The organism is Legionella sp. 227 (genome assembly GCF_043161935.1).
Lineage (GTDB): Bacteria > Pseudomonadota > Gammaproteobacteria > Legionellales > Legionellaceae > Legionella > Legionella sheltonii.
This window is the reverse complement of the sequence record NZ_CP171154.1, coordinates 2,100,001-2,157,671: the sequence shown is the minus strand read 5'-3', so window position 1 is coordinate 2,157,671 and position 57,671 is coordinate 2,100,001. Positions and strand designations below refer to the sequence as shown.

Below are 57,671 nucleotides of genomic sequence, written 5' to 3'. Positions count from 1 at the left end.
GTGACGGCTTTGTAGTAAAAGGAGTTAAACGAGGGGGCTGATTTTCGAGTTGTTGATTTGGGATATTTGTTTTAGGAAATAAGTGATTACTGATCAGTGCCTTAATAAAATTATTGCACACAACAAGTTCATTTTTATTAAGAGTTACCGTGAAATTATCTACTGGTACGCCCTTTTTTTCCAAAGTAATTTTAAATTGCTCGAAAAGCAGTTTTAGAAGCCGCACAATATCCTGGACATCCTTTTCTTGATATAATAAAAGACTAGGCTTAGGACGGATGGTGATTTCATTTTGTCCCAAGTCCTCGCTAAATAACAAAAACTCCATCATTTCTTCCAAATCAAATAAGTCAATTGCTGTTTTATCTGGTGCAGTTAATTCCTCATTTGATATGAGATCCAATGGCCTGCTTTGGGCAGCATCCTGTTTTTTCATTCCTATACGGTTTGGTTCAAGAGATAGGGCTTGAATTATGAATTTGCTACTATCTGAGTATTTTAAATAAGGCATATTTCTCCATCGATCATTGTCATAATGATCCAAGTTTTCATAATAACAAATGGCTCATCTCTCTTTTGATTCCTGCAACTATTATTTACATTTTCTTAACCATTTATTTGAATAAATTCTACTTTTTTAAGAGGAACTAACGCATCCACTGACAAAAGAATTAACGCGATGAGCCTCTCTTGATTTCAAAAATCCGATATAAGTTCAAAGGTAATAATAAAGAATGCAGAACAAAAATCGGATAAAGTGTGCTACCAAGAGCATAAAGAATAAATGCTACGTTAGAGCAGATTGCAACAAGACGCAATGTCAAAATCTTTTTGACATAAAAAGTCGCCAAAACCAAACAGCAGGCAATATAGCCAATAATTTCGATCGTTGATTCCATTTCAACTCCCAACTTACAATCCCTTCATATTCAACATACACCTAGTATGCGTGACTCGCAAGTGGCTTCGGATTTGTAATCTAGGCAAAATAAAACGAGCCATGACCAAAAAAAGATCAAAGCATAAGTGATCATGATTCCAGTTCGTTTCACTAGGCCAAGAGTCCGTTTTACAGTTCTCAGGTTTAAGTCAAAGTGCTCTGATTTGAGAACACCGAAACCCGGCATATATAAAGCGTTTCGAAGCACATAAAATCAAAGCATTTTTAATTTAATGGAGGTAAATAGATCCTATAAAGGCAGTGGTGTGGATGAGGAGGGAACAGGCGTCATAAACACTCGTTCATTCACAAAAGTTATTGCTTCTCGTTCAAATGTGGTTTTAACCGCAGAAAGGACTTCGTCGCGTACCATAGCCAAATCGTTTTTTGACCAATACAAGATTTTCAGTTCAACACCGCCCCTATCAATCATCTGCGATAATAAAATTTGAGTACTGGGTTTAGGTAGAATGTAGCTGCATTCCTCACAAATTTTATAGAGTAATGATTTAATCGTGGTGACATCATGTACTGCATCAATTCGAAGTACTATCTCATCTCGTTTTTGGGGGTAAATACTTAAGTTGGTGATTTCTGATTTAATCAAACCTTCATTAGGTATGCGGATCAATCGGTTATCACTGGTTTTGATTTTAGTTGATAACCAGTCGATTGTTTCTACTGTTCCTTTAATGTCTTTAATAGAAATGACATCACCTACTTGAAAAGGACGTTCAAATAAAAGAAAAACTCCACTAATGAGGTTGGATGCAGCAGTTTGCGAAGCAAAACTTAAGGCTACAGTAAACAAACCCGCGGTGCTTAACAATATAGTCAGTTTAAATCCAAGTTCATGCAATGCTGAAACTGAAAAAAGCAAAAAAAGGCCGTAATAAACCACGCGACTTGATAACATGGCATGATGTTTTGAAAATCTACTTTCAATTATTTTTTCAATCAAATGGCTCATTTTCTTTGCAAGAAAATAGCCAAAAAAGATCAAAAATACAGCAAAAGCAATACGCTCCCAGTCCACGTGTTTCAAATATTCTAATGTGTAATCCATAATTGACTCAAAACCAAGCTGCACAAAAGACAAAATAGTATCAATTTTCACCAATAGATACTATAAACTTTTTTATCGATGCAGAATTTTTATAGTGGGATTTATTTTAAATGTATTCGAGGAGCATAGGGTGGGCAAATCGTAGAGTTGATCATATAAGGTCGGTTGGCTCTTTGCGAATAAATTAAAAAAATTAGATACCAGGATCTTCAGGCGGTACACGAGATCGCGAGATCATGTTGTCGCGTACCGTCCTATCTGTTGGTTAAAAATCACTCTCTTAATTTAATAACAGGATTCTTGTAACCAACAATGTCCGTATCTATTGCATACCCGAACAGTTTGGCAATAATCGTTATAGTAGTAATCATCATTATAGTAAGGAACCCCAATAACAACACCAGGTCCCCACCAGCCGCCTCCCCAGCCGCCGTAATAACCACCATGCCAACCGCCACCATGGTAATAACCTCCATGGTAATAGCCCCCATTCCAACCACCACCATGCCAGCCACCGCCACCATGCCAACCACCGTGAGCAAAACTTGCCCCAGCAGTAAATAGGCCGAGAGCAAAAACCGTAGCGCATATGATTTTACTCATAATATTTCTGCTCATGATAATTCCCTATTTTCTAATGACCATAATAAATTATAGCTTATATATGCTTCAAAAATAATAGGGGTGTCAATTTTTTGCTACCTGAAATATGCATTTGAAATACATCTAATTAAAGGAAATAATAGGCTTTTTTAGTGTTAGAGTGAATCATGCAACTGACTCAATTTACTGACTATTCATTACGTGCTTTGATTTATATCGCAGTAAAACAAAATACGTGCACTATTCATGATATCGCCTGTGTGTATGATATTTCCCGCAATCATTTACTAAAAATAATCCATAATTTGTCTAAACTTGGAATTATTAAAACAATTAGAGGAAAAAATGGTGGCCTTATGATGGCTAAAAATCCTGCCGAGATTAATTTGAAAGCTCTGATTTTGCAACTTGAACCGCACTTTGATCTCGTACCGTGTTTCAACAAAGATAAAGCAAATTGTTGCATCGCCCCCCAATGTAAATTACGAAAGCTACTCCTTGATGCACAAAATGCATTCTTTACCGTTTTAGAGCAATTCAGTTTAGAAGATATCATTCAAAACAAAGTCGAACTTTATCCATTACTCAAAATAACTAAAAGAGAATTCGATGAATAAAATAAAAATCAAACGTATTTATGAACAAGCTGAGCCTTCAGATGGATGTAGGATATTGGTTGATAGATTATGGCCTCGTGGAGTTAAAAAAGACGACGCAGAGGTGGACTTATGGTTAAAAGATACGGCTCCAAGTAACGAATTAAGGCGATGGTTTAATCATAAACCTGAAAAATGGGAAGAATTTCAAAAACGTTATGCAAAGGAACTCGAAGATAAAGAAGAATCACTACAAACAATTATTGATAAAGCCAAAAGTCAAACCATCACTTTGTTATACGCTGCTAAAGATGAAAAACACAATAATGCACTGGCCTTGCTTGAGTTCATGAAGGCAAGAAAAAAATAATCAATTTTGGTACTATTTTAAAGTTGTATTTAAAATAGAACTTAAGTATGATTATCCTATTTATATCAGCGGATAGTAGTATGACGGAGCTGAATAAAACTCTTATCGAAAAACTCGTGACTCATTTTTACCAAAAAGTACAAAGAGACGAGATCCTCGCTCCTGTTTTTAATGATGTGGCACAAGTTGATTGGGATAAACATATCCCTCTGTTGTGTCAATTTTGGAATAGCATTATGTTGAAAACCAATGAGTATCACGGTAATGCCTATCAAAAGCATATCCTCTTAAAACAACTTACCAATATTGGAGAAACACACTTTATCCGTTGGCTAAATTTATTTCAGGAAGAAGCGGTAAATCAATTGCCTACAGAGAGTGCTGAGGAAATAGTTGAAAAAGCTACATTAATTGCAGAATCTTTAAAATTTGGAATGCTGAGTCAAGAAAAGAGGGTTAAAGCACATGATTAAGCCACTCACTCGTGATATTCTAATCACCTTAATTATTAAATTTAGCTTATTGATTTTATTATGGATTATTTGCTTTAAGGGTGTGGAAAAACCACATCAAAGCAATGAACAGTGGCTTTTAGGTTCGGCACAAACAAAAGAATATCTTTCTTCTAAAAACGAATAAATTAGGAAAATCCCCAGTATTTTCTAAAACAAACTGGGGATTTAAAGATTTTTATTAATAATCAATGTGAGGTAAGCAATGATTCCTGGCAGTGACCTGGTCGATCTTTCCCGTTTACAGTTTGCTCTAACTGCGCTTTATCATTTTCTTTTTGTCCCACTCACGTTGGGCTTGTCGTTAATTTTAGCGATCATGGAAACCATTTATGTAATGACTGGTCGCGATATTTGGCGACAGATGGTCAAATATTGGGGGATTCTCTTTGGCATTAATTTTGTTTTAGGCGTAGCTACCGGGTTAACCATGGAGTTTCAATTTGGTACCAATTGGGCTTATTACTCTCATTATGTTGGCGATGTTTTTGGTGCCCCATTAGCAATTGAAGGACTTATGGCGTTCTTCCTAGAAGCAACTTTTGTGGGTTTGTTTTTCTTTGGCTGGGATAGATTAAGTCGCGTGCAGCACATGTTTTGTACCTGGTTATTGGCTTTAGGTACAAATCTTTCTGCGCTGTGGATTTTGATTGCCAATGGCTGGATGCAAAACCCCGTTGGCGCTGAATTTAATTTCCAAACCATGCGTATGGAAGTAACTGATTTTGCTGCAGTAATGTTTAATCCAGTGGCACAAGCCAAATTTGTTCATACCATAAGTGCTGGTTATGTTACTGGCTCAATTTTTGTTTTATCCATTAGCGCTTACTTTTTATTACGAGGTAGAAATATCAATTTCGCCAAACGTTCAATGACAGTTGCTGCAAGCTTTGGACTTGCATCAGCTTTAGCGGTGGTCGTATTAGGTGATGAAAGTGGCCGCCTAGATAATGAAAATCAAAAAATGAAATTCGCAGCAATAGAAGCGATGTGGCATACAGGAGCAGCTCCTGCCCCTCTCACCGTCTTTGGTATTCCCGATGAACAATCTATGAAAACCAATTATGCATTGGATATTCCCTTCGTATTGGGAGTTATCGCAACGCGTTCTTTCACAGAACCCCTAGAAGGAATTTCTGAATTGATCGAACAGGGGAAACAACGAATCAAAGAAGGTATGCTCGCCTATGAAGCGTTGACACGATTACAAAAAAATCCTAACGATGTGCAAGCAAAAACAGATTTTACTGCACACAGTAAATATTTAGGTTACGGTCTGCTCTTAAAGAAATATACTGAAAAAGTAGTTGACGCAACTGAGGCGCAAATTAATCAAGCAGCACAGGATTTGAAACCTCGAGTAACGCCTTTATTTTTCTCTTTCCGAATAATGGTTGCTTGTGGCTTCTTCTTCATCCTCTTATTCGCCACAGGTTTTTACTTGTCCATGAAACGTAAATTACATACTACCCGCTGGTACTTGCGTGCCGCATTCTTCTCACTTCCATTACCTTGGATTGCTGCAGAGTTGGGATGGGTGGTCGCAGAATACGGACGGCAACCTTGGGTAGTCCAGGATATCTTACCCACGGCAATGGGTACCTCTAGTTTGAGTGCGACTCAAGTATTAACCTCAATAACCGGTTTTATTCTCTTCTACACAATTCTCGCTGTAGTTGAAATTTTCTTGATGGTGAAGTACATCCGTCTTGGCCCAGATAATATGGCTCATTAGGAGATTCAAAATGCCATTGGATTATGAAACATTACGAATTATATGGTGGATTCTGCTCGGTGTATTACTCATTGGTTTTGCAATCATGGATGGTTTTGATCTAGGTGTTGCCATATGGCTGCCATGGCTTGCTAAAACAGATATCGAGAGGCGTGTCTTAATTAATAGCATTGGTCCAACCTGGGAGGGAAATCAAGTCTGGTTTATTCTAGGTGGTGGTGCAATTTTTGCTGCCTGGCCAGCTTTATATGCCCTCTCTTTCTCGGGTTTTTATTTTGCAATGCTCCTGGTTTTGTTGGCACTCATTTTACGCCCGGTTGGATTTAAATACCGTTCAAAATTAACCAATTATCGATGGCGTACTTTTTGGGATTATGCGTTATTTGTCGGTGGTTTCGTACCATCATTAATATTTGGTGTTGCTATAGGAAATGTATTACAAGGCGTACCTTTTCATTATGATGAATATTTACGACCTTTTTATACGGGCAGCTTTTTTGGGTTGTTGAACCCCTTTGCACTATTATGTGGTATCTTGTCGGTATTGATGCTTTCTATGCACGGTGCTTTTTTCCTTAACTTGAAGACGGAAGGACAATTACAACAACGCGCCGTGAGCGCAGGAAAAATATCTGCACTATTGACGTTATTGGTCTTTATTGGGGCTGGTTTCTGGCTTCATTATGGTATTGATGGTTACAGTGTGACTGGAACCCTAGTTCATGATGGCCCATCCAATCCGCTTTACAAAACGGTTATTCGTCAAGCAACGGCTTGGTTTTCCAATTACCAAATCCTGCCCATCACTTTATTGGTGCCAGCAGTTGGAATAATTGGAGCTTTGTTAGCCTTTCTTGCAGCAAAACATGTTAAAACTGCTTTTATATGTAGTGCACTTTCTGTTGCTGGAATTATTGCCACTGTGGGTGTGAGTATGTTTCCCTTCATACTGCCCTCTTCATCAAATCCAGAACAAAGTTTGCTGGTGTGGGATAGCTCTTCAAGCCATTTAACTTTATTTATTATGTTGGTAGCAACGGTTATCTTTTTACCTGTGGTACTGCTTTATACGACTTGGGTCTATCGGGTGTTGCGTGGAAAAATAACAGAAGATACCGTTAATAAAAATCGAGATACAGCCTATTAGGAGGTTATTATGTGGTATTTTTCCTGGATTTTGGGTACTGGTCTAGCGTGTTGTTTTGCAATTTTAAATGCAATGTGGCTTGAGTTGGACGATTCGGATAATACGCCCATTCAAAGTGAAAAAAAGAACAGGAAGTCGGCTTAAATTAATACCTGTTTCCATTTCGCTAGCTTGAGCCAAAATGGCTTGATTTTCGAGCACCGGAGCGCAGAAAATCAGGTCAGTTTGGCCAAGATAGTAGAAATGGAAACAGGTCCTATAGTCCTACCCAGCGAATAAATGCATTAGACGCATTTAGATTTACCGAAGGTTTCCCCTCAAAATAAACCGTTATATTTTCCCTAGCAGAATCACCATTTACTTTAACTTGTTTGATTTTACCTAAATCAACAATTTGCATTTGCGTTTCATAATATCCCCCTCGAACGACCTTAAGAGTGGGTATTACAAAACGGATAGCACGAATCCCGTCATCTTGAGCAGCATCGTTTGGATTATTGTGATTCGCCAGGTAATTAAACTCTCCAGCATTTAATGCCACATATTCTGCATTATTGATTTGCCGACGCAGCATGCGTGATAACGGCGCTGTAGTATGAAATACACGTTGATAAGTATCTGCGGAAATAACTGCAACAGGATTCGTTTCCGTACGTTTGCCTTTATAACCACTCCCTACAAAAAAGATTGCATCACGATGTTCATCAGGAGCCGATGTAGGTACTTGTATCGTCGGATTACTCGTATATTGCGGGGCGGAACTTTTATCACAATTTAGAAATTTTGATTTAGCGAACCAGGCATCACTAGGATAATATATGACCAGTAAAGACTTATCCTTTATGGTATTAATGATTGCTTGAGAATTTTCTAAAGGAAGTGCGGGACAACCCCAACTTCGCCCTGGTCTTCCATATTTTTTGATAAAGCGTTCTTCTACATACCAACCAGAATGCATTACAACCGAGCGACCTGATGCGTTATCATTAAAATTACGGTCTAAGCCGTCTAAACGCAATGAAAGACCATCGCGACCATAATAAGCTTGTTGAGTTTGATAAACTCCGATGCTACTTGCTTTGCTATTGAATTTGTTTGAAAAATAATTGGTAAGTAAGGTACCGGATTTAATGCCATGGGATACATAGGTATGAAACAATAATTTTTTTGCGTTTAAGTCAAATACCCACAGCCGTTTTTCGTTGGAGGGTAATGAATAATCAATAATCGTTAAGATATTATTATGATCCACATTATACTCAATAGCACACTTTAAAGAAGTAAGTACTTTATTGATCACGAGTGGATTTAAGTGAGGAGCTTCATGAGCTAACATCAACCGAATGTCATTTAACGATTGATCATTAATTTGCACCGAAAACTGTGCTGCTTCGCTAATTAAACGAACATCATTCTTTACTATGGCTTGAGCCTGTGGAAACGCCAATGGCAGTTGCGGAAAATAGGTAAAAGTTACTGCTACACATAATAGCAGAATAGAGCCCATGATTTGTCCTTATTTGTTTTTGTTCAAATCCTGTATTTTTAATATAGCTCAAAATTTTCATTGCAACTGATTTTTTTATAGAGAATATGATTTATTTTTAAGCTGGTTGATTTTTCTTGATTTTCGGTCAATAGTCATAAGAGTTTAAGAGTAATTCTTCAGGCTATACCCTCTCCTCTGTCAAGAGAGGGTGAGAGGAAATCAAGTCCCCATATCTTCCTTACCGACAGCTTGGGGCTTTTCTGCCCCACCTATTTCGGTTACATGGTTTTTGTGGGAGTTGCGGAAGCAGCGTCTTGATTTGGATCATATTTATAACAAATACTGGTTACAGCATTGGTCAAATTTAATACTGCCTTGCCCACGTTAACTAACGTCGGATTCGCAGTACAACCCGAAGTAATGCCTGCATAAACAGTACCCAAACTTGTAAAGTTAAGTGCAGAATTTCCTATGCTGGACAACGCGTTATCATTGCTGCTAAAAGTAACTACGTTAAGCGCACACATTGCTATGTCAAAACCATTTTCCCAAGCAGTATCCGGGTTAGAGAATAAATTATAAGCAGCCATCATAAGAGCAAGCCCATTTGCTACTTGCATGGTTGCACGCCATTTATTTTCCGTATTAAAAAAACTTAACATTTTATCCTCCTTAATGCTGATAGTCTGTTCGAACTTTAAACATAGAGTTCTTGAAAATCAAGCACTTTATTTATTGATTAGTTTAATTTCAAATCGGAGGAGACTTCCGAAATTAAACTTCCGATATCATCTGAAGGAGGCAGGTCTGCAGGATTTTGTATTGAATTTAATAGCTTCTTAAGTGACGACTCCTCTTTTAAAGGAAAACAATTGTTACTACTGTAGTTGGTAAGAGCCGTTAACGCTTGGCGTAAAAAGTCAATTTTTGGGTCGTTCTGAAGACCTTGTTGTTCAATTTCTTTGATATCCTTAATGATTCTATACATTATCTGATAAACCTGAACCGATACAGAATGTTTGTAACATTCCATAATACCTGTTGCAATTAATGCCTCATTTTTAGGATAAGCTCGAATAAATCCAAGTGTGTTATTAATGTACTCATTGACTCTATCTACATACTCTTTGGTACCTTGAGGATTTAAATCAGATGAAGCCTTACCATATGCAAAAACTCCTGACTTAATTTGGCCCTCATTTTGCAAAAATAAATTGATATAAAAATCCAATGTCGTTCTAGGTTTTATATTTACTGAATTATAAGCAATATCGACATGGATAGCATGAGCAACATTGTCCAATTCACAAAAGTAAAATGTTTGACCACTACCATTGAAATATCTTGACGAATCATCATGTTTTTCCATCATTAGTTTCTGATTTTGCAGATCATCAAAAACCAACTTATCGTCTATTTGGAGCCGTTCTTTTACAAACTTTCTAATCTTCGTTTTTACATCTAAAGCAATTTCATAGTTTGTTGTATCACACAAATCAGCTAATTGTCTCAATAACAAGGTCCTATATAGTAAAAACTCAGGTGAGACTACAGTTTGTTGTTCTAATGGATTAAGGGCATTTCCTGGATAAATTCTTGGATTAAGGCGAAATAGAAATTCATAGGAATTATTCAGATATTCGTCGATGGTAGAACTGGTTACGTTGGAACATTGCAAATCATTAATACGACCAGGGAGTCCAAGCATTTCGCGAAGTGCAGCATCCCCTTTAAACCATTTTTTCCCTTCAAAAAGTGGTTCTTTATTTTTATAGATTATTTTGGCAGACTTTAAAAGCCCTTCATACGATTTTGTAGGCTCAGCAGATACAGGAATTGGGGCTATTTTAACTGCTTCACTAAGATCGGACTTAAACCCACCAAGCCCCCCTTGATTTATAGGTAACTCATAGAATGCTAATAATTGCTCCGGTACGGTTTCAACTGACGAGACAATATGGATGACTTGCTCTTTGATTTTCTGGATTAGCTCGAATTCCTCAATCGTTTTTTTATTGTCGGGTACTAACAAATACTCTTTTGTATCTTTAATAAATTGCTCTAAAAGTGTCGACTTACCCGCTGATAATTCCTTTACTAAATCCTGAGTTTGTTTTTCGCTTTCATTAATTAATTCAATAAACGAATCACCTAGGTCAATCTCAATTGCTTTACTATGACGATATCGGGTAGCATACTCCCTTAGCCATCCCTCCATAGAACCTCTAGCGATTTGCTTTTCGCCTATTCCCCAAAATCGATGAGTGGCCTTATCAAAATCTTTGCTCTGTTTTATATTGAGTTCGGAGGTTTCATGACTCTCAATTATTTCTCTATTTAATCGAAGAAATTCATTTTCGACTTGATCGACAGTTTGTTGAATCTCCTCTCTGTTTGCAGCAGATCGTTTATAATGAAGCCTATCAATATGCGTTACTATCAAGTAAGTAGAAACTGCTGCAACAGCAAATGCAACTAATGCAATCGCCACTATACCCCACGTAACAGGCCCACCCAATGCCAATGCTAAGGTGCCCAATACCAATGCACCCACAAGTATTCCACCTATGGTAGCAGTAGTCTTTGGATATTTGGCAAAAAAACCAGGCTCATTCATTTCCCTTAATAAATAATCCCGGCAAAGCTCCATGAATTTTAGCTGGATTTGTTGGCTTGAATTTTGTCTTACAGCCGTAGAGTCAAAATGTTGATGAAACCATTTTCTGAAGGGTGATGAGGTTTCAAGGTCAATTTCCTTTGCATGAGCATCATAAAGTTCTTTAAAGCTTAAATTAAATAACTTATTTAATTCTTTTAAAAAATAAGCTTCTATAGCCGCATTAATTGCCTCATCACTTTTATTTTTGAGATCTGCTATTTCGATAAATTTTTTTCGAGCATCGATTTCATTTGCGTTGTCGCTGATTTTTCCTAATAACAACATTTCACGAAAATGAAAAAGCTGAATCATTTGTATGGAAAGATTTTCTGCTTTATCTTTAATTAGTTTCGAAAAACCATCTTCTTTCTTGAATTCACGTTCAAATTCTTCTTTGGCTTTTGATTTATCCCCTGAGTAGGAACTAATAAATGAATCGTACAGTATTTTAGTTGTTAATGCTGCCAAAGCAGCTGAAAATACTCCACTTGCGGCTTGTTCCACTATGGAGCGAGAGTCCCCCGATCCTAAACCCATTAACTCTTTGACCCAGCCGATTGGGCTAGTACTGAATACTTTCATTGCTAAAAATACAGCGGATCCAAGCCCTCCTCCAGCTAGTGCAGCCAGAGCGCCACTACCAATTTTTTCTGCGATATTAGGGGAATTAGTCACCTCATTAAGATAACTATTTTCCAATGTTCTTACTTCTGCAATTTTTTCGACCCATGCCCCTATTATTTCTGGGTCTTCTAATGATTTATTTTTTAAACGAAGGTGAGCCACCATCTTTGATTGCAGTAATTCTTTGTGATTTTTTTGTATCAACGTAATTATTTTTTTTGCTTTGTCAGGTAGTAAAGCCATACCAATACCAACGAAGGAGCATAATTATGTTTAATTTTAGATCAATACTATTAAGTGAACATTAAAGAACAACAAAAAGCATGATGTTCTTAATTTAAACAGATTGTTTGCGAAACCCGTATCGGTCGGTATGGAATGGTACGTGCAGAAAAAATGGACTATCTATAAAAGCTTAGGATTACAAAAAATTCTTTATGAAATTCAATCCGAAAGGAAACTACTCTAATGGACAAATTCAGGAAAAAAGCACGTATAGATACAATCCTGGTTGCGAGTAACCAGGATTTCAACTTGATTCTCATACACTAAATTCAAATATAGTGACTCTGCTCCTCAATTTTACCTAGTAGGTTTTCGTGCAATCCATGAAAGCTAGAGGAGCAATCTACTACTTTCTTACTAACTCAAACATCCAGGAATGAAACAGCCTCTATCCAGCTAAGGTTGTTAGCATGCTTACCCAATGATCCACATTATCATTTAATGCTTGTACCGGTAGGCGCTCATCTCGGCCATGTGCACGTAAATCTTCAGGACTGATCACCCAAGTACCATTTACGCCATAAACAGGAATACCAACTATACGAAAGGGTCGCGCATCCGTTGCACCTGTACTCATACTCGGAATGATAGGTGCATCAGGAAAACGAGCATGAATGGATTTTTTATAGGCACTCAGGACATCGTGTCGCAATGGAGAATCTAGTGAGGCAACATGATCATCCAATCGTGTCACTACAATATTGGGATCAGCAACAATTTGTTCAAGCTCCTTCTTTATCGTCTCAGGTGAAACACCAGGCATAAGGCGGCAATTTATAGTTGCTTGTGCTAGCTGTGGTAACGCATTATTGGCGTGTCCAGCAAATAATCGGGTTGCAACACAACGAGTACGTGTTAGACCTACCTCACCAGGATCCGCCTCAATGACATCAGCTGCTTTGCTATCAGATGGGTTTTTCAACCAGGCTCTCATAGCACCGCCTAACGCATTCGCTTCTGATTTTTCTCTCGCCGCAAAATAAGCTCGTGTGGTTTCGGTCATCATCGGCTGAAAGCGATAAGCCTCCAGACGTTTTAAAGCATCAGCTAGTTGATAAATAGCATTATCGGCTCTGGGTTTTGAAGAATGTCCACCAGAATTGCGAACTGTGAACATATAATCGGTGTATGTTTTTTCAGCAGTTTGAATCTCAAATCCAAGCGGATGATTATTTGTATCAAATGCTCCACCACCAGCATCTGCATTTAATCCATATTCGGCATTCAGCAAATCTTTCCATTCAGTAGCTCCTTTTTGTGCACCAACACCACCTGTTTCTTCATCTCCTGTAAAAAAGACAATGATATCGCGTTTATTTTGAAAACCCTGTGCCTTGAGCTTCATGATGGCTACTGTGGTTGCTACCAGACCGTCTTTCATATCAATTGTTCCACGGCCGTAATAATAACCATCCTTTTTAACTAAAGTGAATGGAGCCATGGACCAATCGTCTTTTTTTGCTTCAACAACATCCATATGTCCCATAACCATAATGGGTTTCTCAGCAGTAGGAATCGCAGCTCGCCAACGCACAATTAATGCTGCAGTTTGATTGTAAGGTATAATATGAATGTCTTTATCAGGAATACCTGCAGCACGAAATTGATCAGCAAAATATTGTGCCAACTCCGGTACATGATTCTGTCCGACTACAGTTGGAACCTTTACTGCGTGCTCCAGCATTTGTTCGGCTTTGGCATACCAAGAATCAGTCTCCGATTGATTGGACGCATAAGAACTTGTGATACACGATAAAGCAACCGTAACTCCCAAAAGCTGGCGGGTAAAAATCTTCATAGCAATCTCCATTAAAATATCTTCTGTCTTTATATAACTGGAGAGGATAACATGTAAACCCTGATAGTGAGCATCGCAGGATTGACTGTACGGGAATGACTAGTTATGTAAGAACGACTTGAACCTTAAAAAACCGAATTAAATTTTTTAAGAGCTCACACCGCACACCAAAACTGGTTCTTCTGCTTCGTTTTTATTTCGTTCTGCCTTGAGGGGTTGAGACTTTTCAGCAAATAACGTTGATAGATTGTTCATCAGTAAACGTACTGTACGCTTGTTTGGGTTCAAGTTGTTCTTTTTTTCTTGGAGGATTTCCTGCATATCTCCATTAAACTGGCTTTTTATATGGCTTTTAATAGGAGCATCCAGATTTGGAGTATATTCGATTTGTCGTACTCCTTGCTCTACAGCACGTTGATATTCACCGGCTAATCCATCTACTTTAGCCTTCAGGGCAACAGCATCGTCAATCATTTTTGCTGTCTCTGTTTTAAAAAAAGCAAAGTACTGAGCTAAAAAATTGGAAATTTTTACGAAGAATCCATCATGCAACTGAACAAAGTCGTCCAAGGTTTGACTTGATTGCTGAAGCTTATTAAGAAAAAGTGCATTTTGTTTTATGGTAGTAAGTAAATTACAACTGGCTTGTACAGCATCTTTCATCATATCATTTGCTTTTTTTAATGCCTCAAGTTGTTCGAAACTTTCACTTGCTAACCATAGCCTTAGTGATGTATCGCGATTAAAAAAACGATTGTTTATTGCAGCAATTTGACTCTCTTTCTTTTTCAACTTGTTTTGCAAATCCAACAAACATGCGTATACCAAAGCCTTAAGCTCCATTTTGCACGCACCATCCCAGGTAGCAGGCAGTGTGGAGCCGATTGCTTCTTGCACTGCTTGCGGTGTGGTAGTTCGGTAAACAACTGTGAGCGGAGTAGCCATCCAGCTTATTCCCTGAATAGCCCCTGAAGATAAATTTGGTGACTCAAGAGAAGCCTTCAGTTGCGATATTTTGTCAAGAAGTTGTTGTTTTTGCGTATCTTCTGTATTTTCTAAAAGAAACTGATATAACTTCTTATGTTCTTCGATAAAATCTAAAAAATCTTTTCTTCCAATAATTTTCTTATCATTTTCATCTAATGCTATGAGTAATTGACTCACTTTTTCTATTTCTTCATCAAGCTCGACTTTTTTCCTTCGCGACTCATAGATGCTGAAAATTCCTGAAGAAACTTTTTCTATCTCTGCTTCAAGCTCAGTAAGGCTCTTAAAAATATTTTGATTTACTTGCTTTACCTCTGATGGCAGCAACCTAGGTGCTCCCGGTGCACCGTGTTTATGTACGGCACCTGTTTTTGTGGGCTTCACTTTGATTAAAGGACTGAGACCTAATACCTTAAGATAACGTTCCTTCAAGAGATCTTTAACTGGCTTTAAGGGATCAACCTCATCAATTTTTTTTGCTTCCAGTTCTGGATGATTTAACCGCTCTATTCTTTCTTCTATTTTTTGCAAAAAGAAGTCAACTTTAGCTTTGATTACATTTAGATCAAAAAAAGCGGAAATCACGAGTTGCGCTCTCCAATCAATTTGCGCAATGGCTACCTTAATAAGGTGGCATAACATATATGAAGAAAACATAAATGTTTTATAGTGATTTTGATCTGTAAAAGGCTGTGTATTTAAAAGAAATAATTTTTCAATATTTCCAATTAAAGTAAAAACATTTTCCTTGGTGTTATTTTTCCAGTTTTCATACAAGGTAGATGCAATCAGACTGGAGTGAGCAAGGATTTTTTTTTCTTTTGCCGCTGATTCTGGTAGTTGTTCAATTGCTTCATCAATAAATAGTTTGGCAAAAACGATTATTCCATAGGTGCGCGCTTTAAGTTGCTCAAAATCTTTAAATTTTTGCCCTGCATTGACTTGGATTGTTTCAAGATTATCTACTGAACTCACATAGTCGCTAATCAGCATTGCAGAGTCGAGGATGTTTTGCTCTTTATCGCTTTGGCTTCCACGCCATTGTTTAAAACGTTCTCTTTTACTTTGCATAACGCCTTAGTGGATTCGTTAAATGGCTCTTAACTACATTCTACAAAAACATCGATTAAAATAAAACCATAATATCTATCAATTGCACCCAAACGAACCCAATCCAAAACAAATGAATGAGAACAGAGAAGGGAATGCAAGTACCTTTAAAATCAGCTATTCTAAATTCATAAGTCTAAGGAGAAACAAATATGCCATCAAAAAAAGGAATCTACCTCTTTACTCTAATCGGTTTACTCCTTGGATTTGCTGTTGATGGGTTAATTCGAAATGAAATTACCAAAATATTCGATTATGCCTTAATCGGTCTCTTTGGCCTTTTGTACGCACTGGCTTATAACAACAAAAATTGCGTACGCTTGGTTGCAAGCAGCTTCTTAATCGCCTTATTTTTGTCTTTGCCCTTGCTCCCTATAGAGGCGCGTTTTACCTCTTTACCTCTGGAGCATTGGTTTACATTCTTATGCGCCTTTCCAATATTTGTTTATGTAGGTCATTCATTTCACTATGCATACCATCATGACAATACTTGGCGTATCAGCTATAACAGTTTATTTGCTGCCGTATGGAATACTATTCTTTTACTTTTTGTTGCTTCGGTGTTTTCTGCCTTAGCAAATGTGCTTATTTTATTGGGCGCCTTTATATTCAGAACTGTAGGAAGTGATTACTTATGGAATTTGTACTCCGATAATCTGCATTTTCGTTTGATTTCCCATGTTACCTTGTTTTTTATAGGACTAGGAGTTGGGCAACAAAATATCCAAATCATTTACAATTTGCGCTTTTTATTGTTAAGAATGATGTATTATCTATTCCCATTTCTAGCAGTCATCAGTATCTTTTATTTTTTCCTTTATTTAGGCCACTCTGTAAACGGTGGTGAAGAATACATTAATCCTCTCGCGATTTTAATCCCTCTCACATTTTTGGGGATTATATTTTTCAATGCATTTTTCCAAGATGGCAGCGTAGAATCAGGAGCCCCTTTTTGGCTGAAATTAATATTACGTATTTATCGTATTATTTTATTTCTTTTGGTTTTAATAATGACTCATAAAATTTTCCTGTCCTATTCCTTAGATGTTAATGTAGTCATTTGTATCATCATGGTGATCTTATTTAGCCTGACTTATGCCATTACCGCCTGGTTGCCTGAAAACAGCGAACAAAAATGGATACGAATAGGAAATATTTGTTCTGCATTGTTTTTTATAATAGTGCTCTTTCTATTCAATCTTCCGTATATGCCCATAGTATTTCAGGTAGGTACCCAACCCACGTTATTATCCCTAACATCTCAGTAAGTACCCTACATAGATAAAACTGCATGTCCTTTTCAGGGGGCATGCGTGCATCTTGGGGAACAGTTGGATTTTTTTAAACCAGAAGCGCCCAATACAGCCGTGCAATGAATCAGTGCGAAATACTTAGTCCATATCAGGGGTAGGTCTGACATTTCCTAATCGGGTATTTTCCTCAACTACCTGATTAACAAAGGTGTTTCCATAACCGATCCAACTCCCTTTTTTAATGGTCGTTCCTGGGCCAATCGCGGTGGACATACCAATAAAAACATTATCTTCAATAACGACAGGAGCAAGAAAAAGTAAGTTGCCTACATCGGAGTGACAACAAATTGACACTCCACTACCAAGAGTGACATTTTTTCCTATAGTAATTAAAGGACAATCAACAAAATCGATGTCAAAAGAATTGACTATTTGAAAGGAAACTTTAGCACCTAGCGCCCGCCAGTAACAAAACTTCACCACGTTGAAGGTTTGCAGTAAAGGGGTCAGCCCAATTACTTTAGCGGAACGAGTCAGCGCAAAATGACAAAACCAAGCAAAAGTCATTTTATTCATTTCTCGTTTATATCGACCTGGTTTTAAATGAGGCAAACACAGCCTAATCGCTGCAATAATCAGAATAAACGAGGCAAATAAAACAAAGGGAGCCAAAGGAAGAACAAACCACGTCTGCGCATAGCCATGATAAATAAATAAGCCGGTTATGCTAAAGGCAGCTACACCGGGCATCAAACTAAATAAGATGGATACCAGGTCAATAAGAATCAGCATCGACGGTGATAATTCGGTCTTTGCTGGTGCTTTTTTTACCTTGGTTTTATTTTTCTCGGTCATAACATGAGTTCCTTTTATAAAAGCCTGGGAGAATGCCCCGGAGAGCCACTGTCATTAAATTAAAAAAAGGACAGTAAGCCCAGAGGAGTCACTTTTCATTATCATCAATAAGCAAAGAACCTATTTATTTTTCGGTAATAACTTGCTGAGAAATTAACTTAGGTTTTGTCTGTGCATGATTATCTGCCAATAGTTCATCTTTCGACAATTGCAATAAAACCATGGGTAATACCTCTTTAGTCATCACACCATGTGCATAAGATTCATTGATTTGCATTAAGCGCTCGTGCATACGCGCTAATAACGCATCGGATATTTGAATTGCATCGTCAGTGACAAAAACAATTCTATTGCCTAAACGATTGCGTGCAAAATACCAATGCGGCTCAATGTCAAAAGAAATATCGCTCAGCATGTTTTGTAATTCAGAACCTGAGACAGAACAACTTTCTAACTTTACCATTTGGGTTTTATAACAAAATTCAAGTCGTGGTGCTTTATTTAAGAAACCGGTACATTTCACTACATCTTTTAACTGATAACGAATAAAGCCCATTGCTGTGGTTAAGAATATTTCATATTTTTTACCCGGCTCTAACTCCCAACATTGCAAAAGATTTTCTTTCTTAATCATATTGCCCTCTTCAATAAACTCCACGATATGGGCACCAGGATGCAAAAAACCACCTGGTTGATTGTCTATAGGGACAGTAAGCCATCCTTCAGTAGCAGAAAAAGTGCCATCAACCATGCCAACTCCTGGTCCTAACAATTTTTGCAATTGAAGCGCAGGATATTCACAAAGACCGGAAATCCAGCAACCAACAATACTTAAAGAAGGCCAAAATTCTTTAAAGGAGCTAGGCTCCTGTTGTAGCAGCTGCTGTAAATAACGTCGACGTTTTCTTGTAATTTGAATTGGAGGCAAAAAATCAGGAACCGGTTTTTCCCCTAATAAATAGGGTAAAAAATATTTAAAGTCGTTACGACAACGCTCAAAAAAAGCATCAATAACCATAGGAGTTACAGCAAACAATGCACTCAGATCGGTTGCTAAAGCATATAAAGCAGACCATTGTTCATAGACTTCGGCATTATCGAATACTTCATCAGGCAACGCATAAAAACGTTTAATAATAGAAGGTAAATGACGATAGTTAAAATTGCTAATCCAGCCTGAAGGAGTGCCAGCTGGAGATGTTTTATACGAATCGACTGCGGCCAAATACACTATTTTTTCTTTAAACAAACCAGGAACGCGTTGAGTCAAGGTATAAATATAAGGGGGCATCGTTCGCTGAAACTGCGTCTGAAATGACGTAGTGATTGGGAAAAACTTTCGAACGCCTGAAGTTCCCGAAGTCTCTGACCAAAAAAGTAATTTTTCTCCATTAAAAGGTTGAGTATGGCTGTGTTGAGCAGCCAAAAGCGCTGCCTCATAATCGTCATAATTCGTAATGGGAAAATCATCAAGACTTAAGGTTGGGCTATTTTGTAACAGAGCCTGCCAATAGGAGGATTTTTTTAATAAAGGAACGATCTCTTGATTCCATAAACGTTCACGAGAACGCTCAGGATATTGGGTATCCTCAATAAAAGCCTGATATTTTTTTCGGGTAATTGCTGCAATAAGTATTCTTTTCCAATTCATTCCTATTACTGGCCAAAATGAATGCGATGCGAAATGATAACCTCAAAAATTCAAGTTGGCGAGGCACTTTTCTAGGTTAGGCGGGTATTGTTATTGGAATCACCGAAAATAATTTATGTTGCTCGTAAAATTGCGATAAACTGCCCGCCATAGATTCTTGCAGTCTGTTATCAATACTTGGGTATGAATTTAATTTGTTAAGAATTAATTGAATTGCCAACTGAATCCAGTCTATGCCCAGTAATTCTTTAGCCATCAATTCCTGATTAAAATGCCAAAAGTGAAGGCAACAACTTGCTGCAAAAATCCAGCAATATTGTTCTGCTAAGCGAAATGCGGCCAAGCTGCGTGGGTCAAATTGTTTTTGCTCATGCAAAGAAACAATTTCGCGATCCAATCGAGTAAGCTCAGCACGAATTGCATGAATTAAGGGATTGATGTGTTCCGATTCTAATACGGATAAACCCGCTAAAATATCGTCTTCTGCATGCGTAAAAAGGCCTAGGCGATCTAGAGAAAATTCGGAGCAAACACAATTGAGATTAAAAATAGACTCCAGTTGGGGTAACTGACTTGGAAGGCAACTTCCCCTCATCCTGGCCTGTGGTAATAAACTTCCTGCAATCACGGATAAATTAACCTGACTACTCCCATCAAATAAACCAATTACTGCGATATCGCGTCTGATTTTCTGAAACATGGCCCACTCGGTTGTACGCAAATAAGCCCGAGCCCCCATTACTATGCTACATTCTTCGACAATTTCTTCAGTTATTTTGGGAATGAGAAATTTAATAATAGCTGACCAAAAAGAGAGTTGTTGAGGCATTACAGAACTCGCACGAGCCACAGCTAAAGCCGTGCAATCGGCGATGAGTAATTGCGTAAACTGTTCTCCCAGCCGTTGTTTTACCGCAGGAATTTCATATGCAGCCTTCCCATATATTTGTCTTTGCTGGCTAAATGAAAGCGCCAAGCGTAACGCTGTATCTGCACCGCCAACAGAAAAAGAAGCACATAAAGTTCGTGAAACCTGCAATGTTTTATAAATAATTTCCAATCCGCGTTGTTTATCACCAACTAATGCATCTTGGGGCAAAAAAGCCTGTTCCAAAGAAAAACCACTAATATCCAACCCTCTCACCCCATGCGTAGGAAGCTTAGGGGTTGGTATGAAACCGGATTGTAGTTTAGATTTATTCAGAAAAAAAACCGAGAAGCCTAAGGGCCCTCCCCGTTCATGAGTTCGACAAAGAAGGGTAATATTTTCTCCCTGAGTAGCAAAATTAATGCACCATTTTCTTCCGGATAATTCCCACCCATTCTGAGAAGGTTGGGCTACGACTTCATTGGCCATGATATCAGAACCGTGTTCTTCCTCCGTCAACGCACATGCCGTAATTTCACCACGTCGAAAAGAGGCCGCCAGCTCTTTTTTCTGCTTTTCATTGCCTGCTATCCAAAGAGGTAAAGCACCTAGGAATGGCAATCCCAGGGCTATGCCTGTGGTTAAATCGCGTCTACATATGGATTTAACCAAAAAATATCCCACATCAAGCGAATTAAACTTCCCCCCAAGATACTGAGGAATGAGATAATCCATAAAACCCCATTGCTGAATCCGCTTAATTTGCTTCCAGGCAAGCTGTTCTTGCTGATCGTAGTGCAAGCTTTCTTGAAAATTGATCGGGCTATCTTGTTGTTCAGGATTGCCTAAATAGGTCTCAAACGAATGAATTAATTGCAGTAAATCGTGGTAAGAAGACATGATGATCCTTACTAAATTGTAGCGTGTGATACCCTCGCCCCGGTGGGGGAGGAGAAAAGATTTCGTTCTTCCCTTCGCCCCCGCGGAGAGAAGGTGCCCTGAGGGGTTCCACTTACCTATTCTTGCTCAAAAAAAGAGAGCGCTTTCTACACTATAGAATGTCGTGCAATGGGCAGATCATCCATCTTGCGATATAAGTATTCCAAATGTTGCGCCAAACGACCACGTATTTGTTCGGCAGTAATCAGTTCATCAATCAAACCCGACACATAGGCATCCCTTAACGAGGGATCGAGGTGCAGGGCATCCGTTTCATTCGATTGTATTTCGGCAGAGACTTGTCCATCCGTGCTTTGCACTTTTTTTGTGGTCTCTTTACCCATAACACCAAGAGTAGCAGTTTCTAAAGCCAAGACGAGATCACCTTGTTGCGATGCGGTTTGCATCATGAGAAATGCCGCTGCCCCATAGCATTTACGAACAATGACACTCATTCTAGGCACTCGAGTTTGCATGGCCGCACATAATCTGGCCCCATGTTGCAATAAGCCCTTTTGCTCTTCCCGTTTTCCCGGCATAAAACCAGGAACATCAATTAAAGTCAGTATGGGAATTCGATAAGCATCGCATATCCGGATAAATTTAGCTGCTTTTTGCGCAGCATCAGAATCGATTGCACCACTAAAACGAATACTTTGATTAGCAACAATCCCTACCGCATACCCATGGATACGTACAAAAGCACAAATCATGGCTTGTCCATAGGTGCTTTTGTATTGCCATACTTCTGAATTATCCACAATTGCCTGAACCAAATCGAGCATATTAAACGGCACTCTGGGATCAGTTGGGACATTGGGCAAAGCATGCATGGGTTCCAGGACTGCATGCCTCGGCGGGCATTCTCCATTATGTGATGGAAAAAAGTGGAGCATCTTTTTTACCTGGTTTATTTGTGCGGTGATACTGTCATCAACAAAATCTGCAATCCCAGTAGTACTTGCATGCATTGCTGTACCACCCAGTTCCCCCATACTGACTTTTTCACCGATTGCTTGTTGAACAACCATAGGACTGGTAACCATTAAATAGCTGCGATGCTTATTAAAAAAGAGCAAATCCATCAACACAGCAGAATAAGCAGGTGCACCTAAAGTTGGAGCAACAAGCACTGCAAACTGTGGAACAATACCCGATAAATTAATATTGCGTGCAATAATTTGAGTGTATTCATCACCACTTAACAAATTCTCTTCCAAAGAAATACCAGGGGAAGCTAAAAAGGCGATGATAGGGATGCGTAAGTCTTTGGCTCTATCCATAAGGCGTAGAATCTTTTTTGCACCTTGGCTGGTAATATATCCTCGATTCACTGAATGATTATGAGCATATATTGCAACAGGTCTATGGTTTACTTTAGCTAAACCGGTAATCACTTCAGCCCCAAATTGTATGTGGACTTGATCATTAGGGGCATAATCGGCAAGCAATGGAAGAAAACTATGCTCATCAATGAGACTTTCTATCCATTTCATCGTGGTTTTATCAACAGACGATGAGGGCATCTTTCACTCAGCATTAAGTTAAATTTGTGCAAAATAATACACTTCGTAATTAATAGGGTCAAATTATCTAAAAAAACGGTTATAATAACTCGCATTAAATTCTTACAGGTACTCTATGGAAATTCTCTCCCCCAATATTCGTTTTGATATTACTGCGGCATCCCGTGTTCTTCCAAATTCTCCTCCAGTCACTAATCTGGATATTTTAAAAAACTTCCCAAGAACCTCTAGCCACTCATTATCTTTTTTAGAAAAATTTGCTGAAAAAATTGGGGAGGAGTTTGGTTTTTATTCTCGTTATTGGTGCCATAAGCCTTGGGAGTCTTTAGACAAATCCAGAGCATTGACTTCTGAATCATTAGCCACTGAGGCAGTACAAAAACTGTTTGTACAGTTCACCCCGCCAAAAATACATGCTTTTTTGTTGGGGTCTACCACCAATAAACGATTTACGGGCTCACAAGCTGCAGCTGTTCTCGGAAGCTTGGGAGTAGATGCCCCTGCTTATGATTTGAAAACGGGTTGTTCCACTTCCTTATCTACACTTCATCTTGCCTATGCTTTAATGGCTTTAGGGTATAGTAATATCTTGGTTAGTTGTGCTGAAACATTATCTAAAGTAATCGACCCTGAAAATGAAAAAACCTGGATAGGTTTGGCTGATGGTGCTGCCGCCTTGTTTATGGAAAAAAAGGAAACTGGTGCCTTCACTGTTGAAAAAACTTTTTTTTCTACGGAGGGAAAATACGTTGAAGCATTTACTACTCAAGGTGTTTTTCCGCCCACCCAAGAACAAATTGATACCGTAGGTTATCATTTAATTGGCGATGAATCCCTAATGAAAGAACTGGCCTATGTTAAGTACAAGCAGATGCTGGACCATTTACTCCCTACCAAAGAGGACAGAGAAGCCATCACCTGGATCATACCTCATCAAGTGAATCGTAAACTAATCACCCACCTTCTTGAAGAAAATCAAATAATCAATAAATCCATAATTTGGGATTCCGATACGATTGGTAATCTTGGCGGTGCATCGGTTCTTTATTCCTTAGCAAGAGCGGTCGAGGAAAAGATTTTTGACCGCCCTGGAAAAATACTCATGATGAGTGTTGGAGGCGGACTCTCCTACGCAGCACAGGTTCTCCAATTTCATAAGCCATGAGGTTTTCTGCAATGAATAAAGAGATTTTTAATTGTATCTCACTAGCAGATGCAATTCAGTACCGAGCCCTTCATACTTCGGAAAAGGTGTGCTGTACTTTTGTAAATAGAGATTTAGAAGAAAAAATAACTTATGCTGAGCTGGACGAACGTGCAAAAGCCATTGCCGCATGCTTACAGGCTCAAGGAGCAAAACCTGGGGACAGGATCTTATTATTATTTTCCCCTGGTTTGCCTCTGATTCAAGCTTTTTTTGGTTGTCTTTACGCAGGCTGTATTGCGGTACCCATTTATCCCCCTGCACAAGCAAAATTATTAGATAAGGCACATCGCATCATTCACAATGCAAAACCTGTATGTGTCATTATGACAGCAGATCATTTGGTAAAATTTGCCGCTCTGGATAAACAAGGAAAACCACATTTGGATGACGTTCCGTGTCTCGCCATAGACACCATAGAATTACAAATGAGTCTGCTGTGGCGACCCCCGCTAATTCGAAAACAGGATATTGCTTTTCTTCAGTACACCTCAGGCTCAACGATGCATCCTAAAGGAGTGATTATTACTCATGGCAATTTGTTGGATAATATTCACAAAATTTACCATGCTTTTCAGTTAAACGAAGAAACCATTTCATTCAGCTGGCTCCCACCTCATCATGATATGGGATTAATAGGTTATATTTTGACTCCCCTTTATGCGGGTGTTCCAACTTATCTGATGTCCCCTTTTTCTTTTTTACAAAATCCTCTTTCCTGGTTACAAAACATTAGCAAGTACAGAGTAACCATTAGTGGCAGTCCTAATTTTGCTTACGATTATTGTGTGAAACGCATTAAAGAAGAAAAAAAAGAGGGTTTGGATTTAAGTTGCTGGACCATTGCCTCTAATGGTGCTGAACCGATTAGAAAAGAAACTTTAGAGCATTTTTATCATGCCTTTAAAGATTATGGGTTTCGCAAAGAAGCCTTCTACCCTTGTTATGGATTGGCTGAAGCGACTTTATTAGTCACAGGCCATGTCCCTGGTACACCCTATCGCACACTCACCTTAGCTAAAGAACAGTATCAGGATCATCGCGTCCATTTTGCTGAAGAAGCAAATCCACATAGCCACAGCATAGTCAGTTGCGGCCAATTGCTGCAAACAGTAAAAATTGTTGATTCAGAAACATGCACCCTTTCTGATAATGATCAAATCGGGGAAATTTGGGTGCAAAGCGCCAGTGTTGCTCAAGGTTATTGGCAACAAGAAGAAGAAACACAGCACGCATTTCAAGGCAAAATTCATGATGATCCCAGTAATCAAGTATATTTAAGAACGGGCGATTTAGGTTTTGTACATGAAGAGGAGCTTTATGTGACTGGCCGCATCAAAGATTTGATTATCCTCTATGGAAAAAATCATTATCCACAAGACATAGAATACTCCATCTTACATGCGCCAGTGCATGAATCTCTAGGTAAATGTGCTGCTTTTGTCATGCAAACCGGACATGAATACGAACTTACCGTCATGTGTGAGGTAAAAAATCGTTTTATGACACCTGAGGAACAAGAAACCTTGTTTCATACCATTTTTGAACTGGTTTATCAGACTCATCAACTCGAAATTCATCAGATTATTCTTATTCCACTTAAGGCAATGCCGCATACTACTAGTGGTAAAATTCGTCGAAATTTCTGTCGCAAACACTTGTTGGATAGTACACTGCCTATCATCTCTAGCTGGCGATTGAATAAGATTGAGGGTTAATATATGCAATTTTTGGCTCAAGATTCTCCAAATAAAGTTGCGCTAAGTTTTGAGAATCACCTTTTAAGTTTTGCTGAGCTAGCAACAGCAATCGAGACAATGTCCTTACAATTAGACAAACTTCCACCAGGAATACTGATTTTACAAGCAACGCCTCAACCCCTATTTGTGATTCAATTATTAGCTGCTTTAACTATCGGAAAACCCGTAGCACTTTTTCCTCCTCAAGAATTGGACTGGCAAAAACGAGCTATTTTAAGCACGAGCATGACCGTTAATGAACATGGTGAACTTATCGAAATATGCGAAAACAAGCGCATCACGCATCATCCCCAATTAGCCTTAGTACTCTTTACCTCAGGGAGTACAGGACAAATGAAAGCAGTACAACTTTCTCTAAAAAATATCAGCGCCAATTGTCGAGCAGTTATAAGCGCCCTTGAGTTTTCTCAAGTTGAGGATCAATTATTATTTTTACCTTTGTCCTATTCTTTTGGCTTGTTAGGCCAATTACTCCCAGGGTTAATTGCAGGGATAACGACCGAACTGATCGCACAATTTACTGACATCAAAACTTTATTAGAAAGTGGCAAAGTGCCGCAAATGTGGAGCGGGGTCCCCTCTCATTGGGTTGCGATGAGTAAAATGGCGGCATTGTTTCCTGGAAGTGCCGCAAAAATAAAGGCGGTTGTCTCTGCAGGAGCCCCTTTGAGCATTTCATTACGGGACAACCTGGTGCATACCTTTCCCAAAGCAATAATTTACAATAATTACGGGTTAACAGAAGCCTCCCCTCGCGTACTCACTTATTCCAGCAAAGACCCTTCATTTCATGAAGATTTTGCCGGTTACCCCATTGTGATTGGCAATTACGTTTGTCAGAAGACAATGAATTGCTCCTTAAAGGCAGTCAATTGATGTTAGGGTATCTGGGGGAAGAACAACAATCCCGTATCCAAGATGGCTGGTTTTTTACTGGCGATTTAGCCGAGCAATTACCTTCGGGTTTAATCGCAATTAAAGGACGTAGAGATCACCTCGTGAATATCGGGGGGGAGAAGGTCAATTTAATTGAGATAGAACATAAAATTTGTCAACTTAATGGGATTAAAGAAGTGATTGTCTTACCTTTGGCTGATGAGTTGTATGGTATCCGCTTACTTGCCTGTATGGAACAAGGTTGTTTTGCCCCCAATATCACCGAGCAAATGCTTACCGAACAATTAAAACAACAATTTTTACCCAGAAAGCTTCCAATTAGCGTGCAATTAATTGAAAAATTGCCGCGTAATCAACACGGAAAACTGGATAGAAAAAACCTACTTTTAAGTCAGAAGGATAAAATCGATGCTCACTGAACGCATTCGCAATACTTTGGAAAAGATTGGGCTTACCCATCTTCCCCAAGATACATCCGCCTCATTGGAACAAGGCGGTCTAGATAGTTTAATGTTGGCCCTGCTTATTATCGAGTTGGAGCGTGAGTTTAAACTAAAAATCCCGGTTATGCCTTTAGTAAAAAAACATTATGTATCGATAGACAGTATTGAAAAGCACTTAGTTGAATTGGGGGCACAATGAATCTTTTGCTTACTGGAGGCTCCTCAGATATTGCCCAGGCTATAGCCAAAAGAAGGCTGCAATTAGGTGACCGCATCATCATTACTTGTTCCACTAAAGAAAGCCTGGATAGAACATTGGAACACTATAAACAGCATGAGATGCATGTAAGCGGCTTGGTATACAACTTTTCCAATCCGGAACGCAGTACAGAAGATCTGCAGCATCTGCTGCAAGAGCCTTTAGATGGTGTCATCCTGAATGCCTTTACACGTGTAACCCAACTTCGTAAATTACATGCTTTATCCTATCCTGCGTTACGTACTTATATTGATTATAATGTCCATGGCAATATCTGGTTGATTCATCAGTTATTACCCGCATTTTTGGCCCATAAATTTGGTCGGTTGATTCTGATTTCCAGCCTTTCGGCAATTACAGGAACCAGTCGTTATGGCGCTTATTGTGCGACCAAAGCCGCATTAGAAGGATTGTTTTTAAACCTGGCCGTTGATTACAGCGCCAACAATATTTTATCCAACATCGTCCGTGTTGGTTTGATTAAGACATCCAGAACCGAACAATTTTGGAAGCGACCTGCTTATCAAGAAAAAATGGCCCAAATTATTCCGCAAGGCATGATGGGAGAACCCGCTCAAGTGGCAGAGGCGATGGATCCCTTATTATCCAGCACCTCATTTATGACAGGCTCCGTGATTACAGTCAGCGGCGGTTTACCGCTAATGCGTTCTGAAGGAATATTATCATCATGAATTTATTGTATGCTGAAAAAAATATATACCTTAAAGGTCCGTTCGCTGCATTGCCCGAAAAGATTATGAGCAATCAAGAAGTGCTCCAATGGATGAATAGTACACAAAGCCCAACACTGGTCAGCTTCTCGACAGGAATTCGCAACAGGCGTTGGGTTAATGAGGATCAAGCATGCAGTGATTTGGCTGTACTTGCTGCAGAAAAGCTATTTGCAGCGAAGCCTGTAGAAAAAAACAAGATCAACCAAATTATCCTGGCTACGATTTCCGGAGACTATCTTGCTCCACCTACTAGCCCGCTCGTGCAATACCGTCTTGGATTAACAAATACCGGTGCTTTTGACATTGGAGCAGCCTGTGCAGGCTTTGTAGTTGGTTTACATACAAGTGCCGCGATTGCTCAAGCGAGCATGGGATCCGTTTTATTAATAGCCAGTGAAATTCGTTCCAAATTTTTAAATAAAAATAATTTTGCTACGGGAGTTCTTTTTGGCGATGGTGCCGCCGCTTGTGTGGTGTCCACCGATAAAGAACATGCAGAATTCCGTTTTATTGCTTCCGCGTTGTTTGCCGATGGAGAAGTGAGCGATACCGTATCTACTCCTGCAGGAGGCTCAAGACTGCCCGCCGCACAGTGTACAAACCATGAACTTTTTTATATTACGATCAAAGAAAATACAGCATTATTTGTCAAAGCAGTACACGGAATGGTTGATGGAGCTGAGGAGTTTCTCAAGGCATTAAATCTGACTACTGCTGATATTCAATGGCTGGTACCTCATCAAGGTAATAAAAATTTAGTTTTATCGGTTGCCAAACAATTAGGTTTTCCTGAAGAGCGTATTGTCAAAACCGTGGAAGAAACCGGTAATACGTCCGGTTCAAGTGTAGGCATTGCTTTGGATTACCTACGCGAACATGCTGAGATTAAAACCAAAGATAAAGTGTTATTAGTTGCTGCGGGTGGAGGAGGCATTGCCGCTTGCGCCCTTTTAGAGGTGATTTAATATAACCCTGGGTTAGGCAACGCCGTAACCCGGGAATGTGTAATTTAAACCTCGGGCTACTATTTTATTAAAATTTAAACTTCGAACTAAACCAAAATTCAGCCAAAGGCGTTCCCTTATAATGTGCTAAATGAAAATGGAAAAACTCTTGTGCTGCCTTCAGCTTATTGCTTTGTGCGAGACAAATAAAATACGTCTGGGCAATGATTTCTGATTGCGCATCGCTACCACCGATTTCTGTGCGTCTTGAAATACAAGGTGCCATCAAATCGCAGGCTGTTTGAAAATCGTTGTTTACAAAAGCATGAATCCCTTTGCTTAAGGGCAATATCACAGAAAGCCAAAGCGTTTGATTATATCCCTTCGCCAGAGTTTTAGCATAAGTTTCAATTGATGACAGAGCTTTCCGCACTGCATCTTCCTGACCTAAACGAGAAAGACAATAAATGTAATGAACTGTATTAAAACCAGTATAGTGCATCAACGGATTTTCATTGAGATATGAGGCAAGCACATTGAATCGATCCAAATGCGGTAATCCCGCCATATCCAAACGCCATAATAATGAAATGGCATCGATTTGCTCGGTTATAATTTCCGGAGAAAGACCAAAAATTACAGGATATAGATCCATCACTTTATCTGCTTGACGTAATGCCATGTAGAATAACGCTAAATGCCAACTGTTGTGCCCACGAAGAAGGGATGAGATTTCGTCCCAACTCCCTCGGAAGGTTTCCAAAGCCTCAATTCCCTTGGCAATATTATTTGTATTCAGATAGGTGTGTGCCAAGGTATGATGAGCCCAAGGGGTAATGGGTTCCATTGTAAGCGCTTGCTCAGCCAATTGTTGAGCTGCTGTCACATGTCCTGACAACTCAGCAGCAAAAGAATGCATGGCTATAAAGTGAGATTCATCCTGATTATGTGCCGCAATTCGTTCACAAAAAGCTAAATAGTTGTGGCTGTTATAAGCTTGTCCCGCGCAATAAAATAACCATTCAGCAAATTTTGCCGCCAAAGTGTCACGAGGATATAAAGCCGTTAAACTTGCTAAAATGGTTAAAGCACTTTCATACTCCAAATTCATCCAAGCTTTAACCGCTTGATAGGTTAATTTTTCTCTTAAATTTGCTGTTGGCAATAATTTTTCAGCATGTAATAAATGTTCTTTTGCCAAAACTGTGGCTGAATCAGTCTGGCCATAAAGATAAAAAGCAGCCGCATAGACTTGAAGGAGTAAATTATCAGGATGATTTTTAACTGCATCTAAAATAAAATGAGGCTCCTTCCCTGCACCTAAGATTTGATGATGAAAGTGATTAATACTTTCTATAACTTGCACCGATTCTGTTGTCACGGCTAAACCACGATTCGTTTCCATATTGTTCCTAAATTCTTCCTCCTTCTTTTTATTATATATGTCTTTAAGAAAAACGGAGAGAAAATAAACACCTCAGAAAAATAAACTCAAGTGGTGATTTGATTGCATCAATTAAGGGCATCAGATAAGCTAACTGCCCAAATCAAGAGGGATAAAATAACGATGAAGAGTCAAAAAGAATTATTCGAATTTTTATGTGAATTGATTGATATTCAAATAAAAAAGTATGTTGCATTAGCAAAGTTTGGCGTTGGTCCAGATGCGCGTCTCAATGCAAAACTTGTTTTCGAGGAAGTGAATGAATTATTAGGATTTGCAAAACAGCTTATCGATGACATGGAAAATCAGCAACGAGATAAATCCATTACTGCTGATAGAGAGCAATTTATAGCCCTTTTTAATCAGGTAAAATTTTATATTGAACAAGAATATGTTCGGTCTTATGCAGGATGGTTGCTTGCTGAAAATAACATTCATTCAGAAGTTAAAGAACGAGTAGAAACACAATTAAATCAACTCAAGAAAATAGGACAAGCCGCGGAAATTGATTGTTCTCTTCCTTCGCAGCCAACAACCAAAGTACAAAAACAATGTGAATACGACAGCTGTGCCATTGCGTTTTATATTTTGGATTTGGCAAAAAAAATTAAAGATAATCCGGAGATGGAGCTTCCTGAGAATATCCCTCCTCACGCGCGTATCATATTGAAAAAGAATGCTCAAACTCGTTATTGTGAAGAAAAAATTGCGACACCTATTGAGGAACTTCATAAAAAGTATGATGACTTTTTAAGTCAGTCGGATCTCCAAAAGAGTAGTAGTGTGTTCTCCAAAGAAGAAGCTGAATTACATCAAAAAACTCATAGGGAAAAATGGGAAAATTTATTTAACCGTTATAAGAACATTGCCCCCTCTTCGCAATTATTCTCTGCGAACCATGAATGGCATAAGGTTGCTCTCCCTACGACAAAAAAGACATCTGAATCGGGTTACTCATCACGAAATCACATGCTCTTTGGCGGAATTGTTCTCACAGGAACGGTAGCAATTTATATGCTGATGTCCTATTTCATGCAATTGGATAATGAAAACGTCCCGGTCCCGAAATTTAATTAAGTAGGTTGGGCCCTTGGCCCAACATTCCCTGAAGTGAAAATACATTATCAGTTACTGGCTATGCCTGAGTAAAATCAAATAAATCCTTATAAGTATGAAAATTCATGGCATCTTCCTCTGTCACGGTCAGATTATAATCCTCACTGAGAATGGCCAGTAACTCAACGATTTTCAAAGAGTCTAAATGCAGGTCTTCGATCAGTACCGTATGATCATGAATTTCGTCTGCGTTTGCCCCTGATAACCTGGATATAATTTTTTTTAATTCACTGTCAGTGATTTTCATACAACACCTATTAATTATCTTTGGAGGCTAAATAATACCATGAAGCGAAAGAACATAACCCCAAAATAAGCAATATTATCGCTAAAGAGAATTGGCCATACCATTGACCCAAGGCAATAATACCAGTAGATAACGCCGAGCTTAAATCTTGCATACAGGCGTATAAAGCCCCTACTGTGCCTGCCATGTGAGGAAATGGATGAAAAGCGCCGGCAAATGCATTGATAAATGTCAACCCGACACCCATGCTGAATAATGCTACGGGAATCATGATAGAAAGCACATTTTGGAATCCTAACATAGCAAGGGACAGCATGGTAAAACCACCGATAATCATGAATACAATTCCTATAAATACCATATAGGAGACCCCTTTGCTCATCACCAATTGACTGTTAATTATCCCACTCACACAAATAGCTCCGGCAATAAAAATGGTTAATTGACCAAATTCTATAGGACTAAGTCCCAGTACATCCTGAAAAAGAAAGGGTGCAATCGCCAGATAACCAATTAAGCCTGCAGACGCAAGACAAGCGCACAATGCATAACCGACAAAGACTTTAGATTTTAATAAAGTAAAATAATTTGCACGCATTACTTTAAATTGAGTTGCATCAGGATTAAGGTTTTTATTGGTTTCTGGAAGAAAGGACAGCGCCAAAATCCATATAGCAATGCCGAAGACTAATAAAAATAAAAAATTCATTCGCCATCCAAAATGCTCCTGGATATATCCACCTAGAACTGGAGAGGCGACCATAATAAATACACTTACAATGCCTACGTAAGAGCCGATTTTGGATAACAATCTGTCAGTAAAAAGATCTCGCACTAAAGACCGGCCCACTGAACCGCAACATCCAATACCAAATCCTTGAATAAATCGACCAAGAATCAATACTAAAACCGAAGGCGCAACAAAACAGATTAAACTACCCAAAATGCTCAAACCAACACCAAACATAAGCGGCGGTTTACGACCAACTTTATCGGATAAAGGACCATAAAATACATGGGAAATACTTAAGCCCAACATGAAAAGAGATAACGTTAATTGAATCGATGCCTCATTGCTGTTAAAAACCTTAGTAATGGCAGGCAATGAAGGAACATATTGATCCGTTGTCATCTGCATTAATATCATGAGCATTAAAACAACAAAAACCAATAAAGGTTGAAGTGAAACCTGCTGAACATCATTTTTTTTGTGCATCGAAAAACCCTTTTAACCGCTTATTAACAACCCCTTCCCATAAACTAATGTCCCAATCACACCATACATAGACCCAATATAATCAAACAACAAACAAAACCAACAAACCACACGCCTGATCTTAATGAAGCCTTATCCATTAAATAAAAAAAACAATAAATAATTCGGGAAATAATATAAACAATCGCCAAAATTTGAATTGAAATACCTATATGTTTCGTAGCCATCGCAGTTAATGCAGCAGTTGCAAAAACAAGCAACGATTCAAAACTGTTTTGATGTGCGGCAACTGCTCGCGCTCCCATCCCCTGCAATCTTGCCTGTTGTGCTCTTGGATAATGATTGTCGTAGCGGCCTTCTTTTTGCATAAAATAAGCAACAACCATCTTGAGAAGATAGGGTAATAGTATCGCAATGAACAAACATATAATCAAAGTAGTCATAATGGGCAAATTTCCTCAATAAACGTTCCTGCTTTAAAAAATTTGTAAATTGTAGTTCGGATCTCTCAACCTCTTCAAAAAGAGATGGCGACTAATTCCTAAATAATCAATAAAAAGCGAATCATGATAGCGAGAATATTCCCTTAGCACAATGACACATGACTCCCTGTTCATAAAGGGAAAATAGTACTTTATACCAATTAAATTCTTCTGTTATGATAAATTGATGTGGTCATCATTTAAAGGATTGGTACTATGGTACAAGATGAGTCAAAAAAAAAATCCAAAGGACATATTGTTTTATCATCACATCCATCCGGACATACTGCTGCTCCATTAAAAATTAAATGGGGGGCAGAAAACCCTAAAGAACGTGGTCCTGTTATCGCTTCGCTAACTAATATCAAAAATCGCAATGCAGTCGGCACCCACTCAGGCTCATATTCAGTTTACCGTGCGCTTGCTGTTGCTGCCGGTGTATTGGATCCAGAGCATGTACCCGATCTTACAGATACTACTCCACCAGTCACTATAGGTCCCCATCCTCAATGGAATGATACTCAGAAGATTGTGTCACTTGATCCTTGGGGACATCTCGTGGCAAGCGTATTCGCTGATGAAATTCAAGCAGGATATGATATTCGCCCCACAATCGCAGTTACTAAAGCGCATATTAATATTCCTGAATTACATACAGCGATCCAAAAAGGTCGTCTCATACCCGATGGAAAAATATTAAAAGAGTCAGGTGATGTTGCCGTGACTAAAGCAGCACTAGAGCCAGTCTGGTATTTACCTGGAATTGCTGAGCGCTTTAAAATTTCCGAATCACATTTACGTCGGACCTTATTTGAACAAACAGCAGGCATGTTTCCCGAACTGGTAACACGCTCTGATCTTGATGTTTTTTTACCGCCGATAGGCGGATTAACTGCTTATTTTTTTGGCGATGTAACCACCATCCACGATCCCAAAATTGAATTGACTTGTCGTATTCATGACGAATGTAATGGCTCTGATGTGTTCGGCTCTGATATTTGTACGTGTCGGCCCTATTTAGTACATGGAATTGAACTATCCATTGAATCAGCCCAGAAAGGTGGAGCTGGCTTGATTGTTTATAATCGCAAAGAAGGAAGGGCTCTCGGAGAAGTAACCAAATTTCTCGTTTATAACGCCCGCAAAAGACAAAAAGGTGGCGATACCGCCGCAAAATACTTTGAAAGAACAGAGTGTGTGGCAGGAGTTCAAGACATGCGATTCCAAGAGCTCATGTCAGATGTCTTACATTGGCTTGGTATTACCAAGATTCATCGCTTTGTTTCTATGTCCAATATGAAATATGAGGCATTACTCAAATCAGGAATTCAAGTCGTGGAACGAGTATCCATTCCCGATGAACTTGTTCCCCCTGATGCCCAAGTTGAAATGAATGCCAAACGCGCAGCGGGTTACTACTCACCTGATCGTATTGTTGATATCAATGAATTAGCAAAAACTAAAGGACGTGATCTTAATGAGTAATGAACAACAAGAAATTGCCCACGTATTGGCTACGCTAAAAGATCCTCGCACCATACGCTTGCGATCAAAAGCTATTTTGGAACGAGTGAAACACGATCAGTCTGCCTACTTTTCCTTAGATCCAGAAAAGATGACCCGCACTGCTTCATTTGTTATCGAGGTCATTCAAAATAATTATCCGGAGCTGGATATTCCTTATCATAGTCGCTGGCGTCATTTTGAAGCCGGAGGGGTTAATCGAATAAAAAAAATGATGGAGCATTTGAGTGGTTTATCTGCAGATGAGCGAGGAAAAATACTTTATGAGCTCGTTATCATTAGTGTATTCCTTGATGCCGGTGCAGGCCCATTCTGGCGCTATACCGAACCTGGGACAGGAAGAGAATATTCCCGTTCGGAAGGTCTTGCTTTAGCTAGTTTATCTCTTTATCAACAAGGAATGTTTAGTGCCTTTCCCAATGAGCCCCTCAGAGTGGATGCTGAACGTCTATTGAATTTCAATGAAGACGACTTACGACGCGGATTCCTAGTTACTATCAACAATCCTTTAGAAGGTCTTCCTGGACGTGTTACTCTGCTCAACCGGCTCGGTGCTTTAATACAACAGGATAAAGAACATTTTGGAGAAGAAAACCGCTTGGGTAATTTTTATACCTACATCAGTTCTTTAGCAAGAAATCACACGCTGACAGCAGCACAAATTTTTCATGAAGTCCTTAATGCATTTAATGGCATATGGCCAGCCAGACTTTTATTTCATGGAATCCCTCTTGGCGATGTATGGCAATACAATGCATTAAAAACTAATGAACCCGGATCAGAATATATTCCCTTTCATAAATTATCCCAATGGCTCACTTATTCCTTAATTGAACCCTTAGAACAAGCAGGAATTTCTGTGACGCATCTGGAAGAGCTCACTGGTTTACCAGAATATCGAAACGGAGGATTATTCATTGATTGTGAAGTGCTGCATATTAAAAATAAAAAAATTCTGGAAACAGCACTTCCTCCTGATTCAGAAATCATTGTGGAGTGGCGTGCATTAACCATTGCTCTCTTGGATGAATTAGCCGACTTAATTAGAAAAAAATTACAAAAAAATGCCAAAGAACTTCCTTTAGCCAAAATTTTACAAGGAGGTACCTGGGAAGCTGGACGACGGATTGCGAAACAGAAACGTCCTGAAGGTATTCCTCCCATACAGATTATTAGTGATGGCACCGTTTTTTAAGTTAAGACAAATACAGCAGGGCTAGAAAAGGCCCAAGTTACCATTTCAAATCGCCGTTTGGAGTTAAAATGAACAATCAACACGTTGTAGTAGTGAAACATCCGTTAATTCAGCATAAATTAACGATTATGCGCCGAAAAGACACCAGCACAGTTAAATTCCGCACCTTGATGCATGAAATAAGCATGTTGCTTGCTTATGAAATCACTCGTGATTTGGAAATGGAATATGAAGAGATCGAAACACCATTGGCCTTGATGCAATCACCTGTTTTAAAAGGTAAAAAAATGGTTTTTGTTTCAATCTTACGTGCCGGAAATGGTTTGGTTGATGGCATGTTACAACTTGTACCGACAGCACGAATTGGCCATATTGGTTTGTATCGAGATCCTAAAACTCTTGAGGCGATTGAGTACTATATTAAGCTTCCAGAACATACTCGGGATCGAGATGTTATTGTAGTTGATCCCATGTTAGCCACTGGAAATTCGGCAATTGCTGCAGTTAAAGAAATTAAAGCCATTCGTCCTAAATCGATTAAATTTCTCTGTTTACTTGCCTCGCCAGAAGGAATAGCTGCTTTTCATGAAGAGCATCCTGAGATTCCTATTTTCACAGCAGCAATAGACCAACAGCTTAATGAAAAAGGGTACATCATTCCTGGCTTAGGTGATGCTGGAGATAGGCTTTATGGAACAAAGCTGGAATACTAGCTGCTGAAAATTAAATAAATTAATCGAGCGCATTCAGCAGCACAAACAGATTCTGTTGAAATATTAGCTTCACAGTGTTAATATTGAACACAGTGCGCGGTATTACAAAAGGAACGGATATTTTAATGTCATCAAATGAATCTACAGCAATACCTTCATCTCTTGCAGTGAATAAAAAATATTCTTGGACAAAACACGATACCGTATGGATGCTTAGCCTCTATGGTACTGCTGTAGGCGCGGGAACATTATTTCTTCCAATCGATGCCGGATTAAATGGAATCTGGCCTTTAATTATAATGGCTGTACTTGCCTTCCCTATGACCTATTTCTCCCATCGTGCGCTTTGCCGTTTCGTTTTATCAGGATCTTCGAACCAAAATGACATCACCGATGTAGTTGAAGAACATTTTGGTACTTTTGCAGGAAGAATACTTACGGGTTTATATTTTTTTGCCATTTACCCTATCTTATTGATGTACAGCGTAGCAATTACCAATACCACTGAAAGTTTTCTCGTAAATCAGTTGGGCATTTCTGCCCCACCCAGAGCTCTTTTAGCCATAGTACTCATCCTTGCCCTCATGGCTATAGTCCGTTTTGGACAGGAAATTATCGTTAAATCAATGTCCTTTATGGTTTATCCTTTTGCAACGATATTATTATTTTTATCACTTTATTTAATTCCCAACTGGAACAACGCCATTCTACAACAAAGCAATTCATTACATGCGAACGGTGGGCATGGTCTTTTGATGACTCTATGGTTAGTCATTCCAGTTATGGTATTTTCCTTTAATCATTCACCCATTATTTCATCTTTTGCTGTCAATCAAAAAGAACGATATGGCAGCGATGCGGATAGACGTAGCACATCAATTATGCGCTACAGCCATTTACTTATGGTCTTTTCGGTTATGTTTTTTGTATTTAGCTGTGTTTTTAGTCTTTCACCTCAAGACCTTATGCAGGCGAAACAACAAAACATTTCTATCCTGTCCTATCTAGCGAATCATTTTAAAACACCACTCATTGCATGCATTGCTCCGATTATTGCCTTTATTGCGATTTCCAAATCATTCTTAGGTCATTATTTGGGTGCTAAAGAGGGTCTAAGCAGCATTATCGTGAATATGTTAAAACCCTCTGGAAAAACAATAAGTCAATGCAGGCTCCAGCGAATTATTGAAATTTTCATGGTAGTAACATGCTGGATTGTAGCGACCATAAACCCCAATATCTTAAAAATGATAGAAACATTAGGTGGACCGGTCATTGCTACTTTATTGTTTATCATGCCTATGTTTGCAATTGCCAAAATTCCGGCAATGAAAAAATATCAATCAAATACAGTAAGCAATATATTTACTACAGCTATAGGCATTATCGCTATTTCGGCCATAGTTTATGGTCTGTTTTAAAATAAGATTAGGTCGAGCCTTGGGCTGAGGGATTGCACTATTTGTACAATCATATTAAGTTTCCCCCAGCCAAGTTATTTATTTCATTGAGATCTATAAAGAAAGGACCTCTTTTCTTTATCTCTCGACAGCCTGATAATCTATGTCGCTGATGCAAGATGATTAACACTGAATTTCAGTAAGCGTGCGTTATCGCAGACAAATTATTTTGCCCCCAATAGTTTTCTTAAATGCTCCTCTTCTCCATTCCAGGTACCCATTTTGTCCTCCTGGACAAATTTGATTGCTTCTTTGAAAAGGAGATTGACCCTTCTTAATTTTTTCGGATCCCCTACCCCTGGAAGTCCCTGGTGAATTGAGGATCTTATTGCTTGTTGTAACTCATTGTGCGCATTGTCGTATTTTGGCGTCAAAATCTCCGCTAACTGATCAATTTGTTTGCGAAGTTTATTGCCTACTCCCTTATCAAGATTTTTTGATAAAAGAAATGACTGCGCTTCTTCACGATAAGACTCCATATCTCGAGTCAGCTTTTCCTTTCTCTCAGAGTCAACAACACCTGTCATTATAAAATTTTGTATTAAATTGGCTAACTGAGCATAAAAATATCTAGATTGCAGCGTTAAAGATTTATTTTCTTCTAGTGCTGGGCGTAATGGATGTTGTGGCGTTGAAAGAATAGTATGAGCGAGTGGTAATCCATTTGTCCCTTTCACTAAAATGGATGCTCCATGGCGAAGCAAAGTAGATAAACAAGAGGCCATTGACTTTTTCTGACACGTACTAAAACAGTAGTGGGCTGCCGATTTGAATGTTTGATTTTCTATTCTTATGGGTTGATTGTCGAGAATATATTCACCGTGATCTAATAAAAAATCCAAGAATTCGCCATCCGCCTGTTCTAAAGCCTGGATAAGGAATTTCTCATCTAACTGATAATGGAAAGGGGTAAATGTCTTTGCTATGTCGAATTTTCTTTGTGCTATCAAATGATGCAGTAATGTCGTAGCTTTAAGGTTAATTTTCAATTGCAAAGTATTCATTTTATCCATAAAGTCTTGAGGAAGAGCATCATCATCCTCACTTAACAATAAAATAGAATTGACTTCGGTGTGTAGATTACAAATTTCGTCAACCGCTCTTGCATCATCGTTTTCTAGACTATTGAATTTTACAATTGCAGCATCTAAATCAGCTTCAACATGAGAAGTTGAAGAAGATTTAGGGGAATGGGATTGAAGAGATTTTTTCCCTGATCTCGATGCAGATTTAGGTTTTTCTGCTCGCGATTCAGGTTTCTTTGAATCGGCTTTAGGGGCTTGTTTTTTTGTCTGTTGACTCGTTACTTTTTTGGGTTGGCCTACTGCTTTTGGTTGCTGAATAGATAACTCAAGCGATTTTGCAATTCTAATGTAGGAATCATGTTTGAATAATGGATTTAAAGCTTTAAGTGTCTTTATCATGCGTTCAACAACAAGCTCATGCTCTGATTTTTTTACTTTTAGATCTTTTGATAACTCGGATGCCTGATGTTCATCCTTCTCGTATTGCGTTTGCAAATTCCTAATTTTTTCACTCTTTCTTCGCTGAATTTCAGAAATAATCGGATCGACTTGTTCTCTTGCTAAGGTAATAAATTGATCGGATAAATACTCCTCAACTTCTAGATGAGTTTTTTTATCATCAGCAGTCACTAAGGAAAGTACTGGTAATTGAGATAACTGGTTACGCTCATTAAAAAATACATGCAATACGTACTCTTGGTTTTTTTTATCCACAAAATACGCAGAATAATGAAATTGGCTAAGCGATGGATTCTCTGCGTTTTCACCTTCATAAACACTAATATGATGTTTCGAGAGATTAAGTTCCAAGTCCTTAAATTTAAAGGAAATGGGCTGTTCGATCGGCAAATCAAAGCGAAAGTAGGGACAATTTGTCTTGTCTTGTGTTTTTATCAGATAAACATCATTACCCAGATGCAGTTTTTTATTTTTATAAACACAGAGATCAAGAAAGTTATAAAGCGTATTTTTAGCCATTAAAAAACCATAAAGACCACAAATTCGCCAATATTATGGCTCTATGTATCTGTTGTCAAGAAACAAATAGACCCGTTAAAGTGGATTAACTGCAAGAGCAACGAGGGGAAATATTTTATTTCAACCTGTCAGATAAACGTTCTACTTTGCTCGTTTCTATTTACTGCCCACTAAAGCCACCTCAGTTTCTTGAATCCAGTTCTTGCAAAAGAGGTTGCGAAAAAAAGTCTCGTATTAGGCTGAGCTAGGACTATTATAAAGATTGATGTTTTACTCTAAATCCATCATTATACGCTCCCAATGTTTTTAGTGGTCTTTATTTGTCCATTAGCTTAATTTTAAAAGATGGAATTTTTATGAGCGATGATTCTCCCAAGAAAAAAAAACAATCTGCCTCCCCTGATTATTTAAAACGTATTAGTGGCGTTCTCCTTATTTTCGTGAGTACTATCGGACTAATCTTTAGCTCACCTCTCCTCTTTTTGGGAGGACTTACGGGCTGGTTAACCGGGCTATTTACAAAAAGTAATCCTTTAGAAACCACTCTTAAAGGTGCCAAAATCGGTTCCTTAGGAACTATCAGTGCAATGCTTTTCGGATTGGTGCTCACTCAGGCTATGATTGAGGTGAGTGATATTTCCCAACAAGAATTACCATTAAATGAACGTGCAGAGGAACCAGATTCATCTAAGGATGAAGGCTCTATCGAGGAACAAACAGAAAAAGTTCAGCCAAAAGAAGAACTCAAGGCTACCAAACCCAAAGAAGCCCCCCCGGGGGTCAAACCTAAGGAAGGACCGAATGTCGTTCAACACTCTGGTTCAGCAAATGCGACTCAAATTATCAGAGCAAGTACTGTCCCTAATATTTTTTTCTCAAAGACCGAAGAAAAACCAGAAACTTCAAAAACATCTGCACCCCATTACTTCGACCACCCGGAGCACATCGAAACCTTTATGGCGAAAGTAAACGCATTAATCGCTCAAAATGAAGCACAGGCTGAATTGAAAGAAGAAGAAAATTTATCGAAGGTGCCGGAACAAGAGATTACCGAACTCGTTGAAGTAATCAAAAATTCAACTCGAGCTCAGAATGAATTCTGGAATAAATTAGAAAAGTTCTCTAATCAAGATATTCAATTATTTGTAAAGAGATTAAGTCCAATGAAAGCCAAAAGATTCAGCTCCAGTGAGCTTGATGATTTATGGCGCTGTTTTACAGGTTTTGAATCTGAGCCCTCTAAAAGAGAATTTCAAAGCAAAAAATTTGCTGTTATGCTTGATGCGCTTTCTGAAGAACAGCTAAAAGCCTCTTTTGAATCACCAGATTTTTTAAAAATATTAAATAAAGACAACTACGTTACGGCTGCAGCCAATACGTTAAGTCGTAAGCAATTAGAGCTGTTTGCTTCTAATAGCAAAGGACATGATATCCTCAATGCCATGATAAAGAAATTGAAACCAGGCCCCTATACATTAGGCAAACTTGTTTCTATCCTGCCTTTTGCTACTGGAAAAGTGCGAGAGGCTCTAATCGATCAGCTGGCTCATTTAGCCTGTCCTGCTTCATTTAAAATCAAGTTGACCCAATTAGCGGATCATTATATTAAAGTAAATAATCAAATTGCCTTAAAAGAGGCTGAAGCCGTAAAGTCGAGCACCACAACCCATTTAACGAGAAGTAATACTGCTCCGTCCAAATGGACTGTCCATCTTCCCGCTAAGCCTGTGTATACTCATCTTGTTGTACCAAAAAAAGAGTGGGCTGATCAGGCATTAGATGCATTTATTTCCGATTTAAATGCTGGAGATTATATTATAAAGAAAGAAAAGCTATATGAAGATTTAATGAGCTTACCGGATCATCAAATTAAAATCATCGTTGAACGAGCCTCTTTACCCGATTTTAAAAATCTACTGCAACACCTTTGGCAAATCGATTCAAAAACCACAAACCATTTGTCTTACATTGAAAACAGAAGCAACCGCTTAAAGGTTGTTTTAGAAACCTTATCGGAAGAACAATTAATAAGTTCTTTAGAAGAAATCAAATTTTGGGAGATTTTTAGAAATACCCAAGAACCTTACGGTAAGATGGCGGCTGAAGTATTGTCTCCCCAACAATTTGCAACAATTATTGCTCATGCCTCGATTGACAGACATACCGATTTTGCTGTGCTCATTACTCAAATTAGTAAAGACACTCCAGCAGCAAAACGAAGGCTGCATCAAATCCTGGAAGCGGTTATTCCACATACTACCCCATGGGTTGTATTAGCATTAGAACGACAAATAAAAAATTTATTACCTTATGATCAGGCTGTTTATCATCGTCTTAATCATGATCTAAAAAAATATCTTAAGGAATCATTAGAAAGACCAGAGGTTAATTTGCACTATAAAAGAGATGGAAGTCTAGACAAAAAATCCATTTCACTACTCCTGATCGAAGTTGAGTCCTCACATTCTCATTCTTTAGCTATGTAGACCAAATAAAAAAATGGATTAAAGAGTCTAATTGATTAGACTCTTTATTTTAGCTTCAGCAAAATAAAGCGTTCGTTATAATACAGAAAATGCAGTCTGTGAGTGATATCGTGTGCAGAGCTTACCCCCTTAAATCCCTATTTCCATTCCCACCAAAATATGAAACAATTCTCATCAATCCCATCCAATACTTTGTTTCATGCACGCTGAATTTCATCATATACCCATAGAAAACATTCAAGCAGGACAGTATCAACCCAGAGAAGATTTTAATGACGCTGCTTTGAAAGAACTCGCGCAATCAATTGTATCTCAAGGACTAATTGAACCTTTAATCGTGAGAACCATAGCGAAACAACGTTACGAAATTATTGCTGGAGAGCGAAGATGGCGCGCAGCAAAAATGGCAGGATTACACACAGTGCCTTGCCTCATCGGAAACTATACTGATAAACAGGCTTGTGCCCTCACTTTAATTGAAAATATTCAACGAGAAGATTTAAATTTAATTGAAGAGGCAAGCGCTTATCGGCGTTTGATTGATGAGTTTCATTATCATCAAGATGAAATTGCCACTTTAGTAGGGAAATCACGAAGCCATATTGCCAATATCATACGGTTACTGAATTTGAGTGAAAAAATAAAAGATTTAATTCGAGATAAAAGCTTATCTTTTGGTCATGCGCGTGTTCTCGTGGGGCTAAATCCGGGCCAGCAGGAATACTTGGCGGCACAAACTATAGAACAACAATGGTCTGTAAGACAGTTAGAACATGCTGTTCGAACACAAAAAAACAAAGATTTTGCCCTCCCCAAAAATGCGAAAAAAGATCGGGATGTTGAACGACTACAAGCCCTATTATCAGAACAAGTAGGCGCACCCGTGCAAATAATAAACGATAATGAGCATGGTGGATGGCTGCAAGTGAAATTTTTTGATAATGATACCCTTGCGGGACTGTTGGAGCGTTTAGGCTTAAGATATGATTAATGTTTACCAACTCTATATTCTGTATAGGGTACAACAAAAGGAACGACATCGATGAGAAAGACATTGACTGGCGTGTTTTTATTGGCCTTATCCGCATTCGCCTATAGTGCCAGTATCCAAACTGAAGTAGATCGCTTGATTAATCGCGTCAACCCCAATGTCAATCTTGGAATTGTCGTCCTTGACCTCACTTCCGGTAAAGTTTTATATCGTCGTAATGCACAACGATTATATATCCCTGCAAGTAATTTAAAACTTTTTTCTGAAGCAGCAGCATTAATGGTACTGGGGCCAGACTATCGTTTTAAAAACCAATTAAGTATGAGCTCAGGAAAAATACAACAAGGGGTGCTGCAGGGGAACGTTTATGTGCGACTGAGTGGAGATCCCTCTTTTAATCGTGATGATTTAAATACCCTGCTTTCTTCATTGAAAGAATGGAACATCCATACCATTCAAGGTAATGTCTACATTGACAGCAGCCTGGCTAATGTAGACCCCTATCCACCCGGATGGCTGACAACTGATTTATCTTACAGCTATGGTGCACCCAACGCACCAGTTATGGTTGACTCCAATCGCTTGACTGTCACTGTTAATCCTGGAGCTCAAGCTGGCGATCCCGCCGTGGTTGAAGTAGATGATGGCGGGGGCGCGATTGCCCTAAACAATCAGGCAACAACCAAAGCGGATAGCAAAGGCTGTGGTGTAGGTTTTAGTTTGGATCAAGAGAACCATTTAACTGTTCGCGGTTGCGTTGGTGTTGGACAGTGGGCAGTGCAACAACGACTGGCAATAAAAAATCCTCTAATGTATGCCCAAGCCATGATCAAGAGTCAATTAGCAAAGTCGAATATCCAACTCAATGGTCAGGTCCAATTAGGTAAAACGCCAACAGGCTCTTTATTAATTGCGACACAGCACTCCAAACAGTTATCACAATTGATGGCAGATACATTAAAGCCTTCAGATAACCTCTATGCAGACAGCTTGTACCTGCATGCTGCAGAAAAACTCAATAAAGGAATACCCGTCAACTGGCGAGATGCTCAGCCCTTAGTTAAGAATTTTTTACAATCACAAACAGGCATTGATTTCAGCAATGCAATTTTTACTGATGGTTCAGGTTTATCAAGGTACAGTTTAGTAACCCCAGAACAAACCATATCCCTATTAAAATTCCTATACCAACGTTTTCCATTATCTTATGAATACATCGCCGCATTACCCATATCCGGGCGTGATGGAACCTTGCAAAAAAGATTTAAAATTCCAACGCAACAAGGATTTGTGCGCGCTAAAACAGGCACTATGACTGGAATAAACAGTCTTTCGGGGTATTTATATACAGCCAATGGCCATACTTTAGCTTTTGCAATGTATGTTAACCGACAACCAGGTAGAGCTTCTGGCCCTGGCCGTCCTGTGTTGGATGCCCTATGCACTTACTTCTTACAAAATAGCCCGGGAAGCAGTCGTTTGAGTCGAATTTTTTCACCGCATCAACGAATTAGTTTTCAATTGAATCCGACACAAGCAGAAAGACAAAAAGCACATCAAGGGAAATGGCGCCGATTGGAGTCAGCACTACGAACTGCGCTACGAGGCCAATCTGTTAATGTCATCTATCGAGGCAATGAACTGATAGTCAATGACAACCAGGCTGATCCAGGAAAAGTATGGTCAACATTGCAAGCAGTGGCCAAAAAATATCCTTTTGCGGTCATGTTGTCGGCTAAGACGCTATCCATTAATCCTTCGGGTAACCCCGCTCTTCTCTGGGTAGAGGCCTTGGATTTACCCAATCAGGCGCAAAGAACCTGGAGTATTCGCGAAGCTGCCTAGGGGTATAGTGAAACGTCCCTTCTCCTATGTGGAGAAGAGGCTTACAGGGCGGATGGCATATTGCAGTTAATGCCCTCACCCAGCCCCTCTCCCACCCAGTGGGTGAGGGGCTTCTCTTAATAGCAATTGACCTGGATGCAGCCACAACGTCATAAGTTGATATCATTGGATTGGCTCATAAACATAATTAATCATCAATGGAGATGCACTTGAACCCACTTAAAGTTGTTTTATTGATTTTTTGTTTTCTTCATTCAGTACATGCAGCACCTAACTTTTTAACCATTAGTGATATTCATTACGGCAGCAGTAACTCATCAAATGACGGAGAAGACACGGGTCCAGAATTTCTAAATATTGCGATGAAGCAATATGCAAAATTAAGCGAAAAAGTAGATTTTATTCTTTGCTTAGGTGATTTACCCACTCACTCTTTATTTAATACATCGAAAAAGGGGGAGTTCGAAAAGACTGTATTTGAAGAGTTATATAAAAACGACAAAGGGCAGAAACCTATTTTTTATATCACAGGGAATAACGATTCCTTACTGGGTAATTATCAACCTTTTGAAGCGAATGGTGTTTCTCCGTTAAATTTTGCTGCAGGCTGGAATGGAGCCTGTGCTCATTGTAAAGAATTAATTATCGATGACAGTCACATGAGCCACGATGGATATTATTCCAGTTATGTGATACCTGGAAATAAACAAATTATCTTAATTGCCCTAAATGCAACTCAATGGACAAAAACACCCGTACTTTCTGAATACCCCAATCAAGAACACGATGCCGCCATCCAACTTTCATGGCTCGATCAACAATTAAAAACACATCATGCCAAACAGCTATTAATTGCTATGCATGAACCACCTGGCAATTCATACCAGGGGACACCTATTTGGCATAAAAAATACGTCAATGAATTTATAAAAATATTAAATAACAATAAAAAATCATATGGAGAAATTACCCTGCTTTCTTCACATACGCACATGGATGAACTCAGAAAAATCAGTTTAGATCATGGCACCAATATCTATGCTTATTCTACGCCCAGTGTTAGTCGCGTCCATCATAATTACCCAGGGATGAAAATATTTAACCTGGATAATAATCTTAAAATTAAAAATTATACTACCTATTACACGAGCGATATAAACAGCTGGGGTGATCAGCATTATCAAGCGATAAGCAAAACGAATGCAATTTTTCCACATTGTCAGCACAAGACCTTATCCCAATGCCTTAATTCATTAAATACAAATCAGGTATGTAATTATTTAGATAAGGGTTTGTTTTACGGAGTCAAAAGCCCTAATGTGCCAATTCATGAATGCAATATAATATATAGGGTTACTTCTGATTGACAAATTCATCAATCAACTCTAACTTTGTTATTCTTAATAATTAAAGGACTAAAAAATGAAAGCACTTTATACCGCAACAGCGCGTACACATGGTGGTCGAGAGGGTCATATAGAAACATCAGACGGCTTATTAAGACTGGACCTTGCGAAACCTAAAGAACTTGGTGGCCAAAGTGGCGGTACCAATCCCGAAGAACTATTTGCTGCCGGTTATGCTGCATGTTTCGAAAGTGCCATGCGTCATGTCGCTCGTTTACAGAACATTCCTTTAAAAGATGCCTCTATTCTCTCTCAAGTCTCCTTGTATTCCACACCAGAACAAGGATTTAAACTTGGCGTTGAAATGCATGCATATGTCGTGGGTCTAAATCAACAAGATGCAGAAGAATTGGTAGCCAAAGCTCACGAAGTGTGTCCCTATTCTAAAGCAATTCACGGCAATGTGGATGTGGCATTTAAAGTAAGTGCAGAATAAAACGGCTGCAACTCATTCCGTGAAAGGTTGTCATCCCGAGCGTAGCGAGGGATCTCCATGCTGTAGCACCGTATTTTGAGAGATTCCTCATTGCACTGGGGATGACGACCTGCCAGCAGCGAAATTTCTTTCATCACATGGTTAGTTGTTCCGGAACATTAAGATGAGCTACAAGCGCTCGACTGAGCTCACCCATATGATCTTCTGAGCGGGTCGTTTTTTTACCCGCAAAAAAATCAAATATGGGATTATTGTGTTTTTTTATTATTTTTATATTCTCTGGATCTTGCATAAATGATTTTATAAAAGCATCAATCTCTCGTAAATTACCACTTTGACACTTCAGTTCAAAAATAAATTGTTTCAATAACTCGCCTTTTTCACGACGTGATGAGCTGAATGACTTAGCCATATTTACTGCATTGCTATGCATAGTACTTATTATTTGTACTAAATCTTGCGGCAAATGGGCGTAGGAGGCAGGTGAAAAATGACCCATTGCATCTTCTGCTTCCTTACGGCATTTTCTTAATGATTCAGGAGGAGTAAATTTAAAAATTTTATTGTAGGCTTCTTTAAATTTTACTGCTAGCCAAGAATGCATATTCATAGTGGGATGTAAGATGTCCCAAAACATGTAGCCTTTGGCTGGCGAAATATGTTCTTCTTGATCCACAGGATTTTTTTGATTTTGTTTAAATTCATCCGACTCAATATATGGAGATGTTAATTTATCCTCATCAAAACCATAATCTTTACAATGATCATAAATTTCCTTAAAGGGTTTACTGACATCGAAAACTGAAAGATTCAAAGGGATGTTCAGGCCATGATACTTTTCCAGGATTTGTTGTACTTTAATTGCCAATTGCTCATTAAAATGTGCCGAGCATTCAGCAGCATTATTTTGTTCTGTTTTACTTTTAGCCTTATATTTTGGAGTTAAGGATAGATCGGGTAAATTCAATAAAACAAAATTCCTATACCCTTGTTGAATCAAGGTTTCAAGATTGGCGATTCGCGCATTAATTGCATTATCTGCTTCAAGAAATGTAGGTTCGGAATTTACCGTAACTAAATCATTCGCCCCAGACCATTCAATAACTAAAGTTTCAGCTTTTTCCCGAGCACTAATATGATATTTTTTATCGTCCGCACTGAGTAACTTTTGTTTCTCTTCTAAATGGCTTAAGACCAGTCGAGCTGCTTCATCCATGGGATTCAGCGTGAGTTGGGTCTTATAATCGTATGAGGTTAAACCCGCTTCGCAATAGAAGCGGGCAAAGCGTTCTCCTTTGTATAAAATATGTTTATCACTATTGAGACTAAATGCCGTCTCATTTTTGCTCAACAAATGATGATCATTAGCTAAAATCGCGTCGGCCACGTCTGCATTCCCCCGCGCATCCCGCGTGACTTTCAGTTTTTTACGAGCATGTTCTATTTCAAATTGTTCAATAATCGCTGTAACAAAATAATCTCCCCAGACAAATCCATTAGTAAAGCGCCCTCTAGGTGCATCAAAACCTACTTCATAAATATCTCCCAAAGGAATAAAACCAAAAAGCATCCGTTTATTAAAAGTACCCCTATCCGATAGACTATCTCCCAAAATCACCAAACGACTAATTTTAATCTCTGATACTGGCATATTAATCTCCTTATTAAAGATCATTAACCAAGATCTCCGCCCTCTTGCAGGTAAAAACCAGGATAAGTCTAAAATGCAACCCAAAATCTCCTAAACCTAATCCTTGATAAGCCTCAAGAAAGAGATCCGAAAAAATGATTACAAATTATTTAAAAAGATAATTCAGTTTTGAAATCAGCTGCTTTTGTACTACTTAACAATACAAATTAGAGCGATATAATTTTGCTTTCATCACCTAAAGATATTCTTGTTAGAATTTAAGCAATAAAAGCAGGACAAGGGAAAAACATCCCATTACTCAAACTTCATTTATTGGGATTTTATATTGGTTGCTTGGACACTTCCTGATAATATAAACTTATTTGTCAAAAATTGTCTATGAAAAATAACCATTTTGATCTTATTGTATTAGGTGGCGGCAGTGGTGGTATCGCCAGTGCTGTTCGAGCCGCAAAGCATGGCGCTAAAGTAGCAGTGGTAGAACCTAATCACTTGGGTGGTACTTGCGTTAATTTAGGCTGTGTCCCCAAAAAAATTATGTTCAATGCATCCATGATTTGTGACATCATGCACCATGCACCCGACTATGGGTTTTCTACTCCTTCAACTCAACTTGACTGGAATACCCTCGTTACGAAGCGTAATGCTTATATAGACCGACTCAGGGAAAATTATGCACGACGTTTTGCTCAATTTAATATCACCCTGATTCAAGGTTTAGGGACATTTCACGATGCACACTCGATCAAAGTAAATGATTCTTTATATCAGGCACCGCATATCATCATTGCCACGGGTGGCAAGCCCTCACTACCAATAATTCATGGGATTCAGCATGCGATTGACTCGGACGGTTTCTTTGCATTAACCAAACAACCTGAAAAAGTTGCAATTATTGGAAGCGGCTATATCGGAGTGGAACTGGCCGGAGTATTAAACAGCCTGGGAAGTGAAACCCATCTTTTAATGCGAGGTTCTCGACCTTTATCTCGTTTTGATAAAGTTTTGGGAGAAACATTAATGGATATAATGCAGCAACAAGGCATTCAGATTCATGCGAATCATAAAGCACAAGAAATTAATTTACATAGCGATGGCAGAAAATCTATAGTATGCGCTGTAAGCGGTTCAATTATTCAGGACATAGACGTAATTATTGTCGCCGCGGGAAGGACACCCAGAACATCTGGATTAAATCTAGAAAAGGTAAACGTTGCAACTGATCAACAAGGTTTAGTTTTAGTCGATGCCTTTCAAAATACGAGCGCGCAGGGAATCTATGCTTTAGGTGATGTAACGAATGCACCTGCACTTACCCCTGTAGCAATTGCTGCGGGTCGACGTTTAGCAGATCGTTTATTTGGCCAGCAACCTGAGGCGTGTTTAAACTATGATAATATTTGTACTGTAATCTTTAGTCATCCTCCTGTAGGAACAGTTGGCCTTAGTGAAGAAGAAGCCATTGAGCAATACGGTAAAGATCAGATCAAAATGTATCAAACTCGTTTTACTCCTATGTTTGATGCATTTGCAGAAATAAAAACACCTACAGTGATGAAGTTAGTCACCTTGGGCAAAGAAGAAAAAATTATTGGCTTGCACGTTATTGGAGTAGCAGCGGATGAAATGCTCCAAGGTTTTGGTGTGGCAATAAAAATGGGCGCTTGTAAAAAAGATTTCGATAATACGGTTGCGATTCATCCCACGAGCGCTGAAGAATTTGTAACTATGGTTTAATAACATGAATAATGCAATTCGTAGTTTTCAAGGTAAATCACCTTCAATAGGCCAAAGAGTTTTCATTGATCCTACCTCAGTAGTCATTGGTGATGTATTTCTGGGCGACGATGTATCTGTTTGGCCTATGGCCGTGATACGCGGAGATGTGAACTCCATTAAAATAGGCAATGCCTGCAGTATTCAAGATGGGGCTGTTTTGCATGTTACCCATGATGGTCCTTATACTGCTGGTGGACAACCATTAATTTTAGGCCAAGGGATTACAATTGGACATCAAGCGGTATTGCATGGCTGCCGGGTGGATGATTTCTGTCTGATTGGTATGGGCGCCTTAATTTTAGATGCAGTACATATTCAGCGTCATGTAATGGTTGCTGCTGGCTCTGTAGTCACTCCTGGAAAGAAATTGGAGAGTGGTTATTTATATCTTGGTAACCCAGCTAAAGCAATTAGAAAATTAACTGATCAAGAAATCGAGAGATTAGAATATTCAGCACAACATTATGTGCAACTTAAAGATAAACATTTGGTATCGATGTAAGTATGTATCAAAATTGTAGCCTGGATAGGGAGCAACAGCCCAATCCTATCCGGTCAAACCCTGTTAGGATCGGAAAGCCCACCTTGCATACGAGATGACGGAACATGTTCTCGGGTTCGGAGGAACTGCATTCAAGCAAATAATTGTTATTTATAATTTTAATCTAAAATAAAAGAAATGGACTCATGGGTTAGTGTAAATGACTCAATCTCTTTTGGAATTGGAAATATTAAAAACTGAAAAGTTAAGAACAACCATTTTATCTATTATTTTTATTCTAATGGCTCTCATTTGGATAATATTTTTTATTCATTCCCCTGAAGTATATTATCGACAAGCGAACGTATCCCCGATGGTTATGCCGAGTTCTTTAGTGGCGGTAGCGTTTTATTTTTTATTAATGCGTATGGTTGTTGCTCAATACATGCTTCATCAGAAAAATATTCCCCTCGTAATACAATATATTAAAGCGTTCATCGAAATAAATATTCCAACAATAGGAATAATAGTTCTCATAAATTATCACACCCCAATCTATGTTCTTTTAATGCCACCTGTTTTACTTTATTTTATATTCATTATTCTGTCTTCACTGACCTTAAATGAATGGTTATGTGGGTTTTCAGGAATGGTTGCAGCCATTGAATATTGGTTTTTTTCTTATTACGTGTTGCATTACACCCCAATCGAAGGAATTGATTACTATCTAATCGCATGGTATGCCTTTGCCAATCGAGGAGGAATGTTATTAGTTGCTGGGGTTGCTACCGCTTTTGTCACATCACAAATTAAAAAGCAATTGTTTGTGGCATTTGAGGCACAAAAAGAACGTGACCGAATTGAAAGTATATTTGGTCAGCATGTTTCACCTGAAGTTGTCTCAAAATTATTATCTAAGGATGGTAATTTCAGTGAGTACATACCTGTTTGTGTTATGTTTTTGGACGTGCGAAATTTCACTCATTTTACCGAGGTAAGCGAACCATCAATTGCGGTTAATTATCTCAATAATATTTTTAAATTTATGGTCAAAATCATTCATGATAATAAAGGGATTATCAATAAATTTTTAGGTGATGGTTTTATGGCTGTATTTGGGGCGCCTATATCGAGTGGCAATGATGTGGCTAATGCCGTAAACGCAGCACTTGAGATTATAAAACGCACTGAAGAGGAGGTAAAAAAAGGCCATCTACCTGATCTCAAATTAGGAATAGGACTCCATTTTGGTCATGCAATCACAGGTACGATTGGCACTAAAAAAAGACAGGAATATACCATTATTGGTGATGTAGTCAATTCAGCTGCGCATATAGAGCAGTTAAATAAAACATATAATTCTCATGTTCTTATTTCTGAAGATGCCATGAAGGAATTACCTGAAATTAAGGGCGAATTTGTTGGTAATGTGATGTTAAAACATCGGGATCATCCGATTAAATTATACAGATTAGCTTGATTGCTTTTGCAATGAGTTCAGAATGCTCAATTCATTTAGCTGATTAAGCAATCAAGAAATCTGAAAGAAATTAACGCAAATCACCGCAGCTTCTATAATCCCCAAATTAAGGGGCCTATAACTGTAACTCAAGGACGACGGGGTTCCAATGTGGTTGTTAAAGACTCTTGCTGGCTTGGCGGTTTCATCATGCCATACTTATTTAGTAACTCTCCACTACTCATTTTTATTTGTTGTGCTGCATTTAGAGCATTCTCATATTGATTGAGTCGCTCCTCCATTTGCTCAATAAGGGCTTGGAAACGATCATTATTTTTATTCAACTCCAAATTCATTAATTTTACTTCTTCAATACCAGTTTCTAGGCCATTAAGTCCTTTTTCAATTTTTTCAATAGTCATCTAATTTCCTTATGCATTTTTAAAATCTATATAAACGTAAATTATAATGGGTTATGAAAATATTTTCTCCAGATTGAAAACGAAATGGATGTTAACACGGATTAACCAAAACGCGCGTTACTTCAGGCAGTTCCATAATTAAATCTTCTGTATATGCACTGGAAGGGGTTTGAAAACCAATCGGAGCATCTCCTGCTAAAACTTTTTGAATTATCAATAACGTTGATAAGGCAGTTAAGGTATAACCATTAGGTGTAGTCATTACTGCAGCAATTTGTTTGCCCGCTTCATTGGTTACCTCAGCATATATTTTTACAACTGAGTGTTGTCTTTGATCCTCGGTAGGCCCAGCGGGTAATTGATTAATTTTATGCATTAGATAGCTTTTAACTGGAGTCCAACTTAAAAACCATTTAAAGAAGTTAATAAAAATTTTCAGCTTTATTATTTTTTTCGGCAATGCCATATACGTTTCTATATGTGGAATCTGTGTAGACCACCAAGCAGATGCCAAATCCCCCCATGAAATAGTGGCACACAACAATTTCTTGTCGCTCCCAAAATCAAAAAATTGGGTTTTTCCACAAAACGGAATTGTTTTTAAAATTCCTTCATCTCGTATTTTAGTTCCCTCAGGGATATCTTCCAACATCGTTTTAGCAGTACCATGAGAAATACCTAAATGTGAACTTTGAGCAAATGTACCAATGGCAAGAATCAATCGATTGGCATCTGGTAAAGCATGTTTTAAATAAGCAGCTAAACAATCACTAGGAACTACATCAAATCCAGAACCAGGTAATAGCATGATACCATGAGTTTTTGCCTGTTCATTCATCACCATAAGTTCTTCTATTACCATCACCTCACCGGTAATATCCAAATAATGGGTTTTTGTAGCAAGACAGGCCAGCGCCATGCTTTTGGAGGTATACTTAAATGGACCCGCACAATGAATTACTGCGATAAGATCCTCAAGAGCATTTTTAGCTTGATCCAAATCGTTCACATCAAATACTCGATACTCCAAATTCAAAGCCCTTGCTTGCCGTTTTAATTTCTCTTCATCTCTTCCTGCTAATATCGGCTTTAATCCTTGCTGTAGGCTTAGCTGAGCAATTAAGTTACCGGTATACCCATAAGAACCATAAATGAGAAAATTTTTTTTCATTAATCTGCCTGAATAATTTTTAAATCAGTGTATCTCGATAATTAGCTTTTATCGAGATAAGGTTTTAATTAAAACGATCAAAAATTAAGAAATATATCGGATTACAGGAGAAGGGCAATCTGTCGCTATTTAAATTTTACTATACAGAAAATAAAGAAATTCGAAGTGTTTTCTAGGATACGATTTTTTGATAAAAAAAAAGCGGCTTAGTTAGCCGCTTTTAAGAATAAAACCCTGGCGATGACCTACTTTCACATGAGGAAGCCTCACACTATCATTGGCGCGGGTTCGTTTCACTTCTGAGTTCGAGATGGAATCAGGTGGTTCCAAACCGCTATGGTCGCCAGGAAAACTGGTTTAACATGATTAATGGGCGCATTATACCCGAATCATGCGTTAGGTAAATAAAGAGTACACATTTTTTTTAGGTTGGGTCTTAACCCAACCCACTTTTCTTGTAGTCACATTCAGTTAATCTGAAGTAATTCAGATTATATGGTCAAGACAATCAGCCAATTAGTACAAGTTAGCTGCACACATTACTGCGCTTCCACACCTTGCCTATCAACGTCGTAGTCTTCAACGGGCTTCATGGGAAAACTCATCTTGAGGGAGGCTTCCCGCTTAGATGCTTTCAGCGGTTATCCCGTCCGAACTTAGCTACCCGGCGATGCGACTGGCGTCACAACCGGTACACCAGAGGTTCGTCCACTCCGGTCCTCTCGTACTAGGAGCAGCTCCTCTCAATTTTCCTACGCCCACGGCAGATAGGGACCGAACTGTCTCACGACGTTCTAAACCCAGCTCGCGTACCACTTTAAATGGCGAACAGCCATACCCTTGGGACCTGCTTCAGCCCCAGGATGTGATGAGCCGACATCGAGGTGCCAAACACCGCCGTCGATATGAACTCTTGGGCGGTATCAGCCTGTTATCCCCGGAGTACCTTTTATCCGTTGAGCGATGGCCCTTCCATTCAGAACCACCGGATCACTAAGACCAACTTTCGTTCCTGCTCGAGCCGTCGCTCTCGCAGTCAAGCACCCTTATGCCTTTACACTCTTGGTACGATGTCCGACCGTACCGAGGGTACCTTTGTGCTCCTCCGTTACTCTTTGGGAGGAGACCGCCCCAGTCAAACTACCCATCATACACTGTCCTCATCCCGGATTACGGGACCAAGTTAGAACCTCAATAACAACAGGGTGGTATTTCAAGGTCGGCTCCATGAGAACTAGCGTCCTCACTTCAAAGCCTCCCACCTATCCTACACAGTTATCATCAAAGTCCAGTGCAAAACTATAGTAAAGGTTCACGGGGTCTTTCCGTCTAGCCGCGGGTACACTGCATCTTCACAGCGATTTCAATTTCACTGAGTCTCGGGTGGAGACAGTGTGGCCATCGTTACGCCATTCGTGCAGGTCGGAACTTACCCGACAAGGAATTTCGCTACCTTAGGACCGTTATAGTTACGGCCGCCGTTTACCGGGGCTTCGATCAAGAGCTTCTCCGAAGATAACCCCATCAATTAACCTTCCGGCACCGGGCAGGCGTCACACCCTATACGTCTTCTTACGAATTTGCAGAGTGCTGTGTTTTTAATAAACAGTCGCAGCCACCTGGTCTCTGCGGCCCTCTCCAGCTCTGAAAGTAAATCCCATCACCAGAAAGGGCGTACCTTCTCCCGAAGTTACGGTACCATTTTGCCTAGTTCCTTCACCCGAGTTCTCTCAAGCGCCTTAGTATTCTCTACCTGTCCACCTGTGTCGGTTTGCGGTACGGTTCTCTATAAGTTATGGCTAGCAGCTTTTCCTGGGAGCCGGGCATCAATAACTTCGCTGTACACCGAAGTGTCAGCACCACGTCGCACCTCAGAGTTAATAATGGTCCGGATTTGCCTAAACCATCCCCCTACATGCACGTACCAGGACAACCAACGCCTGGCTTATCTAGCCTTCTCCGTCCCCACTTCACCACTTATAAAAAGTCCAGGAATATTAACCTGGTTCCCATCGACTACGCTCTTCAGCCTCGCCTTAGGGGCCGACTCACCCTGCTCCGATTAACGTCGTGCAGGAAACCTGGGACTTCCGGCGTGAGGGCTTTTCACCCTCATTATCGTTACTCATGTCAGCATTCGCACTTCTGATACCTCCAGCAGACTTCTCAATCCACCTTCATCAGCCTACAGAACGCTCCCCTACCACGTGCACTTAGTGCACATCCGCAGCTTCGGTGACTAGTTTTAGCCCCGTTACATCTTCCGCGCAGGCCGACTCGACCAGTGAGCTATTACGCTTTCTTTAAAGGGTGGCTGCTTCTAAGCCAACCTCCTGGCTGTCTATGCCTTCCCACATCGTTTCCCACTTAACTAGTACTTGGGGACCTTAGCTGGCGGTCTGGGTTGTTTCCCTCTTCACGACGGACGTTAGCACCCGCCGTGTGTCTCCCGTGATTCAATTAGCCGGTATTCGGAGTTTGCATCGGTTTGGTAAGCCATGACAGCCCCCTAGCCGAAACAGTGCTCTACCCCCAGTAATCATTCACGAGGCGCTACCTAAATAGCTTTCGGGGAGAACCAGCTATCTCCGGGCTTGATTAGCCTTTCACTCCTAGTCACACGTCATCCGATAATTTTTCAACATTACCCGGTTCGGACCTCCAGTTGGTGTTACCCAACCTTCATCCTGCACATGACTAGATCGCCCGGTTTCGGGTCTACTCACAGCGACTCGCGCCCTATTCAGACTCGATTTCTCTACGGCTTCCTTATTCAGTTAACCTCGCCACTGAAAGTAACTCGCTGACCCATTATACAAAAGGTACGCAGTCACACCACATGGGTGCTCCCACTGCTTGTACGCAAACGGTTTCAGGTTCTATTTCACTC

General features: G+C 39.2%; 47 protein-coding genes, 2 rRNA genes and 1 pseudogene (2 of these 50 only partly in view). 27 read left to right on the top strand and 23 right to left on the bottom strand.

Annotation, left to right across the window (positions count from 1 at the left end):
• The 4 genes from ACF8MK_RS09295 to ACF8MK_RS09280 form a co-directional block, all read right to left on the bottom strand.
• On the bottom strand, positions 1 to 511 hold the 5' portion of the coding sequence (locus ACF8MK_RS09295; RefSeq protein WP_392536408.1) for a hypothetical protein. Its footprint begins 128 nt before the window's first position; the window shows 511 of its 639 coding nt (coding positions 1-511); its start codon is at positions 509 to 511; the stop codon falls past the left edge of the window.
• Positions 512 to 671: 160 nt separating this feature from the next.
• Entirely contained in the window at positions 672 to 899 is a 228-nt protein-coding gene (locus ACF8MK_RS09290) for a hypothetical protein (RefSeq protein WP_265704474.1), read from the bottom strand.
• A 291-nt stretch (positions 900 to 1,190) separates the two neighbouring features.
• Entirely contained in the window at positions 1,191 to 2,006 is an 816-nt protein-coding gene (locus ACF8MK_RS09285; RefSeq protein WP_265704473.1) for a mechanosensitive ion channel family protein, read from the bottom strand.
• A gap of 285 nt (positions 2,007 to 2,291) precedes the next feature.
• Positions 2,292 to 2,624 (bottom strand): hypothetical protein, encoded by a 333-nt coding sequence (locus ACF8MK_RS09280; protein ID WP_392536407.1) that lies wholly within the window; start codon positions 2,622 to 2,624, stop codon positions 2,292 to 2,294.
• 152 nt (positions 2,625 to 2,776) lie between these two features.
• Between ACF8MK_RS09280 and ACF8MK_RS09275 the strand changes: the two genes are divergently transcribed.
• The 7 genes from ACF8MK_RS09275 to cydX all read left to right on the top strand — a co-directional run bounded on the left by ACF8MK_RS09275 (position 2,777) and on the right by cydX (position 7,113).
• A complete protein-coding gene (locus tag ACF8MK_RS09275) occupies positions 2,777 to 3,226 on the top strand; it encodes an Rrf2 family transcriptional regulator (RefSeq protein WP_265704471.1) in 450 nt (149 codons plus the stop codon).
• Positions 3,219 to 3,575: a DUF488 domain-containing protein gene (locus tag ACF8MK_RS09270; RefSeq protein ID WP_265704470.1), complete on the top strand. Its 357-nt coding sequence runs from the start codon at positions 3,219 to 3,221 to the stop codon at positions 3,573 to 3,575. Before ACF8MK_RS09275 ends, ACF8MK_RS09270 begins: the two co-directional genes overlap by 8 nt.
• Positions 3,576 to 3,655: 80 nt before the next feature.
• Complete coding sequence (locus tag ACF8MK_RS09265) at positions 3,656 to 4,048, top strand: group III truncated hemoglobin (RefSeq protein ID WP_392536406.1); 393 nt, start codon at positions 3,656 to 3,658, stop codon at positions 4,046 to 4,048.
• Positions 4,041 to 4,214, top strand: a complete 174-nt coding sequence (gene cydP, locus ACF8MK_RS09260; protein WP_265704468.1) for a cytochrome oxidase putative small subunit CydP — start codon at positions 4,041 to 4,043, stop codon at positions 4,212 to 4,214. Before ACF8MK_RS09265 ends, cydP begins: the two co-directional genes overlap by 8 nt.
• A 78-nt stretch (positions 4,215 to 4,292) precedes the next feature.
• Positions 4,293 to 5,822 (top strand): cytochrome ubiquinol oxidase subunit I, encoded by a 1,530-nt coding sequence (locus ACF8MK_RS09255; RefSeq protein ID WP_265704467.1) that lies wholly within the window; start codon positions 4,293 to 4,295, stop codon positions 5,820 to 5,822.
• Between the two features lie 10 nt (positions 5,823 to 5,832).
• A complete protein-coding gene (gene cydB, locus ACF8MK_RS09250; protein ID WP_392536405.1) occupies positions 5,833 to 6,969 on the top strand; it encodes a cytochrome d ubiquinol oxidase subunit II in 1,137 nt (378 codons plus the stop codon).
• 6 nt (positions 6,970 to 6,975) lie between these two features.
• A complete protein-coding gene (gene cydX / locus ACF8MK_RS09245; protein WP_265704576.1) occupies positions 6,976 to 7,113 on the top strand; it encodes a cytochrome bd-I oxidase subunit CydX in 138 nt (45 codons plus the stop codon).
• Positions 7,114 to 7,225: 112 nt separating this feature from the next.
• Here the strand turns inward: cydX and ACF8MK_RS09240 are convergent, their stop codons facing one another.
• The 5 genes from ACF8MK_RS09240 to ACF8MK_RS09220 all read right to left on the bottom strand — a co-directional run bounded on the left by ACF8MK_RS09240 (position 7,226) and on the right by ACF8MK_RS09220 (position 15,882).
• Entirely contained in the window at positions 7,226 to 8,476 is a 1,251-nt protein-coding gene (locus ACF8MK_RS09240) for a murein L,D-transpeptidase catalytic domain family protein (RefSeq protein ID WP_392536404.1), read from the bottom strand.
• A 260-nt stretch (positions 8,477 to 8,736) separates the two neighbouring features.
• A complete protein-coding gene (locus tag ACF8MK_RS09235; protein ID WP_392536403.1) occupies positions 8,737 to 9,120 on the bottom strand; it encodes a hypothetical protein in 384 nt (127 codons plus the stop codon).
• Positions 9,121 to 9,197: 77 nt separating this feature from the next.
• A complete protein-coding gene (locus ACF8MK_RS09230; protein ID WP_392536402.1) occupies positions 9,198 to 11,984 on the bottom strand; it encodes a hypothetical protein in 2,787 nt (928 codons plus the stop codon).
• Positions 11,985 to 12,414: 430 nt separating this feature from the next.
• Entirely contained in the window at positions 12,415 to 13,824 is a 1,410-nt protein-coding gene (locus ACF8MK_RS09225; RefSeq protein ID WP_392536401.1) for a M20/M25/M40 family metallo-hydrolase, read from the bottom strand.
• A gap of 147 nt (positions 13,825 to 13,971) precedes the next feature.
• A complete protein-coding gene (locus ACF8MK_RS09220; protein ID WP_392536400.1) occupies positions 13,972 to 15,882 on the bottom strand; it encodes a hypothetical protein in 1,911 nt (636 codons plus the stop codon).
• Between the two features lie 191 nt (positions 15,883 to 16,073).
• On the opposite strand from ACF8MK_RS09220, the gene ACF8MK_RS09215 reads away from it, so the two are divergent.
• Positions 16,074 to 17,189: a hypothetical protein gene (locus ACF8MK_RS09215; protein ID WP_392536399.1), complete on the top strand. Its 1,116-nt coding sequence runs from the start codon at positions 16,074 to 16,076 to the stop codon at positions 17,187 to 17,189.
• 123 nt (positions 17,190 to 17,312) lie between these two features.
• Here ACF8MK_RS09215 and ACF8MK_RS09210 read toward each other — a convergent pair whose 3' ends face one another.
• From ACF8MK_RS09210 to ACF8MK_RS09195, 4 genes are all read right to left on the bottom strand, one after another.
• Positions 17,313 to 18,029 (bottom strand): hypothetical protein, encoded by a 717-nt coding sequence (locus tag ACF8MK_RS09210; RefSeq protein WP_392536398.1) that lies wholly within the window; start codon positions 18,027 to 18,029, stop codon positions 17,313 to 17,315.
• Positions 18,030 to 18,153: 124 nt separating this feature from the next.
• On the bottom strand, positions 18,154 to 19,680 hold the full coding sequence (locus ACF8MK_RS09205) for a GH3 auxin-responsive promoter family protein (protein ID WP_392536397.1): 1,527 nt from the start codon (positions 19,678 to 19,680) through the stop codon (positions 18,154 to 18,156).
• A 76-nt stretch (positions 19,681 to 19,756) separates the two neighbouring features.
• Positions 19,757 to 21,448 carry an acyl-CoA dehydrogenase gene (locus ACF8MK_RS09200; protein ID WP_392536396.1) on the bottom strand — a complete coding sequence of 564 codons (1,692 nt, stop codon included), beginning with the start codon at positions 21,446 to 21,448 and terminating at the stop codon, positions 19,757 to 19,759.
• Positions 21,449 to 21,594: 146 nt separating this feature from the next.
• The gene (locus ACF8MK_RS09195; protein WP_392536395.1) at positions 21,595 to 23,013 is read right to left on the bottom strand and encodes an acyl-CoA carboxylase subunit beta; all 1,419 of its coding nucleotides are present in this window, start codon (positions 23,011 to 23,013) and stop codon (positions 21,595 to 21,597) included.
• A 115-nt stretch (positions 23,014 to 23,128) separates the two neighbouring features.
• On the opposite strand from ACF8MK_RS09195, the gene ACF8MK_RS09190 reads away from it, so the two are divergent.
• The 6 genes and pseudogenes from ACF8MK_RS09190 to ACF8MK_RS09165 all read left to right on the top strand — a co-directional run bounded on the left by ACF8MK_RS09190 (position 23,129) and on the right by ACF8MK_RS09165 (position 29,275).
• The gene (locus ACF8MK_RS09190) at positions 23,129 to 24,178 is read left to right on the top strand and encodes a 3-oxoacyl-ACP synthase III family protein (protein WP_392536394.1); all 1,050 of its coding nucleotides are present in this window, start codon (positions 23,129 to 23,131) and stop codon (positions 24,176 to 24,178) included.
• 11 nt (positions 24,179 to 24,189) lie between these two features.
• Positions 24,190 to 25,935, top strand: coding sequence for a fatty acyl-AMP ligase (locus ACF8MK_RS09185; RefSeq protein ID WP_392536393.1), 1,746 nt, complete (start codon positions 24,190 to 24,192; stop codon positions 25,933 to 25,935).
• Between the two features lie 3 nt (positions 25,936 to 25,938).
• A pseudogene (locus ACF8MK_RS09180) lies at positions 25,939 to 27,293 on the top strand (class I adenylate-forming enzyme family protein).
• Complete coding sequence (locus ACF8MK_RS09175; RefSeq protein WP_392536392.1) at positions 27,283 to 27,516, top strand: acyl carrier protein; 234 nt, start codon at positions 27,283 to 27,285, stop codon at positions 27,514 to 27,516. The pseudogene ACF8MK_RS09180 and the gene ACF8MK_RS09175 overlap by 11 nt, the downstream one beginning before the upstream one ends.
• Positions 27,513 to 28,268 carry an SDR family NAD(P)-dependent oxidoreductase gene (locus ACF8MK_RS09170; protein WP_392536391.1) on the top strand — a complete coding sequence of 252 codons (756 nt, stop codon included), beginning with the start codon at positions 27,513 to 27,515 and terminating at the stop codon, positions 28,266 to 28,268. The genes ACF8MK_RS09175 and ACF8MK_RS09170 overlap by 4 nt, the downstream gene beginning before the upstream one ends.
• A complete protein-coding gene (locus ACF8MK_RS09165; RefSeq protein WP_392536390.1) occupies positions 28,265 to 29,275 on the top strand; it encodes a 3-oxoacyl-ACP synthase III family protein in 1,011 nt (336 codons plus the stop codon). Before ACF8MK_RS09170 ends, ACF8MK_RS09165 begins: the two co-directional genes overlap by 4 nt.
• A gap of 67 nt (positions 29,276 to 29,342) precedes the next feature.
• On the opposite strand, the gene ACF8MK_RS09160 is transcribed toward ACF8MK_RS09165, so the two are convergent.
• Positions 29,343 to 30,659, bottom strand: coding sequence for a tetratricopeptide repeat protein (locus tag ACF8MK_RS09160; protein WP_392536389.1), 1,317 nt, complete (start codon positions 30,657 to 30,659; stop codon positions 29,343 to 29,345).
• A 162-nt stretch (positions 30,660 to 30,821) separates the two neighbouring features.
• On the opposite strand from ACF8MK_RS09160, the gene ACF8MK_RS09155 reads away from it, so the two are divergent.
• On the top strand, positions 30,822 to 31,775 hold the full coding sequence (locus tag ACF8MK_RS09155) for a hypothetical protein (protein WP_392536388.1): 954 nt from the start codon (positions 30,822 to 30,824) through the stop codon (positions 31,773 to 31,775).
• 58 nt (positions 31,776 to 31,833) lie between these two features.
• Here the strand turns inward: ACF8MK_RS09155 and ACF8MK_RS09150 are convergent, their stop codons facing one another.
• The 3 genes from ACF8MK_RS09150 to ACF8MK_RS09140 are packed head-to-tail and all read right to left on the bottom strand — an operon-like array spanning position 31,834 to position 33,720.
• A complete protein-coding gene (locus tag ACF8MK_RS09150; protein WP_392536387.1) occupies positions 31,834 to 32,061 on the bottom strand; it encodes an acyl carrier protein in 228 nt (75 codons plus the stop codon).
• A 10-nt stretch (positions 32,062 to 32,071) separates the two neighbouring features.
• Positions 32,072 to 33,277 carry a multidrug effflux MFS transporter gene (locus ACF8MK_RS09145; protein ID WP_392536386.1) on the bottom strand — a complete coding sequence of 402 codons (1,206 nt, stop codon included), beginning with the start codon at positions 33,275 to 33,277 and terminating at the stop codon, positions 32,072 to 32,074.
• Between the two features lie 56 nt (positions 33,278 to 33,333).
• A complete protein-coding gene (locus ACF8MK_RS09140) occupies positions 33,334 to 33,720 on the bottom strand; it encodes an MAPEG family protein (protein WP_392536385.1) in 387 nt (128 codons plus the stop codon).
• 255 nt (positions 33,721 to 33,975) lie between these two features.
• Here ACF8MK_RS09140 and ACF8MK_RS09135 point away from each other — a divergent pair, with 255 nt between their 5' ends.
• From ACF8MK_RS09135 to ACF8MK_RS09120, 4 genes are all read left to right on the top strand, one after another.
• A complete protein-coding gene (locus ACF8MK_RS09135) occupies positions 33,976 to 35,244 on the top strand; it encodes a GTP cyclohydrolase II (protein WP_265705186.1) in 1,269 nt (422 codons plus the stop codon).
• Positions 35,237 to 36,478, top strand: a complete 1,242-nt coding sequence (locus ACF8MK_RS09130; protein WP_392536384.1) for a URC4/urg3 family protein — start codon at positions 35,237 to 35,239, stop codon at positions 36,476 to 36,478. The genes ACF8MK_RS09135 and ACF8MK_RS09130 overlap by 8 nt, the downstream gene beginning before the upstream one ends.
• 68 nt (positions 36,479 to 36,546) lie before the next feature.
• Positions 36,547 to 37,191, top strand: a complete 645-nt coding sequence (upp, locus tag ACF8MK_RS09125) for a uracil phosphoribosyltransferase (RefSeq protein ID WP_265705188.1) — start codon at positions 36,547 to 36,549, stop codon at positions 37,189 to 37,191.
• Between the two features lie 125 nt (positions 37,192 to 37,316).
• Positions 37,317 to 38,612, top strand: a complete 1,296-nt coding sequence (locus tag ACF8MK_RS09120) for a serine/threonine transporter (RefSeq protein ID WP_392536383.1) — start codon at positions 37,317 to 37,319, stop codon at positions 38,610 to 38,612.
• Between the two features lie 203 nt (positions 38,613 to 38,815).
• Here ACF8MK_RS09120 and ACF8MK_RS09115 read toward each other — a convergent pair whose 3' ends face one another.
• Positions 38,816 to 40,654 (bottom strand): hypothetical protein, encoded by a 1,839-nt coding sequence (locus ACF8MK_RS09115; RefSeq protein ID WP_392536382.1) that lies wholly within the window; start codon positions 40,652 to 40,654, stop codon positions 38,816 to 38,818.
• Between the two features lie 356 nt (positions 40,655 to 41,010).
• Between ACF8MK_RS09115 and ACF8MK_RS09110 the strand changes: the two genes are divergently transcribed.
• The 5 genes from ACF8MK_RS09110 (at position 41,011) to ACF8MK_RS09090 (ending at position 47,818) form a co-directional block, all read left to right on the top strand.
• A complete protein-coding gene (locus ACF8MK_RS09110; RefSeq protein WP_392536381.1) occupies positions 41,011 to 43,140 on the top strand; it encodes a hypothetical protein in 2,130 nt (709 codons plus the stop codon).
• Between the two features lie 199 nt (positions 43,141 to 43,339).
• Positions 43,340 to 44,131 (top strand): ParB/RepB/Spo0J family partition protein, encoded by a 792-nt coding sequence (locus ACF8MK_RS09105; RefSeq protein ID WP_392536380.1) that lies wholly within the window; start codon positions 43,340 to 43,342, stop codon positions 44,129 to 44,131.
• A 51-nt stretch (positions 44,132 to 44,182) separates the two neighbouring features.
• Positions 44,183 to 45,976 (top strand): D-alanyl-D-alanine carboxypeptidase/D-alanyl-D-alanine-endopeptidase, encoded by a 1,794-nt coding sequence (gene dacB / locus ACF8MK_RS09100; RefSeq protein ID WP_392536379.1) that lies wholly within the window; start codon positions 44,183 to 44,185, stop codon positions 45,974 to 45,976.
• 203 nt (positions 45,977 to 46,179) lie between these two features.
• On the top strand, positions 46,180 to 47,343 hold the full coding sequence (locus ACF8MK_RS09095; protein ID WP_392536378.1) for a metallophosphoesterase: 1,164 nt from the start codon (positions 46,180 to 46,182) through the stop codon (positions 47,341 to 47,343).
• Positions 47,344 to 47,398: 55 nt separating this feature from the next.
• Positions 47,399 to 47,818 carry an organic hydroperoxide resistance protein gene (locus ACF8MK_RS09090; RefSeq protein WP_265705195.1) on the top strand — a complete coding sequence of 140 codons (420 nt, stop codon included), beginning with the start codon at positions 47,399 to 47,401 and terminating at the stop codon, positions 47,816 to 47,818.
• Positions 47,819 to 47,951: 133 nt separating this feature from the next.
• Here ACF8MK_RS09090 and ACF8MK_RS09085 read toward each other — a convergent pair whose 3' ends face one another.
• Complete coding sequence (locus ACF8MK_RS09085) at positions 47,952 to 49,469, bottom strand: SGNH/GDSL hydrolase family protein (RefSeq protein ID WP_392536377.1); 1,518 nt, start codon at positions 49,467 to 49,469, stop codon at positions 47,952 to 47,954.
• 378 nt (positions 49,470 to 49,847) lie between these two features.
• Between ACF8MK_RS09085 and gorA the strand changes: the two genes are divergently transcribed.
• The 3 genes from gorA to ACF8MK_RS09070 all read left to right on the top strand — a co-directional run bounded on the left by gorA (position 49,848) and on the right by ACF8MK_RS09070 (position 53,209).
• Positions 49,848 to 51,206, top strand: a complete 1,359-nt coding sequence (gene gorA, locus ACF8MK_RS09080) for a glutathione-disulfide reductase (RefSeq protein ID WP_392536376.1) — start codon at positions 49,848 to 49,850, stop codon at positions 51,204 to 51,206.
• A gap of 4 nt (positions 51,207 to 51,210) precedes the next feature.
• Positions 51,211 to 51,750 carry a gamma carbonic anhydrase family protein gene (locus tag ACF8MK_RS09075; protein WP_392536375.1) on the top strand — a complete coding sequence of 180 codons (540 nt, stop codon included), beginning with the start codon at positions 51,211 to 51,213 and terminating at the stop codon, positions 51,748 to 51,750.
• Positions 51,751 to 51,949: 199 nt separating this feature from the next.
• Positions 51,950 to 53,209, top strand: a complete 1,260-nt coding sequence (locus tag ACF8MK_RS09070) for an adenylate/guanylate cyclase domain-containing protein (protein ID WP_392536374.1) — start codon at positions 51,950 to 51,952, stop codon at positions 53,207 to 53,209.
• Positions 53,210 to 53,337: 128 nt separating this feature from the next.
• On the opposite strand, the gene ACF8MK_RS09065 is transcribed toward ACF8MK_RS09070, so the two are convergent.
• The 4 genes from ACF8MK_RS09065 to ACF8MK_RS09050 form a co-directional block, all read right to left on the bottom strand.
• Positions 53,338 to 53,610 carry a hypothetical protein gene (locus ACF8MK_RS09065; protein WP_392536373.1) on the bottom strand — a complete coding sequence of 91 codons (273 nt, stop codon included), beginning with the start codon at positions 53,608 to 53,610 and terminating at the stop codon, positions 53,338 to 53,340.
• Positions 53,611 to 53,701: 91 nt separating this feature from the next.
• Complete coding sequence (locus tag ACF8MK_RS09060) at positions 53,702 to 54,781, bottom strand: saccharopine dehydrogenase family protein (protein WP_392536372.1); 1,080 nt, start codon at positions 54,779 to 54,781, stop codon at positions 53,702 to 53,704.
• Positions 54,782 to 55,013: 232 nt separating this feature from the next.
• Positions 55,014 to 55,129, bottom strand: a 5S ribosomal RNA gene (gene rrf / locus ACF8MK_RS09055).
• 147 nt (positions 55,130 to 55,276) lie between these two features.
• Positions 55,277 to 57,671, bottom strand: a 23S ribosomal RNA gene (locus ACF8MK_RS09050) (it continues 499 nt past the right edge of the window).

Coding starts and splice junctions, on each gene's coding strand:
- ACF8MK_RS09115 (WP_392536382.1), bottom strand. CDS start 40,654: ATGGCTAAAAATACGCTTTATAACTTTCTTGATCTCTGTGTTTATAAA.
- ACF8MK_RS09255 (WP_265704467.1), top strand. CDS start 4,293: ATGATTCCTGGCAGTGACCTGGTCGATCTTTCCCGTTTACAGTTTGCT.
- ACF8MK_RS09070 (WP_392536374.1), top strand. CDS start 51,950: ATGACTCAATCTCTTTTGGAATTGGAAATATTAAAAACTGAAAAGTTA.
- ACF8MK_RS09170 (WP_392536391.1), top strand. CDS start 27,513: ATGAATCTTTTGCTTACTGGAGGCTCCTCAGATATTGCCCAGGCTATA.
- ACF8MK_RS09265 (WP_392536406.1), top strand. CDS start 3,656: ATGACGGAGCTGAATAAAACTCTTATCGAAAAACTCGTGACTCATTTT.
- dacB (WP_392536379.1), top strand. CDS start 44,183: ATGAGAAAGACATTGACTGGCGTGTTTTTATTGGCCTTATCCGCATTC.
- ACF8MK_RS09155 (WP_392536388.1), top strand. CDS start 30,822: ATGAAGAGTCAAAAAGAATTATTCGAATTTTTATGTGAATTGATTGAT.
- ACF8MK_RS09095 (WP_392536378.1), top strand. CDS start 46,180: ATGCACTTGAACCCACTTAAAGTTGTTTTATTGATTTTTTGTTTTCTT.
- ACF8MK_RS09280 (WP_392536407.1), bottom strand. CDS start 2,624: ATGAGCAGAAATATTATGAGTAAAATCATATGCGCTACGGTTTTTGCT.
- ACF8MK_RS09235 (WP_392536403.1), bottom strand. CDS start 9,120: ATGTTAAGTTTTTTTAATACGGAAAATAAATGGCGTGCAACCATGCAA.
- ACF8MK_RS09060 (WP_392536372.1), bottom strand. CDS start 54,781: ATGAAAAAAAATTTTCTCATTTATGGTTCTTATGGGTATACCGGTAAC.
- ACF8MK_RS09205 (WP_392536397.1), bottom strand. CDS start 19,680: ATGAATTGGAAAAGAATACTTATTGCAGCAATTACCCGAAAAAAATAT.
- ACF8MK_RS09230 (WP_392536402.1), bottom strand. CDS start 11,984: ATGGCTTTACTACCTGACAAAGCAAAAAAAATAATTACGTTGATACAA.
- cydP (WP_265704468.1), top strand. CDS start 4,041: ATGATTAAGCCACTCACTCGTGATATTCTAATCACCTTAATTATTAAA.
- ACF8MK_RS09165 (WP_392536390.1), top strand. CDS start 28,265: ATGAATTTATTGTATGCTGAAAAAAATATATACCTTAAAGGTCCGTTC.
- gorA (WP_392536376.1), top strand. CDS start 49,848: ATGAAAAATAACCATTTTGATCTTATTGTATTAGGTGGCGGCAGTGGT.
- ACF8MK_RS09210 (WP_392536398.1), bottom strand. CDS start 18,029: ATGACCGAGAAAAATAAAACCAAGGTAAAAAAAGCACCAGCAAAGACC.
- ACF8MK_RS09135 (WP_265705186.1), top strand. CDS start 33,976: ATGGTACAAGATGAGTCAAAAAAAAAATCCAAAGGACATATTGTTTTA.
- ACF8MK_RS09285 (WP_265704473.1), bottom strand. CDS start 2,006: ATGGATTACACATTAGAATATTTGAAACACGTGGACTGGGAGCGTATT.
- ACF8MK_RS09190 (WP_392536394.1), top strand. CDS start 23,129: ATGGAAATTCTCTCCCCCAATATTCGTTTTGATATTACTGCGGCATCC.
- ACF8MK_RS09085 (WP_392536377.1), bottom strand. CDS start 49,469: ATGCCAGTATCAGAGATTAAAATTAGTCGTTTGGTGATTTTGGGAGAT.
- upp (WP_265705188.1), top strand. CDS start 36,547: ATGAACAATCAACACGTTGTAGTAGTGAAACATCCGTTAATTCAGCAT.
- ACF8MK_RS09195 (WP_392536395.1), bottom strand. CDS start 23,013: ATGCCCTCATCGTCTGTTGATAAAACCACGATGAAATGGATAGAAAGT.
- ACF8MK_RS09090 (WP_265705195.1), top strand. CDS start 47,399: ATGAAAGCACTTTATACCGCAACAGCGCGTACACATGGTGGTCGAGAG.
- ACF8MK_RS09175 (WP_392536392.1), top strand. CDS start 27,283: ATGCTCACTGAACGCATTCGCAATACTTTGGAAAAGATTGGGCTTACC.
- ACF8MK_RS09225 (WP_392536401.1), bottom strand. CDS start 13,824: ATGAAGATTTTTACCCGCCAGCTTTTGGGAGTTACGGTTGCTTTATCG.
- ACF8MK_RS09065 (WP_392536373.1), bottom strand. CDS start 53,610: ATGACTATTGAAAAAATTGAAAAAGGACTTAATGGCCTAGAAACTGGT.
- ACF8MK_RS09200 (WP_392536396.1), bottom strand. CDS start 21,448: ATGTCTTCTTACCACGATTTACTGCAATTAATTCATTCGTTTGAGACC.
- ACF8MK_RS09110 (WP_392536381.1), top strand. CDS start 41,011: ATGAGCGATGATTCTCCCAAGAAAAAAAAACAATCTGCCTCCCCTGAT.
- ACF8MK_RS09240 (WP_392536404.1), bottom strand. CDS start 8,476: ATGGGCTCTATTCTGCTATTATGTGTAGCAGTAACTTTTACCTATTTT.
- ACF8MK_RS09075 (WP_392536375.1), top strand. CDS start 51,211: ATGAATAATGCAATTCGTAGTTTTCAAGGTAAATCACCTTCAATAGGC.
- ACF8MK_RS09215 (WP_392536399.1), top strand. CDS start 16,074: ATGCCATCAAAAAAAGGAATCTACCTCTTTACTCTAATCGGTTTACTC.
- ACF8MK_RS09160 (WP_392536389.1), bottom strand. CDS start 30,659: ATGGAAACGAATCGTGGTTTAGCCGTGACAACAGAATCGGTGCAAGTT.
- ACF8MK_RS09130 (WP_392536384.1), top strand. CDS start 35,237: ATGAGTAATGAACAACAAGAAATTGCCCACGTATTGGCTACGCTAAAA.
- ACF8MK_RS09220 (WP_392536400.1), bottom strand. CDS start 15,882: ATGCAAAGTAAAAGAGAACGTTTTAAACAATGGCGTGGAAGCCAAAGC.
- ACF8MK_RS09105 (WP_392536380.1), top strand. CDS start 43,340: ATGCACGCTGAATTTCATCATATACCCATAGAAAACATTCAAGCAGGA.
- ACF8MK_RS09290 (WP_265704474.1), bottom strand. CDS start 899: ATGGAATCAACGATCGAAATTATTGGCTATATTGCCTGCTGTTTGGTT.
- cydB (WP_392536405.1), top strand. CDS start 5,833: ATGCCATTGGATTATGAAACATTACGAATTATATGGTGGATTCTGCTC.
- ACF8MK_RS09140 (WP_392536385.1), bottom strand. CDS start 33,720: ATGACTACTTTGATTATATGTTTGTTCATTGCGATACTATTACCCTAT.
- ACF8MK_RS09120 (WP_392536383.1), top strand. CDS start 37,317: ATGTCATCAAATGAATCTACAGCAATACCTTCATCTCTTGCAGTGAAT.
- ACF8MK_RS09145 (WP_392536386.1), bottom strand. CDS start 33,277: ATGCACAAAAAAAATGATGTTCAGCAGGTTTCACTTCAACCTTTATTG.
- ACF8MK_RS09275 (WP_265704471.1), top strand. CDS start 2,777: ATGCAACTGACTCAATTTACTGACTATTCATTACGTGCTTTGATTTAT.
- ACF8MK_RS09185 (WP_392536393.1), top strand. CDS start 24,190: ATGAATAAAGAGATTTTTAATTGTATCTCACTAGCAGATGCAATTCAG.
- ACF8MK_RS09150 (WP_392536387.1), bottom strand. CDS start 32,061: ATGAAAATCACTGACAGTGAATTAAAAAAAATTATATCCAGGTTATCA.
- ACF8MK_RS09270 (WP_265704470.1), top strand. CDS start 3,219: ATGAATAAAATAAAAATCAAACGTATTTATGAACAAGCTGAGCCTTCA.